Annotated in this window: 54 protein-coding genes and 1 riboswitch; of the genes, 29 read left to right on the top strand and 25 right to left on the bottom strand. The window is 72.8% G+C overall.

Going from position 1 to position 56,056, the window contains the following annotated elements; translation table 11 throughout:
* Positions 1-212: 212 nt before the first annotated feature.
* Positions 213-875: a hypothetical protein gene (locus AB0L25_RS13955; protein ID WP_500171841.1), complete on the top strand. Its 663-nt coding sequence runs from the start codon at positions 213-215 to the stop codon at positions 873-875.
* 30 nt (positions 876-905) lie between these two features.
* Here the strand turns inward: AB0L25_RS13955 and AB0L25_RS13950 are convergent, their stop codons facing one another.
* From AB0L25_RS13950 to AB0L25_RS13920, 7 genes are all read right to left on the bottom strand, one after another.
* A complete protein-coding gene (locus AB0L25_RS13950) occupies positions 906-1,742 on the bottom strand; it encodes an ABC transporter ATP-binding protein (protein WP_500171839.1) in 837 nt (278 codons plus the stop codon).
* A complete protein-coding gene (locus AB0L25_RS13945) occupies positions 1,739-2,797 on the bottom strand; it encodes a FecCD family ABC transporter permease (RefSeq protein ID WP_500171838.1) in 1,059 nt (352 codons plus the stop codon). Before AB0L25_RS13945 ends, AB0L25_RS13950 begins: the two co-directional genes overlap by 4 nt.
* Positions 2,794-3,837, bottom strand: coding sequence for a FecCD family ABC transporter permease (locus AB0L25_RS13940; protein WP_500171836.1), 1,044 nt, complete (start codon positions 3,835-3,837; stop codon positions 2,794-2,796). The genes AB0L25_RS13945 and AB0L25_RS13940 overlap by 4 nt, the downstream gene beginning before the upstream one ends.
* Positions 3,834-4,739, bottom strand: a complete 906-nt coding sequence (locus tag AB0L25_RS13935; protein WP_500171835.1) for an iron-siderophore ABC transporter substrate-binding protein — start codon at positions 4,737-4,739, stop codon at positions 3,834-3,836. Before AB0L25_RS13935 ends, AB0L25_RS13940 begins: the two co-directional genes overlap by 4 nt.
* Positions 4,740-5,000: 261 nt before the next feature.
* Positions 5,001-5,792: a helix-turn-helix domain-containing protein gene (locus AB0L25_RS13930; RefSeq protein ID WP_500171833.1), complete on the bottom strand. Its 792-nt coding sequence runs from the start codon at positions 5,790-5,792 to the stop codon at positions 5,001-5,003.
* 36 nt (positions 5,793-5,828) lie between these two features.
* Positions 5,829-7,286, bottom strand: coding sequence for an OmpA family protein (locus AB0L25_RS13925; protein WP_500171832.1), 1,458 nt, complete (start codon positions 7,284-7,286; stop codon positions 5,829-5,831).
* Positions 7,287-7,463: 177 nt separating this feature from the next.
* Positions 7,464-9,299, bottom strand: coding sequence for an acyl-CoA dehydrogenase (locus AB0L25_RS13920; RefSeq protein WP_500171830.1), 1,836 nt, complete (start codon positions 9,297-9,299; stop codon positions 7,464-7,466).
* Between the two features lie 515 nt (positions 9,300-9,814).
* Between AB0L25_RS13920 and AB0L25_RS13915 the strand changes: the two genes are divergently transcribed.
* The 10 genes from AB0L25_RS13915 (at position 9,815) to AB0L25_RS13870 (ending at position 23,342) form a co-directional block, all read left to right on the top strand.
* Complete coding sequence (locus AB0L25_RS13915) at positions 9,815-11,083, top strand: glycosyltransferase family 2 protein (protein ID WP_500171828.1); 1,269 nt, start codon at positions 9,815-9,817, stop codon at positions 11,081-11,083.
* Between the two features lies 1 nt (position 11,084).
* Positions 11,085-13,556, top strand: coding sequence for a right-handed parallel beta-helix repeat-containing protein (locus AB0L25_RS13910; protein ID WP_500171826.1), 2,472 nt, complete (start codon positions 11,085-11,087; stop codon positions 13,554-13,556).
* 7 nt (positions 13,557-13,563) lie between these two features.
* Positions 13,564-15,582 (top strand): right-handed parallel beta-helix repeat-containing protein, encoded by a 2,019-nt coding sequence (locus AB0L25_RS13905; RefSeq protein WP_500171825.1) that lies wholly within the window; start codon positions 13,564-13,566, stop codon positions 15,580-15,582.
* 80 nt (positions 15,583-15,662) lie between these two features.
* Positions 15,663-16,823, top strand: coding sequence for a right-handed parallel beta-helix repeat-containing protein (locus tag AB0L25_RS13900; protein ID WP_500171824.1), 1,161 nt, complete (start codon positions 15,663-15,665; stop codon positions 16,821-16,823).
* 40 nt (positions 16,824-16,863) lie between these two features.
* The gene (locus AB0L25_RS13895; RefSeq protein WP_500171822.1) at positions 16,864-17,997 is read left to right on the top strand and encodes a right-handed parallel beta-helix repeat-containing protein; all 1,134 of its coding nucleotides are present in this window, start codon (positions 16,864-16,866) and stop codon (positions 17,995-17,997) included.
* Between the two features lie 79 nt (positions 17,998-18,076).
* Complete coding sequence (locus AB0L25_RS13890) at positions 18,077-19,405, top strand: UDP-glucose dehydrogenase family protein (protein WP_500171821.1); 1,329 nt, start codon at positions 18,077-18,079, stop codon at positions 19,403-19,405.
* 91 nt (positions 19,406-19,496) lie between these two features.
* Positions 19,497-19,555: riboswitch (guanidine-III (ykkC-III) riboswitch) on the top strand.
* A gap of 30 nt (positions 19,556-19,585) precedes the next feature.
* The gene (locus AB0L25_RS13885; RefSeq protein ID WP_500171819.1) at positions 19,586-19,909 is read left to right on the top strand and encodes a DMT family transporter; all 324 of its coding nucleotides are present in this window, start codon (positions 19,586-19,588) and stop codon (positions 19,907-19,909) included.
* Positions 19,910-20,239: 330 nt separating this feature from the next.
* Positions 20,240-21,025: a sporulation protein gene (locus AB0L25_RS13880; protein ID WP_500171818.1), complete on the top strand. Its 786-nt coding sequence runs from the start codon at positions 20,240-20,242 to the stop codon at positions 21,023-21,025.
* 91 nt (positions 21,026-21,116) lie between these two features.
* Positions 21,117-22,574, top strand: coding sequence for a Clp protease/crotonase-like domain-containing protein (locus AB0L25_RS13875; protein ID WP_500171816.1), 1,458 nt, complete (start codon positions 21,117-21,119; stop codon positions 22,572-22,574).
* Between the two features lie 21 nt (positions 22,575-22,595).
* On the top strand, positions 22,596-23,342 hold the full coding sequence (locus tag AB0L25_RS13870; RefSeq protein ID WP_500171815.1) for an SDR family oxidoreductase: 747 nt from the start codon (positions 22,596-22,598) through the stop codon (positions 23,340-23,342).
* 462 nt (positions 23,343-23,804) lie between these two features.
* Here the strand turns inward: AB0L25_RS13870 and AB0L25_RS13865 are convergent, their stop codons facing one another.
* Positions 23,805-24,449 carry a rhomboid family intramembrane serine protease gene (locus AB0L25_RS13865; protein ID WP_500171814.1) on the bottom strand — a complete coding sequence of 215 codons (645 nt, stop codon included), beginning with the start codon at positions 24,447-24,449 and terminating at the stop codon, positions 23,805-23,807.
* Positions 24,450-24,556: 107 nt separating this feature from the next.
* Here AB0L25_RS13865 and AB0L25_RS13860 point away from each other — a divergent pair, with 107 nt between their 5' ends.
* Positions 24,557-25,483: an NADPH:quinone oxidoreductase family protein gene (locus tag AB0L25_RS13860; protein ID WP_500171812.1), complete on the top strand. Its 927-nt coding sequence runs from the start codon at positions 24,557-24,559 to the stop codon at positions 25,481-25,483.
* A 16-nt stretch (positions 25,484-25,499) separates the two neighbouring features.
* Here AB0L25_RS13860 and AB0L25_RS13855 read toward each other — a convergent pair whose 3' ends face one another.
* Entirely contained in the window at positions 25,500-25,952 is a 453-nt protein-coding gene (locus AB0L25_RS13855) for a GNAT family N-acetyltransferase (protein WP_500171999.1), read from the bottom strand.
* Positions 25,953-26,114: 162 nt separating this feature from the next.
* Here AB0L25_RS13855 and AB0L25_RS13850 point away from each other — a divergent pair, with 162 nt between their 5' ends.
* On the top strand, positions 26,115-26,444 hold the full coding sequence (locus AB0L25_RS13850) for a WhiB family transcriptional regulator (protein WP_500171811.1): 330 nt from the start codon (positions 26,115-26,117) through the stop codon (positions 26,442-26,444).
* Here AB0L25_RS13850 and AB0L25_RS13845 read toward each other — a convergent pair whose 3' ends face one another.
* From AB0L25_RS13845 to AB0L25_RS13835, 3 genes are all read right to left on the bottom strand, one after another.
* Positions 26,445-27,353: a sulfite exporter TauE/SafE family protein gene (locus AB0L25_RS13845; protein ID WP_500171809.1), complete on the bottom strand. Its 909-nt coding sequence runs from the start codon at positions 27,351-27,353 to the stop codon at positions 26,445-26,447.
* 121 nt (positions 27,354-27,474) lie between these two features.
* A complete protein-coding gene (locus tag AB0L25_RS13840) occupies positions 27,475-28,056 on the bottom strand; it encodes a hypothetical protein (RefSeq protein WP_500171807.1) in 582 nt (193 codons plus the stop codon).
* Positions 28,057-28,101: 45 nt separating this feature from the next.
* Positions 28,102-28,512 (bottom strand): ester cyclase, encoded by a 411-nt coding sequence (locus AB0L25_RS13835; protein WP_500171805.1) that lies wholly within the window; start codon positions 28,510-28,512, stop codon positions 28,102-28,104.
* Between the two features lie 165 nt (positions 28,513-28,677).
* Here AB0L25_RS13835 and AB0L25_RS13830 point away from each other — a divergent pair, with 165 nt between their 5' ends.
* Complete coding sequence (locus AB0L25_RS13830) at positions 28,678-30,171, top strand: CYTH and CHAD domain-containing protein (protein ID WP_500171803.1); 1,494 nt, start codon at positions 28,678-28,680, stop codon at positions 30,169-30,171.
* Between the two features lie 19 nt (positions 30,172-30,190).
* Here AB0L25_RS13830 and AB0L25_RS13825 read toward each other — a convergent pair whose 3' ends face one another.
* Together AB0L25_RS13825 and AB0L25_RS13820 are read right to left on the bottom strand one after the other, a co-directional pair.
* Positions 30,191-31,117, bottom strand: a complete 927-nt coding sequence (locus AB0L25_RS13825) for an NUDIX hydrolase (protein ID WP_500171801.1) — start codon at positions 31,115-31,117, stop codon at positions 30,191-30,193.
* Positions 31,110-33,194 carry an RNA degradosome polyphosphate kinase gene (locus tag AB0L25_RS13820; RefSeq protein ID WP_500171799.1) on the bottom strand — a complete coding sequence of 695 codons (2,085 nt, stop codon included), beginning with the start codon at positions 33,192-33,194 and terminating at the stop codon, positions 31,110-31,112. Before AB0L25_RS13820 ends, AB0L25_RS13825 begins: the two co-directional genes overlap by 8 nt.
* A 259-nt stretch (positions 33,195-33,453) precedes the next feature.
* On the opposite strand from AB0L25_RS13820, the gene AB0L25_RS13815 reads away from it, so the two are divergent.
* Positions 33,454-33,771: a hypothetical protein gene (locus AB0L25_RS13815; RefSeq protein ID WP_500171798.1), complete on the top strand. Its 318-nt coding sequence runs from the start codon at positions 33,454-33,456 to the stop codon at positions 33,769-33,771.
* A 113-nt stretch (positions 33,772-33,884) separates the two neighbouring features.
* Here the strand turns inward: AB0L25_RS13815 and AB0L25_RS13810 are convergent, their stop codons facing one another.
* On the bottom strand, positions 33,885-35,054 hold the full coding sequence (locus AB0L25_RS13810) for a CU044_5270 family protein (RefSeq protein WP_500171796.1): 1,170 nt from the start codon (positions 35,052-35,054) through the stop codon (positions 33,885-33,887).
* Complete coding sequence (locus AB0L25_RS13805) at positions 35,051-35,623, bottom strand: RNA polymerase sigma factor (protein ID WP_500171795.1); 573 nt, start codon at positions 35,621-35,623, stop codon at positions 35,051-35,053. The genes AB0L25_RS13810 and AB0L25_RS13805 overlap by 4 nt, the downstream gene beginning before the upstream one ends.
* 169 nt (positions 35,624-35,792) lie before the next feature.
* On the opposite strand from AB0L25_RS13805, the gene AB0L25_RS13800 reads away from it, so the two are divergent.
* From AB0L25_RS13800 to AB0L25_RS13790, 3 genes are all read left to right on the top strand, one after another.
* Positions 35,793-36,992 (top strand): PP2C family protein-serine/threonine phosphatase, encoded by a 1,200-nt coding sequence (locus tag AB0L25_RS13800; protein WP_500171794.1) that lies wholly within the window; start codon positions 35,793-35,795, stop codon positions 36,990-36,992.
* A gap of 89 nt (positions 36,993-37,081) precedes the next feature.
* Positions 37,082-38,908, top strand: coding sequence for a sensor histidine kinase (locus AB0L25_RS13795; RefSeq protein WP_500171792.1), 1,827 nt, complete (start codon positions 37,082-37,084; stop codon positions 38,906-38,908).
* Positions 38,901-39,338, top strand: a complete 438-nt coding sequence (locus AB0L25_RS13790) for a response regulator (RefSeq protein WP_500171790.1) — start codon at positions 38,901-38,903, stop codon at positions 39,336-39,338. The genes AB0L25_RS13795 and AB0L25_RS13790 overlap by 8 nt, the downstream gene beginning before the upstream one ends.
* Here AB0L25_RS13790 and AB0L25_RS13785 read toward each other — a convergent pair.
* Positions 39,322-40,497, bottom strand: coding sequence for a PP2C family protein-serine/threonine phosphatase (locus AB0L25_RS13785; RefSeq protein ID WP_500171788.1), 1,176 nt, complete (start codon positions 40,495-40,497; stop codon positions 39,322-39,324). The two genes, AB0L25_RS13790 and AB0L25_RS13785, sit on opposite strands and share 17 nt — an antisense overlap.
* 21 nt (positions 40,498-40,518) lie before the next feature.
* On the opposite strand from AB0L25_RS13785, the gene AB0L25_RS13780 reads away from it, so the two are divergent.
* The 3 genes from AB0L25_RS13780 to AB0L25_RS13770 all read left to right on the top strand — a co-directional run bounded on the left by AB0L25_RS13780 (position 40,519) and on the right by AB0L25_RS13770 (position 42,684).
* The gene (locus AB0L25_RS13780; protein WP_500171787.1) at positions 40,519-40,989 is read left to right on the top strand and encodes a MarR family transcriptional regulator; all 471 of its coding nucleotides are present in this window, start codon (positions 40,519-40,521) and stop codon (positions 40,987-40,989) included.
* 185 nt (positions 40,990-41,174) lie between these two features.
* Positions 41,175-41,984: a L,D-transpeptidase gene (locus AB0L25_RS13775; RefSeq protein ID WP_500171785.1), complete on the top strand. Its 810-nt coding sequence runs from the start codon at positions 41,175-41,177 to the stop codon at positions 41,982-41,984.
* A gap of 28 nt (positions 41,985-42,012) precedes the next feature.
* Positions 42,013-42,684 carry a choice-of-anchor P family protein gene (locus AB0L25_RS13770; RefSeq protein ID WP_500171783.1) on the top strand — a complete coding sequence of 224 codons (672 nt, stop codon included), beginning with the start codon at positions 42,013-42,015 and terminating at the stop codon, positions 42,682-42,684.
* 97 nt (positions 42,685-42,781) lie between these two features.
* On the opposite strand, the gene AB0L25_RS13765 is transcribed toward AB0L25_RS13770, so the two are convergent.
* On the bottom strand, positions 42,782-43,204 hold the full coding sequence (locus AB0L25_RS13765; RefSeq protein ID WP_500171781.1) for an ATP-binding protein: 423 nt from the start codon (positions 43,202-43,204) through the stop codon (positions 42,782-42,784).
* 229 nt (positions 43,205-43,433) lie between these two features.
* Between AB0L25_RS13765 and AB0L25_RS13760 the strand changes: the two genes are divergently transcribed.
* Complete coding sequence (locus AB0L25_RS13760) at positions 43,434-43,640, top strand: cell division protein SepF (RefSeq protein ID WP_500171780.1); 207 nt, start codon at positions 43,434-43,436, stop codon at positions 43,638-43,640.
* 34 nt (positions 43,641-43,674) lie between these two features.
* On the opposite strand, the gene AB0L25_RS13755 is transcribed toward AB0L25_RS13760, so the two are convergent.
* The 6 genes from AB0L25_RS13755 to AB0L25_RS13730 form a co-directional block, all read right to left on the bottom strand.
* Positions 43,675-44,328 (bottom strand): SDR family NAD(P)-dependent oxidoreductase, encoded by a 654-nt coding sequence (locus AB0L25_RS13755; protein WP_500171778.1) that lies wholly within the window; start codon positions 44,326-44,328, stop codon positions 43,675-43,677.
* Between the two features lie 113 nt (positions 44,329-44,441).
* Positions 44,442-45,482 carry an SMP-30/gluconolactonase/LRE family protein gene (locus tag AB0L25_RS13750; RefSeq protein WP_500171777.1) on the bottom strand — a complete coding sequence of 347 codons (1,041 nt, stop codon included), beginning with the start codon at positions 45,480-45,482 and terminating at the stop codon, positions 44,442-44,444.
* Positions 45,479-46,657 carry an acyl-CoA dehydrogenase family protein gene (locus AB0L25_RS13745; protein WP_500171775.1) on the bottom strand — a complete coding sequence of 393 codons (1,179 nt, stop codon included), beginning with the start codon at positions 46,655-46,657 and terminating at the stop codon, positions 45,479-45,481. The genes AB0L25_RS13750 and AB0L25_RS13745 overlap by 4 nt, the downstream gene beginning before the upstream one ends.
* Complete coding sequence (locus AB0L25_RS13740) at positions 46,657-47,298, bottom strand: carboxymuconolactone decarboxylase family protein (RefSeq protein WP_500171774.1); 642 nt, start codon at positions 47,296-47,298, stop codon at positions 46,657-46,659. Before AB0L25_RS13740 ends, AB0L25_RS13745 begins: the two co-directional genes overlap by 1 nt.
* Positions 47,282-47,854 carry a VOC family protein gene (locus AB0L25_RS13735; protein ID WP_500171772.1) on the bottom strand — a complete coding sequence of 191 codons (573 nt, stop codon included), beginning with the start codon at positions 47,852-47,854 and terminating at the stop codon, positions 47,282-47,284. Before AB0L25_RS13735 ends, AB0L25_RS13740 begins: the two co-directional genes overlap by 17 nt.
* Entirely contained in the window at positions 47,851-49,401 is a 1,551-nt protein-coding gene (locus tag AB0L25_RS13730) for a long-chain-fatty-acid--CoA ligase (protein ID WP_500171770.1), read from the bottom strand. Before AB0L25_RS13730 ends, AB0L25_RS13735 begins: the two co-directional genes overlap by 4 nt.
* A gap of 137 nt (positions 49,402-49,538) precedes the next feature.
* Here AB0L25_RS13730 and AB0L25_RS13725 point away from each other — a divergent pair, with 137 nt between their 5' ends.
* From AB0L25_RS13725 to AB0L25_RS13715, 3 genes are read left to right on the top strand one after another with little or no spacing between them, the layout of a single operon-like run.
* On the top strand, positions 49,539-50,177 hold the full coding sequence (locus AB0L25_RS13725) for a TetR/AcrR family transcriptional regulator (RefSeq protein WP_500171769.1): 639 nt from the start codon (positions 49,539-49,541) through the stop codon (positions 50,175-50,177).
* Between the two features lie 9 nt (positions 50,178-50,186).
* Complete coding sequence (locus AB0L25_RS13720; protein ID WP_500171767.1) at positions 50,187-50,597, top strand: nuclear transport factor 2 family protein; 411 nt, start codon at positions 50,187-50,189, stop codon at positions 50,595-50,597.
* A complete protein-coding gene (locus tag AB0L25_RS13715) occupies positions 50,594-51,898 on the top strand; it encodes a phosphotransferase family protein (protein ID WP_500171766.1) in 1,305 nt (434 codons plus the stop codon). The genes AB0L25_RS13720 and AB0L25_RS13715 overlap by 4 nt, the downstream gene beginning before the upstream one ends.
* 37 nt (positions 51,899-51,935) lie before the next feature.
* Here AB0L25_RS13715 and AB0L25_RS13710 read toward each other — a convergent pair whose 3' ends face one another.
* Positions 51,936-52,607: an HD domain-containing protein gene (locus AB0L25_RS13710; RefSeq protein ID WP_500171764.1), complete on the bottom strand. Its 672-nt coding sequence runs from the start codon at positions 52,605-52,607 to the stop codon at positions 51,936-51,938.
* 141 nt (positions 52,608-52,748) lie between these two features.
* Here AB0L25_RS13710 and AB0L25_RS13705 point away from each other — a divergent pair, with 141 nt between their 5' ends.
* The 4 genes from AB0L25_RS13705 (at position 52,749) to AB0L25_RS13690 (ending at position 56,013) form a co-directional block, all read left to right on the top strand.
* On the top strand, positions 52,749-53,087 hold the full coding sequence (locus AB0L25_RS13705) for a PadR family transcriptional regulator (protein ID WP_500171762.1): 339 nt from the start codon (positions 52,749-52,751) through the stop codon (positions 53,085-53,087).
* A complete protein-coding gene (locus tag AB0L25_RS13700) occupies positions 53,084-54,046 on the top strand; it encodes an HAAS signaling domain-containing protein (protein WP_500171761.1) in 963 nt (320 codons plus the stop codon). The genes AB0L25_RS13705 and AB0L25_RS13700 overlap by 4 nt, the downstream gene beginning before the upstream one ends.
* Positions 54,047-54,492: 446 nt before the next feature.
* The gene (cynS, locus tag AB0L25_RS13695; protein WP_500171759.1) at positions 54,493-54,942 is read left to right on the top strand and encodes a cyanase; all 450 of its coding nucleotides are present in this window, start codon (positions 54,493-54,495) and stop codon (positions 54,940-54,942) included.
* A 159-nt stretch (positions 54,943-55,101) separates the two neighbouring features.
* On the top strand, positions 55,102-56,013 hold the full coding sequence (locus AB0L25_RS13690; RefSeq protein WP_500171757.1) for a formate/nitrite transporter family protein: 912 nt from the start codon (positions 55,102-55,104) through the stop codon (positions 56,011-56,013).
* Positions 56,014-56,056 lie beyond the last annotated feature (43 nt).

Below are 56,056 nucleotides of genomic sequence, written 5' to 3'. Positions count from 1 at the left end.
GGCCCCGGCCGGTCCGGCGAGCGCCCGAGCCGCCGGATCGCCACCGGGCGTTCCCGCCCCGGCGCGACGCCCCGGCCGGGCGTTCCCCGCGGATCTCCGAGGCCGGATCCGGCCGTTGATCATGGTGAGGCGTGCGGGTTACGTTGATCACGCTCACCCAGTGGATCTTCCGCTGGGGCCCGCTCCGGCGGGCAGAAGGAGGTCGGCCCCCCATGCGTCTCCCCCGGATCCTCACTGTCGCCGCGACCGCCGCGCTGCCCCTGGCGCTCGGCGCGGCGGCGTTCCCCGCGCACGCCGCCGCCGTCACCTGGAAGGTCGTCAATCCCGCCTCCAACGGCTGGTACACGGCCGAAACGACGGGGGCGATGACCATTGAGAACGAGGCGGGGGCGACTCTGGTCACCTGCTCCTCCGTCCGGCAGTCGGGGCCGATGGCGAGCAAGACCTCCACCGGCGCGTCCGTGACCGTGGGGTCCGCGCACCAGACCGTCGGCAACCCCTGCACGCGCCCCGACGGCACCGCGGCCGCCATCTTGGGGAACTACGAATCGGCCGGCCTCGGCCGCATCCACTACATCGCCACCGGCTACGACGCCGCCACGGGCACCACCACCCTCACCGGCAGCCTGGGCTCCCCGTGGGGCATCACGATCTTCTCGGAGAACTGCCGGTTCTCGTTCAGCGGCATCAGCGCGACCTATGACAACGACACCCGCACGCTGAAGTACCGCAGCGCGACCGCCGTCCCGTACCCGGTCACCAACGAAGACGGTTCGGTCGGCTGCCCCGGCGTGGACCCCGCCGGCGAGACCGTCACCTTCACCGGCGAGTTCGCGGTCAGCCCGGCCATCGAGATCACCCGCACCGCCGCCTGACCCCGTCCGCGTCCCGGTCGAGGCGCGCCCCTACTCGCCTCCCCGCATGGACGGCTCCTCGTGCTCCGCGCGGACGTTGTGGCGGCCGATCGGCAGCATCAGCGGACGGCCGGAGACGGGGTCCTCGATGATGCGGCTCTCGAGGTCGAAGACGGTGCGGACGACGTCCTCGGTGAGGACGTCGGCGGGTGCGCCGGACGCGTGGACGCGGCCGTCGGCGAGGGCGATCAGGTGGTCGGCGTAGCGGGCGGCGAGGTTGAGGTCGTGCAGGACCATGACGATCGTCGTGCCGCGGGAGCGGTTCAGGTCGGTGAGCAGGTCGAGGACGTCGACCTGGTGGCTGGGGTCGAGGAACGTGGTGGGCTCGTCGAGGAGGAGCAGGTCGGTCTGCTGGGCGAGGGCCATCGCGATCCACACCCGCTGGCGCTGGCCGCCGGAGAGCTCGTCGACGGCGCGGTCGGCGAGGTCGGTGGTGCGGGTCGCCTCGAGGGCCGCCGCGACGGCGGCGTCGTCCTTGGAGTTCCAGCGCGCGAACATGCCCTGGTGGGGGTGGCGGCCGCGGGAGACGAGGTCGAGGACGGTGATGCCCTCGGGCGCGATCGGCGACTGCGGCAGCAGGCCGAGGGTGCGGGCCAGTTCCTTCGCGGGCATTCGGTGCACCTGCTTGCCGTCCAGGACGACCCGTCCCGCGCGGGGCGCGAGGAGCCGGGACAGGGAGCGCAGCAGCGTCGACTTGCCGCAGGCGTTCGCGCCGACGACGACCGTGATCTCGCCGGGCGGCACGGCCATGTCGAGGGACTCGACGACGACGCGGTCGCCGTAGCCGAGCGTGAGGCCCTCGGCGGCGAGGGAGTGGGACGTGGTCACAGCGAGCCTCCGGCACGGTGGGTGCGGACGATCAGGTAGACGAGGTACGGCGCGCCGAGGACGCCGGTGACGACGCCGACCGGGTAGCGGGAGTCGAACGCGAACTGCCCGACGAAGTCGGCGACGAGGACCAGCAGGGCGCCGACGAGCCCGGCGGGCAGGAGCAGGGAGCCGCCCGTCCCGATCAGGCGGGCCGCGATGGGGCCGGACAGGAACGCCACGAACGCGATCGGCCCCGCGGCGGCGGTGGCGAACGCGATCAGCCCGACGGCGGCGACGATGACCGCGATGCGGGTGCGTTCGACGCGGACGCCGAGGGCCGACGCGGTGTCGTCGCCGAGCTGCAGCGCCGACAGGTCCCGCGCGAGGAACAGCAGGACGGGGCCGAGGACGGCGAGCGCGGCGAGGGTCGGCAGCACCTCCGCCCAGGTCGTCCCGTTGAGGCTGCCGGTCAGCCAGCGGGTGGCCTCCTGCATGTCCCACTCCCCGGCCCGGGACAGGACGTAGGAGGTGACGCTGTCGCCGATCGCGGCGATCCCGATGCCGATCAGGATGAGCCGCATGCCGACGACGCCGTCCCGGAACGCCAGGACGTACATCAGCAGGGCGACGGCGAGGGACGCGACGATCGCGAAAGCCGACACCTGCGTGCCGCCGAGGCCGAACACGACGATCGCGACGGCCGCGGCCGCGCTCGCGCCCGAGCTGATGCCGATGATGTCGGGGCTCGCGAGGGGGTTGCGGAGCATCGTCTGGAACGTGACGCCGCCGAGGCCGAACGCGACCCCGGCGGCGACCGCGAGGACGGCGCGGGGCAGCCGCAGCCGCCCGACCGTGAAGGACGCGCCGGGCACCTGCTCGCCGAGGACGACGCGGAGCACGTCGCCGGGCGGGTAGAACGACTGCCCGACCATCAGGGAGACGGCGAACCCCGCGAGCACGAGCGCGGCGAGCGTCCCGATGACGGCGCGGCGGCGGGCGGCGCGCCGGCGGCGGCCGCGGGCGACGGCCTGGACGGCGGACGGCCGGACGGCGGCGGACGCGGGGGCGCTCACAGCTCACGCACCTTCTGACGGCGGACGATGTGGATGAAGAACGGCGCGCCGATGATCGCGGTGACGATGCCGACCTCGATGTCCTGGGGCCGCGCGATCACGCGGCCGACGACGTCGGAGAGGGTGAGCAGCGACGCGCCGACGAGGACCGTGGACGGCAGCAGCCAGCGGTGGTCGACGCCGACGAGCAGCCGGCAGGCGTGCGGCACGAGCAGCCCGACGAAGGCGATCGGCCCGGCGACCGCGGTCGACGCCCCGCACAGGACGACGGCTCCGAGGGCCGCCGTCGCGCGGATGAGGGCGACGCGCTCGCCGAGCCCGGCCGCGACGTCGTCGCCGAGCGCGAGCGAGTTCAGGCCCCGCGCGGACAGCAGGCAGATCGCGAAGCCGACGGCGAGGAACGGCAGGACCTGCCCGATGCGTTCGTACGTCCCGCCGCCGACCCCGCCGATCTGCCAGAGCCGGAAGCCGCCGGCGATGTCGTTGCGGGGCAGCACGACGGCGCTGACCAGGGACGCGAACGCCGCCGACGTCGCGGCCCCGGCGAGCGCGACCTTGAGCGGGGTGGCGCCGCCGCGGCCGAGGGACCCGACGGTGTAGACGAACACGGCGGAGACGGCGGCGCCGGCCATCGCGACCCAGATGTAGGCGGTCGGCGAGGAGAGCCCGAGGAACGCGACGCCGCAGACGACGGCGAGCGACGCGCCCATGTTGACGCCCAGGATCCCCGGGTCGGCGAGCGGGTTGCGGGTGACGCCCTGCATGACGGTGCCGGAGAGGGCGAGCGCCGCGCCGATCAGCACCGCGAGCAGGGTGCGCGGGACGCGCTTGGCGACGGCGGCCTGCTCGATGGTGTCCTCCGCGCCGCCGAGCGCCGCCCACACGTCCGTCCAGGCGACGTTGCGGGAACCGAGCACGACGGACGTCAGCATCGCCGCGGCGAGGACGGCGACCGCGGCGAGCAGCCACAGCACGCGCACGCGCGCCGGACGCCGCACGAGGGCGGCGTCCGGCGCACGGTCGGTGTCGACCGTCGTCACTTGACCTTGTCCGCGGCCTGGGCGAGGGCCTTGACGTAGTCCTCCAGGACCCAGGAGATCGCCAGCGGGGTCGGGTTGGCGGCGGTGCCCGCCGGGGTGGTGCCGGACATCAGGTACACCGAGCCGCGCTCGATGGCGGGGACCTTCGACAGCAGCGGGTCCTCGCCGATCTGCTTGCGCAGCTTGTCGTCGCCGTAGCCGACGATGATGTCGACGTCGTCGAACATGTCGATCCGCTCGGAGCTGACGGTCTGGGAGAACTTGTCCGAGCCCTTGGACGCCTCGGCGATGCTGCCGGGGGTCGTCATCCCGAGGTCCTGGAAGAACAGCGTGCGGGTGTCGTGGGTCGTGTAGAAGCCGACCTCGCTGACGTCATTGGGGTCCATGTGCGTCATGAACATCGCCGACTTGCCCTTGAGCTGCGGGTACTTCGCGACGGCCGCGGAGATGTCGGCCTCGATGCCCTTGATCAGCTGCTCCGCCTCGGCGTCCAGCCCGAGCGCCTTGGCGTTGATCCGGACGACCTCGCGCCACGGCGTCGCCCACGGCGCGTCCGGGTAGGCGACGACGGGGGCGATCTCGCTGAGGGTCGCGTAGTCCTCCTTGGTGAGGCCCGAGTACCCGGCGAGGATCACGTCCGGCTTCGTGTTCGCGACGGCCTCGAAGTCGATGCCGTCGGTCTCGTCGAACAGGACGGGACGTTCGGCCTTCAGCTCCTTGAGCTTCTCGTCCACCCACGGCAGGACGCCGTCGCCGTCGTCGTCGCCGAAATTGGCGGCGGCCATGCCGACCGGGACGACGCCGAGGGCGAGCGGCACCTCGTGGTTCGCCCAGTTGACGGTGGCGACCCGTTCCGGCTTCTTCTCGACGGTGGTCGTTCCGAGCGCGTGCTCGATCGTCACGGGGAACGCCCCCGCGCCGCCGCCCGCGCTCTGTTCCGTGCTTTCCGACGAGTCGCCGCAAGCCGTGATGGTGCCCAGCAGAAGGGCCGCCGCTGCGATAAGGCGCAGGCCACCTGGACGTTTCACTCCGTACTCCACCTTTAGGGATCCGCCACAAGCTCCGACCGACTTAGGTAAGGCTTGCCTTCGTGCGCACCCTAGGAGAAATGACCGACTTGTCGCAATCACCCATTTGGGACAGCCGTTATCGCGATCGGGACATCAGCGCGCCCGGAACGCCCCCGGCGTCAGCCCGGTCGTCCGCCGGAACGCCGCGCCGAACGCGCTCGCCGAGCGGTAGCCGACCTCCTCGGCCACGACGTCGATCTCCCAGCCGCGGGTGAGCAGCGTCACCGCGTGCTGCGCGCGCGCCGCCGCGACCCACCGCGCGAAGCTCGTGCCCGTCTCCGCGTTGAAGGCGCGGGTGATCGTGCGGGCGCTCACGCCGAGCCGCGCCGCCCAGTCCGCGAGCGTGCGCTGATCGCCCGGGTCGTCCAGGACGGCGTCCGCGATCGGGCGCAGCAGATCGGACGTCGGCATCTGCAGGAGCAGCTCGCGGGGCGAGGGGGCGAGCACGTCCAGCACCATCGCCTCGGTCAGCGCCCGCGACTCGGCGGACAGCGCGGCGTCGGAGAGCCGCTCCAGCAGCAGCCGGAGCAGCGGGGTGATCTCGACGCCGACGGGCGACGGGGAGATCGGGTCCACGGTGCCGAACCCGAAGAAGCCCGCGCGGCACCACGTGCCGGCGGTCGCCGAGCCCGAGTGCAGCGTGCCCGCCGGCATCCACAGGCCGAGCGCGGGCGTGATCGTCCACACCCGCGCCCCCACGACGGCCGTGGACGCGCCCCGCTCGTTCCACAGCAGCTCGTGCCAGGGGTGCGAGTGCTCGTTCCAGGTGGTGTCCCGGGTGAAGGACTCGTCCCAGTGCAGGATCGTGAACGGCACCTCGGCGGCCCCGGCCTCGTAGGCCGGCAGGACGCGCGTCTCCCTGCCCGCCGCACGGGCGCCGCTCACGCCACGGCTCACTTCACCCGGCTCACTGCACCCGGCTCACTGCACGGGCACGTTGTTCACGTTGCCGAAGGGGCCGCCGACGAACGTCACCGTGGAGACGTTCCCGGGCGGGGCCGGGATGTAGGCGAAGCCCCGGACGGGCTCCTCCACGCCGGTGCGGAACGCGGCGCCGGTGGAGCCGATGTACGGGGCGGGCTTGCCGGGGGCGGCCTTGCCGACGCGGACGGCCCGGTAGGTGTCGGTGCCGCCGGGCACCTGGATCGCCATCGAGGTGAACACGCCGCCCGGGTAGTCGCGGTGCGGGTACGCGGCGTTCGGCGGCGTGTTGCCGGGGCCCTCGTTCACGATGTCGAAGACCGCGACGATGTAGGCGCCGTCCCGGTAGAACGGCTTGACGTCGAGGCGGCGCTTCTGCTCCCCGAAGCGGGCGTAGCGGCTGGCGACCTTCTCGCCGTCGGACGCGCGGAACGCGGCGGGCGGGACGGCGGCGCCGCGGCCGTCGGCCGACGCGGTGGTCGAGCCGTTCACGCCCTCGGTGACCTCGCGGACCTCGTACTGGATCTCGACGCGGCGGTTGCGGGCGCGGGCCTTCTCGTCGTCCTTGCCGCCCTCCTTGGCGATGGGCTCGGCCTCGCCCTTGCCGTGCGCGGAGTACTTGAACGCGTCGCCGAGCCGCTTCTTCAGCTCGGCCATGACCGACTCGGCGCGCTGGCGCGACAGCTTGAGGTTGTAGTCGTCGCCGCCCTTGCTGTCGGTGTGCCCGTTGAAGGTGAGGGGCCGCTTGTTCGGGTCGGCCTTCGCCTTGATCTCCGCGGCGGCCTCGTCGAGGACCTGCTTGGCGCGGCCGGACAGCTTCGCGGAGTCGAACGCGAACAGGACGTCCGTCCGGAGGTTGACGGTGACGTCGGAGCCGCTGGACGTGACGTCCTTGATCTCGCCCTCGGTGATGTCGTAGAGGAACGCGGGGTTGGCGCCGTCGCCCTGCCCGCCGTTCGCCGGGGCGCCGCCGCTCCCGGTGACGGGGACGCCCGCGAACTCGCCCGCGGTGCCGGGCGTGATGGCGGTGAGCCGCTGAACGTTCTGCGGGATCGCCGGGTACGTGGCGGTGAGCTGCTGCGGGGCGTTCGGCGCGAACTGCTGCGGGGCGGGCGGCGTCGTCGGCTTGTAGAGCTTGCGGCCGACCGGGTCCAGCAGGTCGACGGCGAACGGCGCGCTCTTCGGCGACCGGTCCATCGACGTCACCGTGTAGCTCAGGACGGACGTGGCCCCCTGCCGCTGGACGCCCTTGATCTGGACGCGGGCGTGCAGTGCGGCGTCGCCGAACCAGCCCTCCTTGACGAGCTCGCCCGGCTGGGCCGCCGGCTTGCTCGCCGGCCCGCTCGAGGAGGCCGCGGGGGACTCGCTCCCCTCCGCGTCGCCGGAGTCGGAGCATCCGGTCGCGAGCAGCAGCCCGGCGAGGAACACGGCGAGGGGAACGCTCGATGAGGGGCGCATCGGCTCTCCGGTCGGTCGGGAGGGAGCGGGAGGACGAGGCTTACGGTAGCGGTCCGGGCACCGGACGCGCAGCGGCCCCCGCCGCGATGCGACGGGGGCCGCGTGCCGGCCGCGGGAGGCGGGCCCGGTCGAGGTGCGAGGTCGAGGGGGCCTCCCCGGCATGCCCGGGACGGTGCGTCAGAAGGCCTCTTCGGGCAGCTCCATGGCGTCCAGGGTGGTGGCCTCGGTGACGGCGCGGTCGGCGGCCAGGCGCGGCAGGACGGTCTGGCAGAAGAACTGCGCGGCGGCGACCTTGCCGGTGTAGAACGCCTTGTCGGAGTCGGAGACGTCGCCGCCGCCGAGGGCGGCCAGCGCGATCTCGGCCTGGCGGCAGAGCAGCCAGCCGACGATCAGGTCGCCGAGGGCGAGCAGGAGGCGGCTGGAGTTCAGCCCGACCTTGTACAGCTCCTTCGGGTTCTCCATGGAGGAGAGGGCCCACCCGATCATCGGGTCGAGGATCCCCTGGACGTCGTCCAGCCCGCGGGCGAGGGCGGCGCGCTCGTTCTTGAGGCGGCCGTTGCCCGCCTCGCTCTCGGTGAACGCCTTGATCTCGCCGGCGAGCACCTTCAGGGCCTCCCCGTTGTCCCGGAGGATCTTCCGGAAGAACAGGTCCTGGCCCTGGATGGCGGTGGTGCCCTCGTACAGGGTGTCGATCTTGGAGTCGCGGATGTACTGCTCGATCGGGTACTCCTGCAGGAAGCCGGAGCCGCCGAGGGTCTGCAGCGACTCGGCGCCGAGCAGGGCGTACGCCCGCTCGGACCCGAAGCCCTTGACGATCGGGAGCAGCAGGTCGTTGAGCTTCTCGGCCTGCTCGTCCTTGCGGCCCTCGTGCTCGGCGATCTGCACGGCGTCCTGGTAGGAGGCGGTGAGCAGGACGAGCGCCCGCATGCCCTCGGCGTACGCCTTCTGCGTGAGGAGGCTGCGCCGGACGTCCGGGTGGTGCGTGATCGTGACGCGCGGGGCCGTCTTGTCGGTCATCTGCGTCATGTCGGCGCCCTGGACGCGCTCCTTGGCGTACTCGAGCGCGTTGAGGTAGCCGGTGGAGAGGGTGGCGATCGCCTTGGTGCCGACCATCATGCGGGCGTACTCGATGACGAGGAACATCTGCTTGATGCCCTCGTGCACGTCGCCGACGAGGTAGCCGACGGCCGGGTGCTTCTCGCCGAAGGTGAGCTCGCAGGTGGTGGAGACCTTGAGGCCCATCTTCTTCTCGACGTTGGTGACGTAGGCGCCGTTGCGCTCGCCGAGCTCACCGGTCTCGAGGTCGACCATGTACTTGGGCACGAGGAACATCGACAGGCCCTTGGTGCCGGGGCCGGCGCCCTCGGGGCGGGCCAGCACCAGGTGGAACACGTTCTCGGACATGTCGTGCTCGGCCGAGGTGATGAACCGCTTCACGCCCTCGATGTGCCAGGTGCCGTCCGCCTGCCGGACGGCCTTGGTGCGGCCCGCGCCGACGTCGGAGCCCGCGTCCGGCTCGGTCAGCACCATCGTGGCGCCCCACTGCCGCTCAAGGGCCAGCTCGGCGAACCGCTTCTGCTCGGGGGTGCCGATCTGCCACAGGATCTGGGCGAAGCCGGGGCCGGAGGAGAACATGTAGACGGCCGGGTTGGCACCGAGGACCTGCTCGGCCACCGCCCAGGTGAGCGAACGGGGGGCGCCGCTGCCGCCGAACTCCGGCACGAGGTCGAGGCGGTACCACTCGGCGTCCATCCACGCCTGGTAGCTCTTCTTGAAGCTCTCCGGCATGCTTACGGTGCCGGCGGCCGGGTCGAAGACCGGCGGGTTGCGGTCGGCGTCCTCGAACGAGTCGGCGAGCGGCCCCTCGGCGAGGCGGTTCACCTCGTCGAGGATGCTGCGCACGGTGTCCTCGTCCAGCTCCGCGTACGGGCCGCTTCCGAGGAGGTCCTGGCGCCTGAACACCTCGAAGAGGTTGAACTCCAGGTCACGGAGGTTGCTCTTGTAGTGCCCCATTCGAGACTCCGTTCGGCTCGGCGGGCTGCCGACGGCCCCGCACTGCGTACTGGTCAGTAACTCAACGACATGCTACCCGCTGGTAACCAGTGAGAACCACCAGGAATCCGGCGTTCACCGGGACGCGGGCCACATGTGCCTTACCATCGGGCCTACAAAGTGACGCAACTCACACGAACAGTGCAACTCCGTTACCAATCGGTAGACACAAACGAACATTTCGTAACAAAAGGGACTATTCGCCCTCAACAGCCTGGTCAACTCATGGTTGGGCGTTTCAGAATCATGTCCCCCGGCTTGCGCACCCATTGCCGGGGCATCGCTTTCGGAACGATCCTCGCCGAACCCTTGACAGGAACGGGTCTTACTGCTAGCTCTCCGGCGCCGCGGAGCGCCATGACCGGATCTGGCAAACGTGAACCAATCGGGGGCCTCGTCCCTCTTACTTGAGGTGGCACGGGGTCACAAGGGTCTGCGGGTTCTCCCCCGGAGCCCGAGCAGAGGAAGGACTGGAATTGTCGTCTGTCACGGGGTGGCTCAATGATGCCTGGAGTTCGATAACGGGGGCGTTCTCCAGCGGCGACTGGAGAGACTTCATCCCGCTGGGGTTCGCGGGCCTTCTGGTCTGGGGGCTCTGGCTCTACCGGGTGATCCTCTCCCGCATGGACAAGCCGGTCGTGAACAACTTCCGGACGACCGTGTCCGTGGTGGTCCCCTCGTACCGCGAGGACCCCGAGATCATGATGCGCTGCCTGGACAGCTGGCTCGCCCAGAACCCCAGCGAGATCATCATCGTGATCGACGTCGCCGACACCGAGGGGCACCGGCGGCTGGCGCAGGTCACCGACCCGCGCGTCCACGTCCTCGTCTACGAGCACTCGGGCAAGCGGTCGGCGCTCGGCGTCGGCATCCGCGCGGCCCGCGGCGAGATCATCGTCTTCGCCGACTCCGACACCTGGTGGCAGCCCGGCCTGCTGGACGCCGTCCAGATGCCCTTCGAGGACCCCCAGGTCGGCGGCGTCGGCACCCAGCAAAACGTCTTCCAGCGCGAGACGAGCGTGTGGCGCCGGATCGCCGACTGGCTCGTCAACCTGCGCTACTACGACTACGTCCCGGCGATGGGCTCCAAGGGCGGCGTCGCCTGCCTGTCCGGCCGGACGGCCGCCTACCGCCGCTCGGTCATCCTCCCCGTGGTGGAGAACCTGGAGAACGAGTTCTTCCTCGGCCGCCGCTGCATCGCCGGCGACGACGGCCGGCTGACCTGGCTGACGCTGTCGCAGGGCTACAAGACGGTGCACCAGTCGTCCGCGCGCGCGATCTCCATGTTCCCCGACTCGTTCCGCGCCTTCTTCAAGCAGCGCATCCGGTGGAGCCGCAACTCCTACCGCTGCTACCTCACCGCCCTGTGGAAGGGCTGGCTGTGGAAGACCCCGTTCGTCACCAAGGTCACCGTCCTGCAGATCCTGCTGACCCCCGTGACGATGGGCGTCACCCTCGCCTACCTCATCTTCAGCCGCATCCTCGACAACCTCACCCCGCTCGGCATCTCGCTGGCCATCGGCTGGGTGCTGTTCGGCCGCGGCGTGCGCGGCTGGTCGCACCTCAAGCGGCACCCGAAGGAGATCCTGCTGCTGCCGCTGACCGCTCTCGTGATCATCATGATCTCGCTGCCGATCAAGCTGTACGCGTTCATCACCATGAACAAGCAGGGCTGGCTGACCCGCTCCGCCGACCAGGTCGGCGGCGCCGGGCAGAGCGCCAGCTCGCTGCAGGGAGTGGGCTGAGTTGACGCTTCCCACCCCCCTGACGCGGACGCGCGCGACGCGCCCGCCCGGCCCGCTCCGGCGCGGCCCGCGGACGGCGGCGGCCGCCGGGCTCGCGCTGGGCATCGGCCTCGTCCCGGTGGTCGCGGCGCTGCCCGCGGCCCCGGCGCACGCGGCGCCGACGCCCCAGCCCACCCAGGCCGGCCAGCCCACCGGCCAGCCGACGGGTCAGCCCACCGGGCAGCCGACCGGACAGCCCTCCGGCCGGCCCCAGAACGGCCAGCAGCAGGGTGCGCAGCAAGGTGCCCAGCAGGGTGCGCAACAGCAGCGCGCCCAGCCGGGAGCCCAGCAGACCCCGCAGGCCGGGCAGCCGGCCGGTGAGGCGACCCCGCAGGCCACGCTCGTCGACCAGGAGGACCAGCGGATCCTGCAGATCAGGTCCGTCCTGACCGCGATCCTGCAGATCGGCGGCGCGGCCACCGCGCAGTGGAAGCAGCCGCAGATCTTCGGCTCCAGCCACGGCAAGACGCTCGTGCTGCCGCCGATCGGCCAGGACTACACGGTCGCCGACCTCGCCAAGTACGGCGGCAAGTACTTCAAGCGGCTGCCGGACGGCTCGTTCCTGCTCGGCATCCCGGTGTTCGTCGCCGACGGCGCGAAGCTGACGCTGAAGAACCCCGACGGGCCGCTCGTCCTGCGGATGGGCAGCATGCCGGGCGCGTACGCGTCGATCGTCAGCTTCGGCGGCGAGCTCGACATCGAGGGCACCAAGCAGAACCCGGTGCAGATCACCAGCTGGGACCCGCGGACCAATACGCCCGACACCGAGCTGACCGACGGGCGCGCCTACCTGCGGGCGGTCGGCGGCGAGTTCCACATCAAGCACGCCAAGTTCTCCCACCTCGGCTTCTGGAGCGGCCGGACCGGCGGCATCGCGATGACCGGCACCGACCGGCCGCAGAACGAGCAGAAGCGCAAGACCAAGGAAGAGCGGCACAAGGCCAAGCAGGAGCGGCTCGAGGCCAACAAGAACCGCGGCGGTGGCGGCGGCCCCGGCGACATCGAGATCGTCGAGCCGGGCGGCACCGCGACGCACGTGCCCGCGGCCGACCTCGTCACCGGGTCGATCGACAACGCGACGATCACCGGGAACGCGTACGGGCTGTTCGTCTCCGGGTCGAACCAGACGCAGATCACCAACAACCGGATCGAGAACAGCCTGGTGGACGGGCTGGTCATGCACCGGTTCGCGAAGAACGCCAACATCTCGAACACGACGGTGATCGGCAGCCGCGGCGACGGCTTCGCGCTCGCCCGCGCCACCGAGAAGATCCAGGTGACGAACTGCACGGCCGAGCGCAACGGCCACAACGGCTTCACCGTCAACGGGCAGCCGCTGGCCGAGGGGCCGTCCGCGTCGGGCGAGTCGCTGAAGGCGTTCGGCGGCAGCTCCATCAGCAACAGCGTCTCCCGGAACAACGGCCACTACGGCGTCGAGCTGCTCGGCGGCGACAAGCTGTCGGTGCAGAACAGCAAGATCATCGGCGGTGACATGGGCATCGTCGTCCGGCAGGGCGCCGGCGACGTGCAGATCTCCGGCAACCAGCTCAGCGAGCAGGTCCGGCAGGGCATCTCGGTCCGCGACGGCGTCGACGACGCGAGCCTCGCCGGGAACACGATCGTCGGCGCCCGCACCGGCATCTACCTGCGCGACTCGTCCGGGAAGCTGACCGGGAACGTGATCCGCGGCGCGGCCGCGCACGGCATCACGTTCGTCGGGGACGCCGAGGGCTCCGAGGTCCGCAACAACACCCTGCAGGGCCGGGGGACGAGCGCGGTCAGCACGTCCCGGTCCAGCGGCGACATCGCCGAGGACGACAACAACACCGACGGCTGGACCGACACGGCGTCGCTGTGGATGAAGGCGCGGCGCTACCTGACCCCGATGAACATGATCTGGGCGGGCGTGTTCTTCATGGTGCTGTTCTCGATGATGCGGGCGCGCAACGGCGGCCTGCGCATCGGCCGCACCGGCGTGCACCCGTACGAGCTGCAGCAGCCGATGGAGAAGCGGCAGGTGTGGAGCCTGCCGCGCCGCCCCGCCGGTCCCGCGCCGGCCGGTGCGGCGGCCCCGGCGGGCGCCCCCGCGGGCGTCCCGGTCGGCGCCGCCCCCGCGGGCGTCCCGGTCGGGCAGCCCGTCGCGGGACGGCACGCCGCCCCGGCGGGCGGGCCGGTGCCCGTCCCGCAGCCGATCCCGACCGCCGCCGGGCGCCGCGGCGGCCCCGGCACCGCGCCGCCGCGGCACGCGGCGCCGAACGGCCCGCAGCCGTCCGGTCCGCGCCCGCAGCCCGCCCCGTCCGCCGGACGGCCGCGCGGCCCGCAGCACGCGGCGCCGAACGGCGCGACGACGACCGGGCCGCTGCCGGTGCAGCCGCCGCAGACGCCCCCGCACCCGACGCCGCGCAGCGGCGTCCCGCAGCCGGAACGGAGGTGAGCCCCCGATGAACGCCCCCGCGAACACGCCCCGCCCGGCCGGCCCCACGGATCCGGCGGGCCCCGCGCGCCCGTCCGGGCCCGCGCACGGCGCCGCGCCCCCGAAGAAGAAGGGGAGCGGCGGCAAGATCCTGACGACGCTGCTGGTGCTCGGCCTGGCCGGCGGCGGCACGTACGCGTACCGCACGTACACCGACCGGCCGCCCGAGATCCCCGGCGTGAACGAGGTGTCGACGACGGCCGCGCAGCAGCAGTCGACGCTCGTCGACCAGGAGGACCTGCGGATCATGCAGACCCGCGCCCTCCAAGAGTCCGACATCGCCGGCGGCGGCGCGGCGGCCGCGAAGGCGCGGCAGCCGCGGCTGATGAGCTCGGCGAACGGCCGGACGCTGATGCTGCCGCAGCGCCGCGAGCCCTACTACGTGTCGGAGCTGCAGAAGCTCGCCGGTGAGGACTTCCAGCAGCTCGGCGACGGGTCGTACCTGCTCAACGTCAACATCATGGTGGCGGCCGGCGGGAAGCTGGTGCTGCAGAGCGGCGACGGCCCGCTGACGATCCGGATGCGCAGCGTGCCCGGCTCGTTCACCTCGATCGTCAGTGCGGGCGGCAGCGTCCGGATCAACGGGTCCGCGCAGAACCCGGTGAACATCACGAGCTGGAACGAGTCGACGAACAAGCCGGACACGGCCGTGAACGACGGCCGCGCCTACATCCGGGCGATCGGCGGCTCGTTCAGCATGACGTACACGAACGTGAAGCACCTCGGGTTCTGGAGCGGCCGCACCGGAGGCGTGGCGCTCACGGGCTCCGACCGTCCGGACTCGTCCGCCGAGCGGGCCACCGCGCCGGCCGCGCCGCACAGGGTGCGGATGCCGGACGGCTCCACGGAGACGACCCGCGGCAACCAGGAGCAGATCGAGGTGCAGGCCGCGGCCGGCGCGGGCGCCTCGACGTCGTTCTACGTGCCGCAGGCGAGCCTGGTCAGCGGGACGGTCGACAACTCGACGTTCGACGGCAACGCGTACGGGATCTTCGTGACCGCGTCGAACCAGACGCGGCTCACCAACAACGAGATCACCAACAGCCTCGTGAACGGGGTGCTGCTGCACCGGTTCGCGAAGAACGCGACGATCGAGAACACCACGGTGTCGCGGAGCCGCGGCGACGGGTTCGTCCTGTCGCGCGGCACCGAGGGCGTGCGGATCACGAACTGCACCTCCCGGGACAACGGCGGCAACGGCTTCACGCTGAACGGGCAGCCGCTCGCGGACGGCCCGTCCGCGTCCGGCGAGGCGACGACGGCGTTCGGCCAGAACCTCATCAGCGGGAGCGCCGCCGAGAACAACGAGCGGTACGGGTTCGAGATCCTCGGCGGCGACAACGTCGCCGTGCAGAACAGCCGGGTGACCGGCGGCGACATGGGCATCGTGGCCCGCGAGATGGCGACCCAGGTGCAGATCTCGGGGAACCAGGTCCGGGGGCCCGAGCGGCAGGGCATCGTGCTGCGGGACGGCGTCGAGGGCGGCAGCGTCGCGGGGAACGTCATCCACGGCACGCAGACCGCCCTGTACGTGCGCGACTCGTCGGTGACGCTGCAGGGCAACACCGTCCAGTCGGCGTCCCGGCACGGCGTGACGCTGAACGGCGACGTCTCCGCGACGGTCATCGCCGGGAACACCATCAGCGGGTCCGGGTCGAGCGCGCTCGACTACGACCGCGCCGAGGGCCAGTACAAGAACACCGGCAACAACATCAAGGGCTGGAACAAGACCGCCGGTTTCTGGACCTGGGTCAAGCGCGTGTTCAAGCCCATGAACATCATCTGGGCGGGCGTCTTCCTGCTGGTGGCCGTCTCCATGTTCCGTTCGCGGGGCGCGGGGATGCGGATCGGCCGGCGCGGCGCCCACCCGTACGAGGACCAGACCAAACTCGAGGAGCGCCCCGTGCGCCTGCTCCGCCGTACCGCTCCCGCGGCGCCGCCGCACCAGCAGCGACGGCAGCCCGCGGGGACACGCGTCGACCACTAGGCCCGGCCCATCGGGCCGGTCGGCGCACGGCACGGCACGGCAACGACGCACCAGAGCGGATCCAAGGAGTGGACCGTCATATGACAGTCAAGATCGACATCAAGTTCCTCGCGGGCCTGCTGATCGGCGCCGTCGTCGTCGGATCGCTGGTGATCCTGTTCACCGGCGGCGACGACGACCCCGAACCCGGCAACGCGTCGCAGAACTCGTCGCTGGCGCCGGTCGCGCCCGGCGCGGGCGCGACCGAGCCGGGCGAGGAAGAGGACGAGGGCGACGAGGGCAACGACGAGGGGAACGGCGGCGCGGCCGGACCGGCGCTGACGCTGCCCGTCCCCGAGGGCGAGGGCAAGGTCGACTGCCCGGCGCCCACCACGACGGTGAACGACGCCGCGACCCTGGAGACGGCCCTGCGGAGCGCCAAGGCCGGCGACGTCATCAAGATGAACCCCGGCACCTACAAGGGCAAGTTCGTCGCGAAGACGGACGGCACCCAGCAGCAGCCGATCTACCTGTGCGGCGACGCCAAGACGGTCCTGGACGGCGGCGGCGTCGACGAGGGCTACGGCCTGCACCTGGACGGCGCGAACTACTGGCGGCTGATCGGGTTCACCGTCAGCAACAGCCAGAAGGGCGTGATGGGCGACGGCACCAACGGGTCGATCATCCAGGGGCTGACCGTCCACCAGATCGGCGACGAGGCCATCCACCTGCGGAAGTTCTCCACCGGCAACACCGTCCAGTACAACAAGATCTACAACACTGGTATGCGCCGCGAGAAGTTCGGCGAGGGCGTGTACCTGGGCACCGCCGAGTCCAACTTCGAGAAGATCACCGGCGGGCAGCCCGACAAGAGCGACAACAACGTCGTGCGCGGCAACGTCATCCGGGCCACCGCCGAGGCGATCGACATCAAGGAGGGCACGTCCGGCGGCAAGATCCTGAACAACGTGTTCGACGGGACGAAGACCGGCGGCAGCAAGCACAACGACTCGTGGATCGACGTCAAGGGCAACAACTACCTGATCCAGGGCAACAAGGGCACTGGTACGCCGATGGACGGCTTCCAAACCCACGAGATCATCGACGGCTGGGGCAAGAACAACACGTTCACCGGCAACGTCATCGACCTGGGCGGCGGCAGCGGCGTCGGGATCGCCGACACCAAGGGCGGCAACATCGTCAAGTGCGACAACAAGATGGTGAACGGCGGCAAGCTCACCAAGGACGGGAAGTGCTCCTGACGCGCGGCCGGCGCGCGGCCGGGGGTGAAGTTGGTGCATCGTGAAGATCGATCTGAAGTTCACCGGGATCCTGGTGGCCGGGGCGGTCGCCACCAGCGCGCTCGTCGTGCTCGCCACCGGATCCGGCGACGATCCGAAGGACGTCCCGGCCGGCGGTGACATCGTGGCGCCGCCGTCGGACGACCTGACCAGCGTCCGGCCCGGCGGGCCGACCGGCGCGGGCGCCGGGGCGGGCGCGGGCGACCCGGGAGGCGGGCAGCGGTTCCCGCTGCCCACCTCGGACGAGCGGATCTCCTGCCCGGAGCCGACCGTCACCGTGTCGGACGGCGTCAAGCTGCAGGAGGCGCTCAACGTCGCCGAGCCGGGGACCGTCATCCAGTTGGCGCCCGGGACGTTCACGGGGCAGTTCCTCAGCCAGAAGTCCGGCACGAAGGACCGGCCCATCTTCGTGTGCGGGACGCCGAAGTCGATCCTGGACGGCGGCGGCACCGGCGAGGGGTACGGCTTCCACCTGCAGGACGCGGCGCACTGGCGGCTGATCGGCTTCACGCTGCAGAACAGCCAGAAGGGCGTCATGTTCGACGGGACGGGCGCGTCGGTCGTCCAGGAACTGACGATCCGCGACATCGGGGACGAGGCCGTCCATCTGCGACGCTTCAGCACGGGCAACTCCGTGCAGTACAACTCCATATCGCGCACGGGCCGCGAGAACCCCCGCTTCGGCGAGGGCGTCTACCTCGGCTCGTCCCACAACAACTGGGGCACGCTGACCGGCGGGCAGCCGGACCGCAGCGACAACAACCTCGTCGCCGGCAACAAGATCAGGGCCACCGCCGAGGCGGTGGACGTCAAGGAGGGCACGTCCGGCGGGCGCATCGCGGGGAACGCGTTCGACGGCACGGAGCTGTCCGGCGGATTCAACGACTCGTGGGTCGACGTCAAGGGCAACGGCTACGTCGTCGAGGACAACCGCGGCGCGAAGACCAACGCCGACGGCTTCCAGACGCACGAGGAGTACAAGGGCTGGGGCACGCGGAACGTCTTCCGCCGCAACGTCATCGCCCTCGGGGACGCCAAGGGCGTGGGGATCCGGCTCGACTCGGCCGGCAACGCGGTCGCCTGCGACAACAGGGTCTCGGGCGGCGAACTGCTCAACACGGGGCAGTGCTCCTGACACACGGGGCAGTGCCAGCGAACACGGGGAAGCGCTCTTAGGGGCTCTACCGTCACCATCATCGAGAAGGAGAAGTGCCATGAACCAGGCGGAGGCCCCGAGGCTCACCGTCATCGGGACCGGTTACCTCGGTGCGACGCACGCCATCTGCATGGCGGTGCTGGGCTTCGAGGTACTCGGCGTGGACGTCGACGAGCGCAAGATCGGCAAACTCGCGGCCGGTGAGGTCCCCTTCTTCGAGCCCGGCCTGCCGGAGCTGCTCACGAAGGCGCTCGAGTCGGGCCGGTTGCGCTTCACCACCTCCTTCGAGGAGGCTGGCGAGTTCGGCGACGTGCACTTCGTCTGCGTGGGGACCCCGCAGCAGCCCGGTTCGGACGCGGCCGACCTCACCTACGTCGACGCGGCCGTGCGGAGCCTCGCGCCGCACCTGAACCGCCGCGCGCTCGTCGTCGGCAAGTCGACCGTCCCGGTGGGGACCGCGAAGCGGCTCACCGACGTCGTGCACGAGCTCGCGCCCGCCGGGACCGAGGTCGAGCTGGCGTGGAACCCCGAGTTCCTCCGCGAGGGCTTCGCCGTGGACGACACGATGCACCCCGACCGGCTCGTGTTCGGCGTCGCGTCCGACTGGGCCTACGAGCGGCTGCAGGCGGCGTTCCGTCCGGTCCTCGACCTCGGCACCCCGGTCGTGCGCACCGACCTCGCCACGGCCGAGCTGGTGAAGGTCGCGGCGAACTCGTTCCTCGCCACCAAGATCTCCTACATCAACGCGATGGCGGAGGTCTGCGAGGCCGTCGGCGCCGACATCAAGGACCTCGCCGACTCGCTCGCCCTCGACGACCGCATCGGCGGCAAGTTCCTCAAGCCGGGCCTCGGCTTCGGCGGCGGCTGCCTGCCGAAGGACATCCGCGCGTTCGCGCACCGCGCCGAGGAGATCGGCGTCGGGCAGGCGGTGTCGTTCCTGCGCGAGGTCGACGACATCAACCGGCGGCGCCGCGCCCGCACCGTCGACCTCGTCCGGGAGATGCTCGGCGGGATCTCCGGCAAGCGCATCGCGGCGTGGGGCGCGGCGTTCAAGCCGAACTCCGACGACATCCGGGACGCCCCCGCGCTGGACGTCGCCCGCACCATGCACGGGCTCGGCGGGCACGTGCGCGTGTTCGACCCGGCCGCGCTCGACAACGCGCGCCGCGCGTTCCCCGAGCTGCGCTACGGCGAGAGCGCGTTCGACGTCGCCCAGGACGCCGACGTGGTCGTGCTGCTCACCGAGTGGTCGGACTTCCGCGAGATCGAGCCCGACGCCCTCGCCGAGGTCGTCCGGCACAAGCGGATCGTCGACGGCCGGCACGCCCTCGACGCGGACCGCTGGCGCGCCGCGGGCTGGGAGTACCGGGCGCTGGGCCGGAGCTGAGCCGGTGTCCCGCCGGTGACGCTCCCCACCGGCGGGAACACCGGGGCGGGACGGGCCGTTGGACGGGGACGAGGGCCCGGGGCGGGACGCACGTCCGGCCCGCCCTCCCGGACGAGGTGCGCCGTACCCGGCAGGACAAGACGACGCGGACCGCAGTCGTCTCGTCCACGGGAGCAGAACATGGCCTGGATCCTCGTCATCGTCGCCGGCCTCTTCGAAGTCGCCATGGCCCTGTGCCTGAAGGCCAGCAAGGGCTTCACCGAACCGTGGCCGTCCGTCGGCTTCCTCGCCTTCGCCGTGACCAGTTTCGGCCTCCTCAACATGGCGCTCCGCACGCTCGACGTCGGGACGGCGTACGCCGTCTGGGTCGGGATCGGTGCCGTCGGCACCGCGGCGCTCGGCATGCTGCTGATGGGCGACCAGGTGTCCGCGCTGAAGATCGGGGCGCTGACCTGCATCATCATCGGCGTCATCGGCCTCAACCTGGCGGGCGGGGGCCACTGAGCGGCACCGCGCGAGGCGCCCGGGGCGCCGTCCGGAGACCGTCCGGACGGCGCCCCGGCGCACGTTCACCCGATGTTCGGCGGCCGTTCGCACGGGCCGGACGATCCCCGGACGAGCGCCGCACGACGCAACGAACCGTCGCGCGGCATGCGTCCGGACGACCATTTCGTGCGCCGCTCGGGCCCGGATCCGGCCTATCGAGTCCTTTTCCGGCCGTTCCGCTTCTCCTGCGGCCGATTCTCCTGACAGGGTGGAACGCGAACCCCGACATGTGCGTCTATGTGTCGAGAGCGCCAGGGGGCGTTCGGCACCACCACGGGAGGAAGAACCTTGGTCTTCAAGAAGCTCCGCCAGGCGATGGGCATCGGCGGCCCGCAGATCGAGACGACCCTGCAGAACCCGAACACTCAGCCGGGCGGCGTCGTCCGTGGCGAGGTCACGCTGATCGGAGGTCAGCACGACTCCAACATCAAGTCGCTGAACCTGGCGCTGCGCAGCCGGGTCGAGGTCGAGTCGGGCGACTCCGAGCACGTCACGAACCTCGAGTACGCGAAGGTGTCGCTCGCCGGGGGCTTCGAGCTGGACGACGGCTCGCGCCACACCATCCCCTTCGAGTTCGCCATCCCGTGGGAGGCGCCCCTGACGCACATGTACGGGCGCCCGCTGCTCGGCACCACCGTCGGCCTCGCCACCGAGCTGGAGGTCGCCGGCGCGGTCGACCCGGGCGACCTCGACCCGATCGTGGTGCAGCCGCTGCCCGCGCAGGAGCGCATCCTGGAGGCGTTCGGCAACCTCGGCTTCCGCTTCCGCAACGCCGACTGCGAGCGGGGCCGCATCTACGGCGTCAACCAGACGCTGCCGTTCTACCAGGAGATCGAGTTCGCCCCGCCGCCGCAGTACGCGAGCGGCATCAAGCAGCTCGAGGTCACGTTCGTCTCGTACCCGACCTCCATGGACGTCGTCCTGGAGCTCGACAAGCGCGGCGGCGTGTTCACCGAGGGCCACGACTCGTTCAGCCGCTTCAAGGTCGACTACGCGACCGTCGGCAACACCGACTGGGAGTCCCAGCTGAACGGCTTCCTGCAGGACGCGGGCCGCCGGAAGGGCTTCTTCTAACCCGCCGTCGACCCGCCGTCGACCTCGTCGTGCCGCCGATCCCCTCCGCGATCTTGATCACGGAGGGGATCGCCGCGTAGAAAGGGTTCCCGTGACCCCGCCCCCCGGCCTGACCCACGCGGAGGAACGCCTGTGGGCCGCGTTCCCCACCGGCACGACCGTCGTCCTCGGCGACGACGTGCCCGAGGGCCCGCTGCCCGACCGGACCGTCCGCGCGGACGTCCTCACCCGGCTGCTGCTCGGCGCCTGCGAGGCCCGGCCCGGCGCCGTCGCGGCCCTGCGGCTGCGCGGCGCCTACGTCATCGGACGCCTGGACGTGTCGGGCGGCACGGTCGAGCACGAGCTGCGCCTCGAACGCTGCAGGCTCGTGGAGGAGCCCGACTTCTCCAACGCCGACACCCGCCAGCTGCGGTTCGCCGAATGCCGGATGCCCGGCTTCGACGGCGGCGGGCTGCGCGCGGACGGCTACCTGAGCCTGTCCGGCTCGACGATCGAGGGGCAGGTGCGGCTGCCGCGCGCCCAGCTGTCCGGCGGGTTCCGGATGAACGGGACGCGCATCACCGCCGACGCCCCGGAGAAGTGGGCCGTGTTCAGCGGCGGGCTCGTCGTGGACGTCGGCGCGTTCATCCGCGACGCCGAGATCACCGGCGGCGTCCGGTTCGTCGGGGCCCGCATGAACGGCGGGCTGTTCATGCAGGGGACCGTCCTGTCCAACCCGGGGCGCATCGCCCTGGACGCGCAGAACATGGTCGTCGAGGACGCCGCCGAGTTCAGCGCCGGGTTCCGGGCCGTCGGGACCGTCCGGCTCCGCAACGCCCGCTTCAACGGCATCCTCTCCTTCTCGAAGGGGACCCTCGACTCCGGCGACCCCGGGCGCATGTCGCTGCACGCGTCCCACATGCACGCCGACGAGCTGCTGCTCCTGCCGTCCGAGCGGATCAAGGGGAAGGTCAACCTGTCGTACTCGCGGGTCGGCGTCCTCTACGACCTGCCGGAGCTGTGGCCGGAGGAGCTGCTGCTCAACGGCCTCGTCTACGAGACGCTGCGCGGCGCCGGGTTCAAGGAGCGCCTCGACTGGGTGTCCCGCGACCCGGACTTCCACCTCCAGCCGTACGAGCAGCTCGCCGCCTGGTACCACGGGGTCGGCTCCGACGACCTCGCCCGCAAGGTGCAGCTCGCCAAGCTGCGCGCGCGCCGCCGCAGGCTGCACTTCATCGGCCGCGCCTGGAACCACCTGCTGGACTGGACGGTCGGCTACGGGTACCGCCCGTGGCTCGCGTTCGCGTGGTTCGCGTTCCTCCTCGCCGTCGGCACCACGGTGTTCTCGATCGAGAAGCCGCACGCCATCCGGCCCCCGGACGAGCTGCCCGACTTCCACGCGCTCGTCTACTCCCTCGACCTCCTCATCCCCCTCGACACGTTCGGGCAGCAGCTCGCCTACGACGCGGTCGGCTGGTCCCGGTGGGTCGCCTACCTGCTCGTCGCGACCGGCTGGGTGCTCGCCACCGCGCTGATCGCCGGGGTCACGCGCGTCCTGCGCCCCAACTGACGCCCGGCACAATGGGGTGCCATGGGCACGTATCTGATCACGGGGGCGACCGGCGGCATCGGCACGGCGGTCGCGGAACTGCTCCGGGGCCGCGGGCACGACCTCATCCTGACCGGCCGCTCCACCGACCGCCTCGAGGCGCTCACCGCCGCGCTGCGGACCGGCGCCCATGCCAACACCCAGAGCTTCTCGCCGCACGAGGTGACGGCGCAGGGCCCCGGCGCGTCGATCACCACGGTCGCGCTCGACCTCGCCGAGCCGCGCCGGCTGGAGGCGTCCCTCGCGCCCGCGCACGTCCCGGGGCGGCTGGACGGCCTGATCCACGCGGCCGGGACCGTGCGGCTGTCGTCCGTCGCCGACCTCGACGTCGACACCTGGCAGGAGCACCTGTCGACGAACCTGGTGTCGGCGGCCGAGCTGACGCGGCTGCTGCTGCCGTCCCTGCGCGCCGCGCAGGGGCACGTCGTGTTCGTCAACTCGACCGCCGGGCTGCGCGCGAACCCGAACTGGGCCGCGTACGCGGCGAGCAAGTACGGGATGCGCGCGCTGGCCGACTCGCTGCGCGCCGAGGAGCCGTCCCTGCGCGTCACGACGCTGTTCCCCGGGCGCACCGCGACCACCATGCAGCAGCGTGTGCGCGCGCAGGAGGGCCGTCCCTACGACGCGGACGAGTTCGCCTCCCCGGCGACCGTCGCCCGCGTCCTCGTCGCCGCCCTCGAGACGCCCCGCGACGCGGTGGTGTCCGAGGTCACGGTGCGTCCGCGGTAGGGCGGCCTCGCGGTTGCTCGCGCCCCCGGCGACGAGGGCCGGCACCTCGATCTCCCGCTCGCTCAGCGCGCCCGCCGGGGGCCGGGCCGGCGCCCGGACGCGGTCGATGAGCCGGGCCGCCGCCGTCGGGGCCAGCACGCTGCGCCCGCGCGCGGCCGCCCGCAGCCCCCGGAACAGCTCCTCGCGCGGCGAGTCCTTCAGCAGGTAGCCGACCGCTCCCGCGTCGATCTCCGGGACGACGTCGGCCGCCCCGTCGTACCCGTCGTAGGTGGTGAGCACCAGCACCCGCGCCCAGGGCGCCGACTCGGTGAGCCGCCCGATCGGCTCGGCGCCGTCGGCGGCCTCCCCCACCACCTCGATGCCGGGCTGCTCGCCGAGCACGGCGAGCAGCCCGGCGCGGCCGCCGCGGACCCGCCGTGACGGCCCTGCGGCGGCTCGTCTACCGGCGGTCCGGCGCCCCGGTCACGGCACGTCCGCGATAGCGGCCTTCTCCGGGCGGCGGCGCCGCAGCGCCCACGCCCCGAGCACGCCGCCGATCAGCCCGAACAGGTGCCCCTGCCACGAGATGGCCGGGTCGCTCGGGAGGACGCCGAGCAGCATCGTCCCGTACACGGCGACGACGCCGACGGCGATCGCGACGTCCACGAGCCGGCGCTCGAACAGCCCGCGCCCCAGCAGGTACCCGAAGAACCCGAAGATCAGGATGCTGGAGCCGAGGGTGTTCGCCGAACTCGTGAACCACACGCCGAGCCCGCCGACGACGATCACGATCAGGCTCGCGACGAGGAACTTCGCGATCCCCCGCGTCGCGGCGATGAACCCGAGGATCAGGAACGGGACCGTGTTCGCGATCAGGTGCCCGAACCCGGCGTGCATGAACGGCGCGGTGAAGATGTCCGGCAGGTCGTTGACGTTCCAGGGGTCGATGCCGAACCGGTCGAACCACCCGTTCGCCACGTAGTCGACCGTCTCCAGCACCCACATCACCGCGGTGACGGACAGCACCAGGACGGCCGACCCGAGCGCGCGCGCCCCGTGCCTGGCGAGGCCGCCGGAGCGTTGCCGCCGGGCGGGGCCGCCCGCGGCCTGGTCGGGTGCATAGCTCATGAAAGCCACCGTAAGGTCGAGAACCCGTCATCAGGTCAACGACCGGTGGCCGCGAACGGTTTCCACCCGCCGGACGCGCAAGAAATCACTTACGCCATAGTGGGCGGATGCGTGCGATGGTCTGCGAGGAACTCGGTTCGCTCGCCCTCAGGGAGATGCCGGACCCCGAGCCCGGGGACGGCCAGGTGGCGATCACGGTGGAGGCGGCGGGCGTCAACTACGTGGACGCCCTGTTCGTGCGGGGCCGGTACCAGATCAAGCCCCCGCTGCCGTTCGTCCCGGGCAGCGAGGTCGCGGGGACGCTGCCGTCCGGCGAGCGGGTGCTGGCGATGTGCGGGCTCGGCGGGTTCGCGTCGCGCGTGGTCGTGCCCGGGGCGGCGGCGGTGCCGATCCCGGACGCGCTCGGCGCCGCGGAGGCGGCGACGTTCACCCAGAGCCACTGCACGGCCCTGTTCGGCCTGCGCTACCGGGCGGCGCTGCGGGCGGGCGAGACGGTGCTGGTGCTGGGCGCCGGCGGCGGCACGGGCCTCGCGGCGGTGCGGATCGCGACGGCGCTCGGGGCGCGGGTGCTGGCCGCGGCGTCGTCCGGTCCGAAGCGGGACGCGGCGGTCGCGGCGGGCGCGGAGGCGGCGATCGACCTCGCGGACGTGAAAGCGGGCGCGCGCGGCTGGTCGGAGGGCGGCGTGGACGTCGTGTACGACCCGGTGGGCGGCGCGCTGGCCGATCCGGCGCTGCGCTCGCTGCGCGAGGGCGGACGGCACGTGGTGATCGGCTTCGCGTCGGGCGACATCCCGTCGCTGCCGCTCAACCAGGTGCTGCTGCGCAACCGGACGGTCGTCGGCGTCGACTGGGGCGCGTGGTCGATGGCGCATCCGCTGGAGCAGCGGGCCCTGCTGGACGAGTTGCTGGCGATGGTCGCGAAGGGGACGCTGGTGCCGGAGGCGCCGCGGACGGAGCCGCTCGCGGCGGCGCCGAAGGTGCTGGACGACCTGCTCGACCGCCGGATCGTGGGGAAGGTCGCACTCCTCCCCTGATCAGGCGCTCCCCTGATCAGGCGAGGTGGTACTTCATGCCCATGTGGGACGGGCGGAAGCCCATCTTCTGGTAGAAGCGGATGGCGTCGGGGCGCTGCCGGTCGGTGGTGAGCTGCACCAGCCGGCAGCCCCGGGCGCGGGCCCGGTCGACGGCCCAGCCGATGAGGGCCTGGCCGACGCCGTGGCCGCGCTGGTCGGACGCGACGCGGACGCCCTCGATCTGGGCGCGCTCGCCGCCGTTGTAGGTGAGGCCGGGGATGTAGGTGAGCTGCAGCGTGCCGATGATCTCGCCGTCGCGCTCGGCGACGACGACCGTGTTGTTCGCGTCCTTCTCGATGGCGGCGAACGCGGTGAAGTAGGCCTCCGGGATGTCGTCGCCCGGCGTTTCGCGGGTCGCGCCGAGGGGATCGTCGGCCAGAAGCCGGACGATCTGCGGCAGATCGGCCGCCGTCGCCTCGCGGAAGGTCACTTCTTGATCACGCTGCACACCGACCAGGTTATCCGAGCGCTAAGTTGCAGTGTTCCCGCAACGACTTGTAGTACTACGAGTTGTAGTACTACGTTGGGTGGAAGACACCGTCACCTCGACCCGCCAAGCCGGCGGCGTGCCGCACCGCCGCAGGGAGAAGACATGCACAGCAACGACAACGAGGAACACTGGACCGACCACGCGATCTGCCGCGGCGCCGATCCCGACCTGTTCTTTCCGATCGGCTACTCGGCGGAGGTCCTGCGGGAGCAGGAGCGGGCCGCCAAGCGGATCTGCGCCAACTGCCCGGTGCAGGTCGACTGCCTGACCTGGGCGCTGCGCGTCGGCGAGCCCGACGGCGTCTGGGGCGGGACGACCCCGGAGGAGCGCCGCTACCTGCGCCGCACCGCCGAGGCCCCCGCGCGCCGGCCGCTGCCGGTCATCGTCGTCCGCGGCGACGCCTCGACGTCCGAGCACGCCTCCGCGGCCTGATCAGGCCGTCGCCTCCGGGACCGCGGCGGCCGCGGCGGTCCCGCGGCGCTCCTCGCGGTACCGCCTGACCGAGTACGCGACGGCCGCCGCCCAGAGGGCGTAGAGGACGACGTACACGGCGTACCGGACGGGCGCGCCGGCGTCGATCCAGTCGCTGTTCAGCAGCGTCCGGGCGTTCGTGACGATGATCACGCCGCCGACGGCCGCGCCGAGCACCGCCGGCGGCAGGTGCCGCACCAGCCACGCCGCGATCGGCGCGGCGACCAGCCCGCCGAGCAGCAGCGCGGCGGCCCAGCCGGCGTTGATCCCGGCGGTGCCGAGCCCGGCCAGGAAGCCGAGGCTCGCGGCGACCGCGACGAGGAACTCGCTGGTGTCGATGGTCCCGATGACCTTGCGGGGCTCCATCCGCCCGGACGCCAGCAGCGCGGGCGTCCCGACCGGGCCCCAGCCCCCGCCGCCCGACGCGTCCACGAAGCCGGCCACGATGCCGAGCGGGGCGAGGAAGCGGCGGCGCAGCGGCTTGCCCAGGTTTGCGGTGGACGGCCCGCGCCGGGTGAAGCGGACGAGCACGTAGACGCCGAGCGACAGCAGGATCAGCGACATCACCGGCGCGGCGGCCTCGGTGGACAGCCAGGACAGGAACGTCGCCCCGGCGAACGCCCCGGCGGCGCCGGGGATGCCGACCTTGGCGACGACCTTCCAGTCGACGTTGCCGAACCGCCAGTGCGCGGCGCCGGACGCCAGCGTCGTCCCGATCTCGGACAGGTGCACGGTGGCCGAGGCGGCCGCCGGGCTCGTGCCCGCCGCGAGGAGCAGCGTCGTCGACGTCACCCCGTAGGCCATTCCCAGGCTCCCGTCCACCAGCTGGGCGCCGAGGCCCACCAGTGCGAGCACCACGAACGAGCGCATGGCCACCTTCCCTACTTGATAAGTCGGAATACAGGATATTAAGCCACCCGGAGATGTTCCAGGTCAACCGGACTTATCGGTCAGATCGCCGTGCTCCAGGGCCGGAACCGGCCGCCCTCGTCTAGCCCGCCGCGCTCGTGTCCGCCGAGCCCCCGTCGAACGCGTCCCCGTCGAACGGGTCCGCCTCGCCCGTACGCGCATCGCCCGTGCCGGTCGCGCCCGCGGCGATCGCGAGGACGAAGCGGCCGGCCTCCTCGGCGGTCATGCCCGTGTCGGCCCGCACCAGCTCGACGGCCGCCACGACGTCGCCCGCGTCGGCGAGCCGGCGCACGCGGTCCGCCAGCGTGCCACCGCTCCCGCCGCTCCCCGCGGTCGCGCGGCCGCGCCGCCAGCCGCCCTGCAGCGCCTTCACGAAGTCCTTGCCCTCGCTGCGCCCGAGGCCGGCCGCGTCCCGGACGAGCTTCACCGCGTCCTTCGCGCGCCCCTCCGCGAGCAGCGCGCGGACCTTCTCCTCGACCTCGGCGGTGACCTGCGCGCCGATCCACTCCAGCCGCATCCCGTCGACGTAGTTCTTGGCGTCCACGAGGTCCATGCGGGTCGCCTTGCGCACCTCGGCGACGGCCTTGACCACCTGCCCCCGGGAGACCAGCTCCACCACGCGCGTACCGACCTCCGCCGGCACGTACGGCTGCTTGACGGACATCGCACTCCTTCGTCGGACGGATCGGGCCTTCCCGACCTTAGACGCTCAGGAGTCGCCGAACGCTCCCAGCGCCGTCATCAGGCCCACGCCGTCCGACACCACCCAGTACTCGGCGAGCAGCCCGCCCGCGACGCGGAACATGTCCTGCCCGACGAACGACACGCGCGTCCCGGGCGACGCCGTCGCGCCGGGCACCCCGCCCTGGTACGTCCCGTGGAACGTCCACCGCGCCGCCACCGTGTCGCCGCCCACCACGGGCCCCACGTCGAGGGTGTTCACGATGTCGGAGAACAGGTGGCGCGAGTGCCGGATCTGGTCGGCGGCCTCCTTCCGCCCGCGCACCTGCATGGCGGGCCAGTGCCCCACGAAGTCCTCCGCCATGATCTCGTCGAGGACGCCGTAGTCGCCCGCCCACGCGTCGAACAGCCACCGCCGGTAAAGTTCGTCCGCATCCATGACCCCATTGTTCGCATGCGTCCCGGCTCCGTGCCAAGGGGCGGAGGGTTGCCGGCGGGCGGCGAGGGGCGGCGCGGGCCGCGTCCGGCGGCGTTCTACCGCCGTTCATCTTCACGTGAAATGCTGGTCACGTGGGCTTTAACTCGGCGTAGAAGGGGACGCACCGTGGCCGACCGGCACCTGGAGATCGAGCAGAAGTACGACGCGGAGGCGGGGTTCGTGCTCCCGCCGCTGGACGATCTCCCGGGGGTGTCGGCGGCCGCCGAGCCGCGCGTCCACGAGCTGCACGCGACCTACTTCGACACCGCGGACCTGCGGCTGGCGGCGCTCGGGATCACGCTGCGGCGCCGCCGCGGCGGCGACGACTCCGGCTGGCACCTGAAGGTCCCGGCGGGGCCGCACGGCAAGCAGGAGCACCGCGCGCCGCTGGGCCGCCCGCGCGTCGTCCCGGCGCGGCTCGCCGGGCTGGTCGCCGTCCACACGCGCGGCGCGGAGCTGGTGCCCGTCGCGACGCTGGAGACCCGCCGGACGGTCGTGGTCCTGCGGGACGCGGACGGCGCGGGCCTCGCCGAGGTCGCCGACGACCTGGTGTCGGCGTACCGCGAGGAGGGCGGCGAGCCGCGCCGGTGGCGGGAGATCGAGGTCGAGCTCGGCGGCGGCGGGCCGGAGCTGCTGAAGGCGGCGGGCAAGCGGCTCCGCAAGGCGGGCGCGCGGCGGGCGAAGTCGTCGTCGAAGCTGGGCCGGCTGCTCGGCGCGGACGTCCCGGCGGCGCCCGGCGCGGACGCGCGGGCCGCGACGCGGGCTCGGCTGCGGGAGCTGACCGCGAACGGGAAGCTGCCGACGGTGACGGCGGGCGACGCGGTGATGGGGTACCTGGCGGCGCAGCTCGAGAGCCTGATCGAGTACGACCCGCGGGCGCGGCTGGGCGAGGACGACGCCGTCCACCGGATGCGGATCGCGACGCGGCGGCTGCGCAGCACGATGCAGGCGTACCGGCCGGTGCTCGACCCGGCGCGGACCGAGCCGGTGCAGGCGGAGCTGCGGTGGCTCGCGGCGGAGCTGGGCGAGGTCCGCGACCTCGAGGTGCTGCGGATGCGGTTCGCCGACGGCCCCCTGTACCTGCTGGACGACCTGGCCCGGCGGGAGCGCGGCGCGTACCGGCGGCTGAACCTGACGCTGAAGGAGCCGCGGTACTTCGCGCTGCTCGGCGCGCTCGACGACCTGATCGCCGACCCGCCGCTGGGCGAGCGCGCGGAGCACAAGGCCCGCAAGGAGCTGCCGGTGCTGGTGTCGCGGGTGTGGGAGCGGATGGCGCGCCAGTACCGGACGATCGCGACGGCCGACGATCCGGACCTCGCGCGGCACGAGACCCGCAAGGCCGCCAAGCGCGCGCGCTACGCGGCGGAGCTGGCGGCGCCCGTGCTCGGCGCGGCGGCGAAGCGGGTCGCGAAGGACGCCAAGCGCATCCAGGAGGTGCTCGGCGAGCACCAGGACGGGGTGCTCGCCATGGAGCGGCTCCGGTCCTTCCAGGGCCGCGCCCGGACGCCGGAGGACGCGTTCGCCCTCGGCGTCCTGTACGGGCGGGAGGAGTGCCGCGCGGAGACCGCCCGCGACCGGCTCGCCGTCACCTGGTCGCGCACGCTGGGGCCGTCCTTCTAGAGCGCGCGCGCCCGTTCCGCTAGGGGGCGTGCCGTTCCAGGGCGGGCATGGCGTCCCCGGCGATGTGCGCGACCCAGAACTCGCCCTTGGCCAGGCACGGGTCGTCGGGGACCTTCTCGCCGAGCTCCCGGCACAGCCCGGTCACCAGCTCCTCGACGATCTCGCCGTGCGTGCAGACGAGCGCCGGGGCGCCGTCCGCGACGAGTTCGAGGAGGCGCTCGACGGCCTGCCCGGGGCCCGTCTCGCCGACGGTGAACGCGCCGTCGGTCGTGACGGGCGCGCGGGTGCGGCGGGCGTGCGGCAGGACGGTCTCGACGCAGCGGGCGGTCGCGGAGCTGACCAGCCGGACGGGCCCGAACGAGTCCAGCAGCGGCGACAGCCGGGCCGCCTCCGCGCGCCCTCGGGAGTCGAGGGGGCGCAGCTCGTCGGCGTCCCGCCAGTCCGCCTTCGCGTGGGCGGCGGCGTGCCGCAGGACCACCAGCGGACGGGTGGCGGGCGGGCCCGCGAGGAACTCCTCCAGCAGCTCGGCGTCGTGGCGGTAGGACAGCCGGTCGGCGGCCCGCTCGGCGGGCAGCCACTCGATCCGGTCGACCTCCTCGTTCGGGACGAACGCCGCGTCGGCGACCGGGCGCGCCGCCCACCAGTCGACCCGCTTCGTCCGGCCCCGCACCCGGTAGGTGCTCGTCGGGAGGCGGCGGCCGAGCCGCGGCACGATGCCGGTCTCCTCCTCGACCTCCCGGACGGCGGCGCGCAGGACGTGCTCGCCCGGATCGACCTTCCCCTTCGGCAGCGACCAGTCGTCGTAGCGGGGGCGGTGGATCACGGCGAACTCGGGGCCGTCCCGCCACAGGAGGGCTCCCGCGGCGTGGATCGTCCGGGACTCGCCCGTGCCCGTGCCGTCGTCAGTGCCGTCGTCCGTGCTCATGTCGTCACCGGCCTCAGCCATCGACCGTCCTCCAGCGGCGGCTCCGCACCAGGTGCGTCTGAATGTCCTGCAGGGTCCCGCCGGGCGGGGGCGTGTTGCGCGTCCAGGTGCCCTCGCCGTCCAGGCACCAGGCGTGCGCGCCCTCGTCCATGGCCATGTCGATGAGCTCGATCAGCCGGTCGCGCTGCGCCCGGTCGGTGACGCTGACGAGCGCCTCGACGCGGCGGTCGAGGTTGCGGTGCATCAGGTCGGCGCTGCCGATCCACACCTCGGGGTCGCCGCCGTTCTCGAACGCGAAGACGCGGGAGTGCTCCAGGAAGCGGCCGAGGACGCTGCGGACCCGGACCGTCTCCGACAGCTCCGGCACCCCGGGACGCAGCGCGCATATGCCGCGCACCCACACGTCGACCGGGACGCCCGCGCGCGACGCCCGGTACAGGGCGTCGATGACGACCTCGTCGACGAGCGAGTTGCACTTGACGCGGACCCTCGCGGGATGCCCGTTGCGGTGGTTGTCGATCTCGTGCTCGATGCGCTGGACGAGCCCCGACCGCAGGCTGTGCGGCGCGACCAGCAGCCGGTGGTAGGAGCCCTGCCGCGAGTAGCCGGTGAGGTGGTTGAACAGGGCGCTGACGTCCTCGCCGACCTCCGCGTCCGCCGTCAGCAGCCCGAAGTCCTCGTAGAGGCGGGCCGTCTTCGGGTGGTAGTTGCCGGTGCCGATGTGGCAGTAGCGGCGCAGGACGCCGTCCGGGTCCTGGCGGACGACGAGCGCGAGCTTGCAGTGCGTCTTCAGCCCGACGAACCCGTAGACGACGTGGCAGCCGGCGGTCTCCAGCTTGCGCGCCCACGCGATGTTGGCGCGCTCGTCGAACCGCGCCTTCAGCTCTACCACCACGACGACCTGCTTACCCGCTTCGGCCGCGCTCATGAGCGCGTCCACGACCGGCGAGTCGCCGCTCGTCCGGTACAGCGTCTGCTTGATCGCCAGGACGCGCGGGTCGGCCGCGGCGTCCTCGATGAGCCGCTGCACGGTCGTCGTGAACGAGTCGTAGGGGTGCTGGACGAGCACGTCCCGTTCGCGGATCGCGCCGAAGATGCTCGCGTCCTCCGGGATCGCCTCCTTCGACGGGACGAACGGCGGGTACTTCAGGTCCGGCCGGTCGAGGTCGGCGATCGCGGCGAGCCCGCCGAGGTCGAGCGGCCCGCCCACCCGGTAGATCTGGCCCTCCTCGATCGCCAGCTCGGTCGTGAGCAGCTCCAGGACGCCCGCGGAGATCGACTCCTCGACCTCCAGCCGGACGACGGGCCCGAACCGGCGCCGCAGCAGCTCCCGCTCGAGCGCCTGCAGCAGGCCCTCGCTGATGTCCTCGTCGATCTCGAGGTCCTGGTTGCGGGTGACGCGGAACGCGTGGTGCTCGACGACCTCCATGCCGACGAACAGCTGCCCGAGGTGCGCGGCGATGACGTCCTCGAGCGGGGTGAACCGGTCGGGGGACGCCTCGATGAAGCGGGGCAGCAGCGGCGGGACCTTCACGCGCGCGAACATCGTGGCGTCCGTCTCCGGGTCCCGGACGATGACGGCCAGGTTCAGCGACAGGCCCGAGATGTACGGGAACGGGTGCGCCGAGTCGACGACCAGCGGCGTCAGCACGGGGTATATGCGGTCGCGGAAGAACCTCCGCAGCCGCTCCTGCTCGGTCTCCGCCAGCTCGTCCCAGCGCAGCAGGTCGATGCCCTCCTTGCCGAGGGCGGGGCGGATCTCGTCGCGGAAGCAGGCCGCGTGCCGCAGCATCAGCTCGTGCGCGACCGCCCCGGTGCGCTCCAGCACCTCGCGCGGCTGCCGGCCGCTGGCCGACTGCACGGCCAGGCCGGTCGCCATCCGGCGCGCGAGGCCCGCGACGCGGACCATGAAGAACTCGTCGAGGTTGCTGGAGAAGATCGACAGGAACCGGACGCGTTCCAGGAGGGGCAGCGCCGGGTCCTCGGCGAGTTCCAGAACGCGCTGGTTGAAGCGCAGCCAGCTCTCCTCCCGGTCGAGGAAGCGGTCGTCGGGCAGCGCTTCACCGGAACGGGGGATGTGTCCTGGGTTGACGGTCATGTTCGTATTTTCCCTGACCAAGGTGAACGGCTGTGGAACGTCCGGGGTGCCGAAGAGTCAGACACCGTAGATCGTGCCCGTGGTTCCCGTTGATCACTCCGCCGTCCGGCCGTCGATGCGGAACGCGATCGCCCGCCCGCGCGCCGACCCCGCGCCGCGGCGCCGTCCCCCGGCGACGCCCGGTCACCGCCCGCCGGGCTTGCGCGGCCGCAAAAACAAGGGTGCCGTTTTGTCAGACCCTTGGGTAATCATCTTTGTTATGAGCAGAGACACCCATCCGGGGGCGCAGTGCCCGCACTGCCGATCACATCTCGCGCTCGTCCCCCTGTCCGCAAATGGCACGACCGGCCCCGCACTCCCCGTCGTCCTCAAGGAGGAATGGCAGCCTCCCCCCGTCTCCGAGGTGCTCGCGGTTTACGCCGGGCGCGCCGTCGACACCGCCACCGCCGCCCGCGGCGCCGCCAAGGTAAGGGAAAGCCTGAACCGCGCCCGCGCGGTCGCGGCCCAGCGCAGGGCCGCACAGAAAACCGCCCGGCACCGCACCCGGACCACGCCCGCGACCCCTAAGAGCGCCTGATCACATATCGATCACGCCGCCGCGCGAGCGGCCGCGAGAGTTGACGCGCCAAGGGACGGCGCCCGGCCGGAGGCCAAGGCACCGCCCCTGCGATTACCGATGCCCGAAACGGATCAGCGCGGTGCCGAGTCCGTCCATTCCATCGCCGTGACGGCGGCGGAACTCAGCACCGTTCCCGCGGGCCGCTGCACGCCCGGGGCGGGCTCCAGCAGCACCCGTTCGTCCGCCAGCGTCCGTCCGCTCGCCGGGTCGATGACGAGCCGGTGCCGGATCGTCCCGAGGGGCGTTTCCTCGTCGAACGCCACGGCCTGGCCCGTCCGGCCCCGCGAGTCCGTGATCTCGCCCACTCCCTCGACGGACGCCAGCCCGGCCAGCATCCGGAACGCCGCCGCCCGCACCCGCGGCTCGACGGGCATGTCCGTCACCAGCCCCACGGACGTGCGGTAGAGCCACGCGTCGGCGGACATCGGCCGCTCCGCCGACTCCGTGTCGTGCCCCTCGTACCAGCGCAGCAGTTCGGCCTTCAGCTTCGCCGGGTCGGCGGGGAGCGCCTGCAGGTCCGCCATCGTCACGTTCCGGCCGAGCCAGAAGACCTTGTCCCCGTCGACGAGCGGCGAGCTCTGCGTCTCCACCGGGCCCGGCGCGGTCGACGCCTGCAACGGCTTCAGCTTCCCCCCGCCGGGCTTGGTGGGCACCTCGATGGAGAACGTCGTCGGCGATCCCGCGCGCCGCCAGGCCGCCGCGTCCGCCGGCGTCGCCGCCCGCGCCCCGAGCGACCGCTGCCGCGTCCAGGCCCGCCCGCCCGGCTCGCGGGGCGTCCAGGTCTCCTGCTCGGAGCCGAGGACGACCGTGTACCGCGCCCCCGGCTCGCCCACCTCGTAGTAGCTCGACTCGACCTTGGCCACCCGCCAGTACGCGCCCGCCCCGGCGGGCCGGGTCTCGGTCTTCGCGGCGGCCGCGAGCAGCACCGTCCCGGCGTCGAGCGTCCGGACGGGCCCCCCGGCGGCGGGCGTCCCGGGCCCGGGGCCCGCGTCGTCGGCCGCGGGCAGGGACACCGCGACCAGCGCGGCGGCGACCGCCGCGCCCGCGAGGCCCAGCCCCCACACCGGCCGCCACCGGCGCGCCGCCGTGCGGGGCACCGGCACCGCCCGTCCGGCCGCCCCGCCCGGCGCGCCCGCCATCGCCCGCGCCAGCTCGGCGCGCCGGACCTCCGGGTCGACCGGCGCGTCCGGAGCCAGCTCGTCCGGGCGCGCCTCGCGCAGCGTTCGCAGCACGTCGCTCATGACAGTTCCTCTCTGATGATCCCCACTCGTGGACGCTCCTCCGGCCCCGTCCGGTCCGGTTCGGCGCCCTCCTCGACCGCCCGGAGCAGGCGCCGCCGCGCCCGGTGCAGCCGCACGCGCAGCGTCGCCGCCGAGCAGCCCACCACCCTGGCCGCGTCCCGCGGGGCCAACCCCTGCCACGCGACCAGGATCAGCACCTCCCGGTCGGCGTCCGGCAGCGCGGCCATCGCGCGCAGCACCGCGAGGCGCTCGGCCACCTCCTCGGCGACGTCGCCGCGGGGCCGGGGCGCCCAGCGCCCCAGTTCCGCCGCGAACGCCGCGCGCCGGGCCTCGGCCCGGTGATCGGCGCGCAGCACGTTCCGCGCGACGCCGAGCAGCCACGGCAGCGGCGGGTCGGGCACGTCGGCCAGGCGCCGCCACGCCACCGTGAAGGTCTCGCTCACCACCTCGTCCGCGACCTGCCGCCCGGCACGGCTCGCCGCGTACGCCCACACGCGCTGCCGGCACGCGTCGTACATCGCGGTGAACCGCCGCCGGTCGGCGTCCTGATCGGGGGCTTCGTCCGCCACCGTGGGCTCCTCCGTCCGTCAGGTGTGTTCCGTCACGAGGTAGTGGCGCGGGGGGCACCATCGTTACCGGGGGTGTCCCGGGCTCGCGGGGACTGCCTCTAATATTTGCTCGACTGCAAGCAAAAGCACTGTTCGCCGAGTCCTCCCCCTGGGGCTAAGGAGCTGAGCCATGACCGCGATGCCCAGTCGCGGCGCCGAGCGTCTCCTAGGCGTCACAGGCTCCCTCCGCCTGCTGCTCGTCGAGGACGATCCGGGCGACGCGTTCCTGTTCGAGGAACTGCTGACGGAGGTCCGGCCGGGCGTCGAGATCGCGGTGGCCCGCACGCTCGCGGAGGCGCTGGACGCGATCCACCCGGGCCTGAACTGCATCATCGTCGACCTGTCCCTGCCGGACGCGCAGGAGCTCGACGCGCTGCGGCAGGTGCTCGACCACGCGGCCGACACCGCCGTGCTCGTCCTGACCGGCCTCGCCGACACGCACGTCGGCGTGGAGGCCGTCGCCGCCGGCGCGCAGGACTACCTGGTCAAGCAGGACGTGGACGGCGCGCTGCTCAGCCGCGCGATCAGCTACGCGATCGAGCGGAAGCGGGCGGACGAGTCGGAGAAGCAGCTCGTCGAGGCGCGGGTGGTGGCGCGGGAGAACGCGCGGCTGGAGCGCGGCCTGCTGCCGGTGCCGATCCTGAAGGACGGGTCGGTGCGGCACCACACCCGCTACCGGCCGGGCCGCGACCGCGCGTTGCTCGGCGGCGACTTCCACGACACGGTGGAGACCGACGACGGGACGGTCCACGCGATCATCGGCGACGTCAGCGGGCACGGTGCGGACGAGGCGTCCCTCGGGGTGCGGCTGCGCATGGCGTGGCGGACGCTCGTCCTCGCGGGGCACGAGGGGCAGCGGCTCCTGGAGACGCTGGACGCGGTACTGGAGCACGAGAGGTGGGGCGACGAGATCTTCACGACGGTGTGCATGCTGACGATCTCGCCCGACCGCCGCACGGCGCGCGTCCACCGCGCCGGGCATCCGCGCCCGCTGCTGTTCGGCCCGGACGGCGTCCGCGCGCTCCCGGAGGAACCGCGCGGCCCGGCGCTGGGGCTGCTGCCCGGCCTGGAGTGGCCCGCGCAGGAGGTCGAACTCGGGGACGCCTGGGGGCTGATGCTCTACACCGACGGGCTGATCGAGGGCTGCGTCGGGAACGGCGCCGAGCGGCTCGACCTCGAGGGGCTGCTGGAGCTGGCGGCCGCCGCGCACGCGCGCGGCGAGCGCGGCGAGGCGCTGATCGGCGGGCTGGCCGCCGAGGCCGAGCGGCTGAACGGCGACGTCCTGTCCGACGACCTGGCGGTGCTGCTGCTCAGCCGCGGAGAGCTGTGAGGCGCCGCCGGGCGGCGGACGGTAGGAACGACGCAGGCACTAGAGACGACGCAGGCAATAGGAACGACGCAGGCACGACGAACGACGCGATGAAGGACGGCACCACGAAGAACGGCACCGGGGACGACGCGACCGAGACCGGCACGACCACGACCGGCCCCACCGACACGCACACCGCAGACACCGACAGCGCCGGCGCCGCCGCGGGCGGCGACGGGCGGGAGTTCGAGGGCTTCGGTCCCCCGGTCGTCCTGCCCGAGGCCGAGTACCCGGAGCCGCACGGGCTGAGCCGGATCAGCCTGCGCAACCTGTACCGGACGGGCGCGCTGGTCCTCGCGCTCCTGCTGGCGGGCGCGTTCGCGCTCGCCGGGGCGGCGCTCTACCAGAACAACGGGGCCCGCGAGGAACTGGTCGGCCGGGTGTCGCAGGCGACGCTGGAGCAGTTCGACGTCACGTCGTCGCTGAACGCGCAGGACACCGCGATCCGGTCGTTCGCGAAGGACGGCGGCGCCGAGGCGCTCGCCGAGTTCCGCGCGGCGGTCGAGCGGGAGACCGCGGCGGCGTCCCGGATGCGGCGGCTGCTGACCGGGGTGTCCGGCGGCGCGGAGGTCGTGGCCTTCCTGGACCGCACCGAGGCGGACGCCGCCGCGTGGCGCGCCTCGTTCGCCGAGCCGGTGATCGCCCGCGGGCCGGGGACCGGGCTGACGGACGAGCAGGACGACCGCGGCCGGCGGCTGTTCGACGCCGTCCGCGGCGACGTCCAGCTCCTGCAGGGCGCCATCACGGCCCTGCACGGGGACGTCGCCGACCGGCTCGAGGCCCGCGGCCGCGCGACGCTGTGGGGGACGGGTTTCGCGCTCGGGCTCGTGGCCGTGGCGGTCATCGCGATGGCGGTGCTGATCCGGCGGACGGTGCTGAAGCCGGTGTCGTCCATGACCGACCGGGTCCGCGCGGTGGCGCAGGGGGACTTCGCGCACCCGCTGGACGTGTCGGGCCCGGCTGAGCTGCACGAGCTGGCCGCGATCATCGACGCGATGCGGCGGCGGATCATCGACGAGTGGGGCACCAGCGTCCGGGCGGCGGGGCAGCTGACCGAGCAGGCCGAGGAGCTGCGCCGCTCGAACGCCGAGCTGGAGCAGTTCGCGTACGTGGCGAGCCACGACCTCCAGGAGCCGCTGCGGAAGGTCGCGAGCTTCTGCCAGATGATCGAGCGCCGCTACGGCGACCAGCTCGACGACCGGGGCCGCCAGTACATCGAGTTCGCCGTGGACGGCGCGAAGCGCATGCAGGCCCTCATCAACGACCTGCTGCAGTTCTCGCGGGTGGGCCGGATGTCGCGGATCGAGGACGCGGTCGACCTGAACGAGGTGGCCCGGCAGGCGGTGTCGAACCTGGACGCGCTGATCGAGGAGACGGGCGCGAGCGTGGACGTCGGCGAGCTGCCGTCCGTCCCCGGGGACCGCAGCCAGCTCACGCAGCTGTTCCAGAACCTCGTCGGGAACGCGATCAAGTTCCGCCGCGAGGGCGTCGCGCCGCGCGTCGCCCTCGGCGCGTCCCACCGGGACGGCGAGTGGGAGTTCCACTGCTCCGACAACGGCATCGGCATCGAACCCCGGTACGCCGACCGCATCTTCCTCATCTTCCAGCGGCTGCACCAGCGCGACGAGTACACCGGCACCGGCATCGGCCTGGCGCTGTGCAAGAAGATCGTGGAATACCACGGCGGCCGCATCTGGCTGGTCACAGAAGAACCCGCCACAGAAGAGCGCGGCACCGGCGAGACCGGCGGAACCGCCGGCGACGCCCCCGAGAACGCCCCCGAGAACGCCCCCGACGCCGACACCGCGCCCGGTTCCGGCACCACGTTCCGCTGGACCCTTCCCGAGAGAGAGACCGATGACCGACGGCATGACTGACGGACCCCGCCCCATCGAAGTGCTGCTGGTCGAGGACGACCCCGGCGACGTCCTGCTCACCACGGAGGCGTTCGAGCACAACAAGGTGCAGAACTTCCTGCACGTGGTGGAGGACGGCGAGAAGGCGATGGCGTTCCTGCGCCGCGAGGGCGAGTACGCCGACAAGCCGCGCCCCGACCTGATCCTGCTCGACCTGAACCTGCCGCGCAAGGACGGCCGCGAGGTGCTGAGCGAGATCAAGGACGACGAGGAGCTGCGCAGCATCCCGGTCGTGGTGCTGACGACGTCCGAGGCCGACGAGGACATCCTGCGCAGCTACCACCTGCACGCCAACGCCTACGTGACCAAGCCGGTCGACTTCGAGCGGTTCGTGTCGGTCGTCCGCCGGATCGACGACTTCTTCGTGTCGGTCGTCAAGCTCCCCCGCTGACCGTCCGCCCGGTCCAGTCGACGCAGGCCACCACGGCGTCGTCGCCGGGTTCGTCGCCCTCGTGGAAGTCGACGTAGCCGCGGATCACGGTGCCGACGGCCTCGGGCGGGGCCTGCAGGCGCGTGTCGCGCAGCGCGTTCAGCAGCGGCGTGCCGCCGAACTCCTCCCCGGACGGCGACCGGGAGCCGTACACCCCGTCGCTGACGACGACGAGGCGGTCGCCGCGCTCGACGGTGAACTCCTCGATCGTGTAGCGGGTGTCGCCGAACATGCCGAGGGGGAGTTGCGCGTCGAACCCGATCAGATCGGCGGACGTCCCGCGCAGCCGGTAGATGCGCGGGGACCCGGCGTCGATCGTCCGGACGCGCCCGGTGGCGTAGTCGAAGTCGAGCAGCAGCGTCGACACGTGCCGGTCGCCGCGGTACCGGGCGTACAGCGCCTGGTCGGCCAGCATCGCCTGCTCGGCGATGTCGCCGCCGGAGCGGCGCGCGTTGCGCAGCGCGCCGACGGTCAGGTGGGTGAGGCTCGCGGCCTCGGTGCCGGTGCCCATCCCGTTGCTGACCGTCAGCTGGAACCCGTGCGCGGACGCCGACCAGTCGAAATGGTCGCCCCAGACGGCATACGCGGGTTCGAGCCGTCCCGCGAACGCGATCTCGGCGGACTCGAACGCGGACGCGGGCAGCAGGTCCCACTGCATCTCGGCGGCCACGGTGAGCCGCGTCCGGCGGCGGAGCCGCCGGTACAGGTCGGTGCCGCCGTCCGCGAGCCGCAGGGCGCGCGCGAGGACGTCCGCGAGCTCGTCCAGCCGGTCCGGTGCGGGCGCGCCGGGCGGCAGCGGGACGGTCAGGACGCCGATGCGGTCGCCCTGCACGGTCAGCGGGACGTGCAGGAGGTCGTCGTCCGTCCCGTCCCGGACCGGGCGCTGCGCGGCGAACGCGTGCCCGGCGGACGTGTTGGCGATCGGGGTCGCGGCGCCGTCCGGGGCGACGAGGGCGGACTGCCGGTAGTCGGGCAGCAGCACCCGGGCGTCGCCGCCGCCGGCGTACCGGCCGAACGCGCGCCCGGCGACCGTGAGCAGGTCGTGCGGAGGCGCTCCCCAGACGGCCCGCACGACCTCCGCGAACCCGTCGGGGAGGGAGCCGCTCTCGCCTTTGGTCATCGGGCACCTACAGTGGAGTACATGGTCGGCACGCCGGGTGATGGGGCCGCGGAGGACGCGGCCGCCCTCGATGACGCCGCCGCCGCGCTGATGACCGTGTGGTCACGTGCGCACAACGCGCCGGACGTCCCGATCCCGGCGACGCAGTTGCGGGCCCTGCTCGCGCTGGAGGAGCGCCCGCTGAACGTCAGCAGCCTCGCGGAACGGCTCGGCGCGCTGGTGTCGTCGGCGAGCCGGCTGTGCGACCGGCTGGAGGCGTCCGGCCTGCTGATGCGCGACCCCGGCCGGGACCGGCGGGAGGTCACGGTGCGGCTCACCGCGGACGGCGTCGAGCTGCTCGACCGGCTGCGCCTGCGGCGCCGCGAGGAGCTGGCGCGGGTGCTCGCGGCGATGCCGACGTCCGCGCGGGCGGCGCTGCTGTGGGGGCTCGCGGAGTTCCACGAGGCGGCGTCGAAGGCCGGGCCGGGCGGCTCGTTCTCGCTGCCCGCCTGACCCCGGGCGCCCGCCGCGACCACGGCATCCCTCGCACTCCTCGCGATGCCCACGTTCCCCCCTTAGCCCCATTGCCCCCGACAAACCAGAAATAGGCGCCTCAATACGAGCGGAATAACCGCTCCGGCGTGGCATTTTCCGAATTCCCGCTACGCACGCCCTTCCCACTACTAGCATCCCGCACCATGGCGACGATGATTGCGCTACGGAATCGAGCGGTCACGGTGAGTGCGCTCGTCCCGGCCGCGGCGCTGCTGCTGGCCGGCTGCGGGGGCGGTCCCGGACGCGGGTCCGCGGCGGAGCCGTCCGGCGGGCCGTCCACCGGGACGTCCGCGAAGGCGGCCGCCGGCGACGCCGCGGTGCCCGACGCGACCACGTTCACGACGGTCGAGGGCGCGCCCGCCGACGGCGGGCGCGACGCGGCCGACGGCCTCGTCGTGCACCCGGCGAAGCCGCTGCCGGTGCTCGACCGGCCCGGCGGGCGCCGCGTCGCCACGCTCCCCACGGAGCAGCTCGGCGGCCCCACCTGGGTCCCGGTCGTGGAGAGCTCCGGCGGCTGGCGGCGCGTCCTGCTGCCCAGCCGCCCCAACCGGGCGTCCGGGTGGATCTCCGGCGACGGGCTGCGCACCGCGCGCACGCCCTACCTCGTCACCGTCGACCTCGGCGACCGGCGGCTCACGCTGCACGAGTCGGGCGAGGCGGTCGGGCGGTGGAAGGTCGCCGTCGGCGAGGCCGCCACGCCGACGCCCACCGGCCGCACGTTCGTCATGGCGCAGCTGGCGCCGAAGAACAAGAAGCTGGTGCTGCCGCTCGGCGCGCACTCCGACACGCTCGACACGTTCGGCGGCGGCCCGGGCACCGTGGCGCTGCACGGCTGGCACGACGCGTCGGTCTTCGGCCGGGCCGTCACGCACGGCTGCGTGCGGGTGCCGGACGACGCGCTGCGGAAGCTGTCCCGGGTGCCGCTCGGGACGCTCGTCCTCATCAACGACTGATCATCCGCTCCCACGATCGGAGTCTTCCATGCGAGTTTCCCTCAGACGCCTCACCACCGCGGGCCTGCTGGCCACCGGCCTCGCCGCCACGCTCGCCCCCGCGCTGACCGACCCGGCGCTGGCCGAGCCCGGCTCCGGCGGCGCCGCCGGGTCCGCCTACGGGCTCACCCTCAGCGGGCCGCTCGACATCGCGCCCGTGCCCGCCGTGTCGTCCGGCAGCGAGCAGGTCGAGAAGAGCCTGCTGCGCGAGAAGGGCTCGAAGTTCGTCCAGGCCGAGGCGCTGGACGTCCGCGCGTCGGCGTCCCGCGCCCGCTCGAAGGTCGCCCGCCTGAACGTCCCGTCCGCCGACCTGCTGGCCAGCGCGGTCGCGGCCAAGTGCGACGGCGGCCGCGGCTCGGCGCACCTCACCGACGCCCGCATCGCGGGCCGCCGCCTCGACGCGACCCCGCCGCCCAACACCCGCATCCCGGTGAAGATCGAGGGCGTCGGCGACGCGACCCTCACGCTCAACAAGCAGCACCGGATGCCCGACGGGCGGATGAACGTCACCGCGATGGAGCTGGCGATGCCGCTGACCGAGGCGACGACGCTGCGCGTCGCGTCCGCCACGTGCGGCCGTCCGGCACCGGCCGTCCACGAGAAGCAGCCCGAGGCCCCCGCGCCCGTCCCGGTGCGGCGCGACCTGCCGGTCACGGGCTGACCCGCGACGCCGGCCCGGCGGCGCGCGGCGCGTCCGCCGCCGGGCCGGACCACCCGTCCGGCCCGCCATTCCGCCGGTCCTTTCCGGCGGCGATTCCTCAGCTCGCCGGAGCCTCTTCGACGGCTTCTTCGACCGTCCCGGCGAGCGACTTCTCGAAGTGCACGACCGCGCCGTCGCGATGGGCGCGGTCACTGATCCGGACGTCCTCGGTGAAGGCCCGCATCAACTGCAGGCCCCGCCCGGATTCGGCGAGGGGCGGCGCCGGTGCGCCGCCCCACTGCGCGGGGTCCGCCGCCCCGCCCTCGTCGACGACCTCCACGACGCATCGGTACCCGTCCATCCGGGCCCGCACCTCGTATTCCCTTCCCGCCGCCGCGTGCTGCACCACGTTCGCGCACGCCTCTCCGAGCGCGAGCGCGATGTCGGCGCGTATCTCGGAGGTGACCCCGAGGCCGCGGAGCGAGGCGTCGAGCGTCCGCCGCACGAGAGGCGCGCTCTCCGCGCTCCTCGGCAACGTCATTTCGAGGACGACCTCCATGGCCAACCGCCTCCGTTCCCTCTAACCTCCAGATTTCCCACCGCCACCACCGGGAAACTCCCGTCCGTCGCGCGACCCGCCCCTCTGCCCAATTGGCGCGGGCGCCGACAAATCTTTTTCCTCTCCGCTTCCCTCTCCGTGAATGAGCCGTCCAATCGCGCTCCGGACGTCCCGCCTGGCGGGCGCGGCACCGCGGGGGCAGACTGGGGGCGTGGTGAAGACGCTGCGTCCGCAGAACTACAACGAGGTGCTTTACGTCGGGCACTACTTCCGCAAGGGAGTTACCGTGCTCATGGATCTGACCGATCTCCCCGATGACGAGGCCAAGCAACTCGTGGACTTCGCGACCGGCCTGGTCTTCGCCCGGCGCGGTTCCCTCGACCGCGTCGACCGCAGGCTCTTCCTCCTCCAGCCCTGACAACGCCCCCCGAAACGCTTACGGATCGGGGTTCTCAGCTCCCCCAGTGGACGATCTCCTGCTGCCAGGCGTCGCGCGGCTGGACGTGCAGGGTCCAGTAGTGCTCGGCGATGTCGTCGGGATCGAACGCGGTGCCGGGCGCGACGGGGCCCGCGACGGTGACGCTCGCGACGTGCACGCCGGACGGCCCGTAGTGCGCGTCGAGGAGCCGCACGAGCGTGCGGACGCCCGCCTTGCCGAGGGAGAGGCTCACGTACTCGGGCTTCGGCTCCGGCATGCCGCCGGTGATCAGGATCGACCCTGCGCCGCGGCCGGCCATCGCGGGGGCGACGTGGGCGGCGGCGGTGAGGGCGCCGACGACGTTGACGGCCCACGCGTCCAGGTGGGCGCGGGCGGGCAGGTCGCCGGGCGCGTCCGGCCGGACGACCGCCGCGTTGTAGACGACGGCGTCCGGCGGCCCGAGTTCGGCGGCGGCCTCGTCCAGGGCCCCGCGCAGGGCGTCCTCGTCGGCGGCGTCGGCGGTGAGCCCGAGCACGGGCGTCCCGGCGGGCGCGTCGGCCGGCATCGCGCCGCGGACGCTCGCCTCGCCGCGCGCGATGAGCGCGACGGGCAGGCCCTCGCGGGCGAAGCGCGCCGCCACGGCCCGTCCGATCCCCGGCCCCGCCCCGATGATCACTGCTCCGGCCATGGTCCCCATCCCCTCGTCGTCGGTGTGACGGGGGAACGGTAAGGCTTCACACCGGTGTGAAGGTCAAGGGCGGCGGTCGGCCGGGCCGCGGCGCGGCCCGGCCGGGGCGGGCGTCAGCCCGCGTGGTTGAGCTTCAGGCCGGGGCGGGGCCAATCCTCGATCCTGAGGAGGCGGCCCGTGCTGGACGCGGTGACGTACGCGGTGCGCATGTCGTCGCCGCCCCAGCAGATGTTCGTGATGCCGGGGTCGCCGTCGACGTCGATGTCCACGAAGTCGACCAGGCGGCCGCGCGGGCTCACCACCGAGATCCCCGCGTGGATCATGGACGCGACGCAGACGTTGCCGTGCGCGTCCACGCCGAGCGAGTCGAAGTTGGTGTAGTCGGGCGCCGTGTAGAGGAAGTTGCCGCCGCCCGAGCCGCCGAGCGACCGGCCGCCCTCGATCACCCCGGGCGCGGTGACGTCCCACCACCAGACGCGGGCGGTGTAGGTCTCGCTGACGTACAGCCGGTCGCCGCCCGGCGACAGGCCGATGCCGTTCGGGCCCTCCATCCCGGCGGCGATCATCGTGATCGACGAGCCGTCCGCCTTCGCGTAGAACAGCCGGCCCTTGTCGCCGGTGACGCCGTCGCTCTTGCCGTAGTCGGTGAAGTAGATCCCGCCGTGCGCGTCGAACACCAGGTCGTTCGGGCCGCGCAGCGGCGCCCCGTCCGCCTCGGTGTAGAGCGTCTCGACGGCGCCGGTGGCGAGGTCGACGGCCTGGACGCTCCCGGTCTCGTAGTCGTCCGGGATGCCGCCCGCGAACACGAACCCGCCGACCTCGAAGCGGCGCAGCCCGCCGCAGTTCGCGACGTAGACGCGGCCGTCGGGGCCGAGCGCCGCGCCGTTGGGTCCGCCGCCCACCTCGGCGGCGACCGAGGTCGTGCCGTCCGGACGGACGCGGGTCAGCGTGCCCCGGTGGATCTCGCACACCAGGACGTCGCCGTCCGGGAGCGCGACCGGCCCCTCGGGGAACAGCAGGCCCTCCGCCAGCGTGGTGATCTTCATTCTCCTGCCCTTCCTGCGGGGTCGCGCCGCGGCCGGGCCGCCGGTGCCGAGGACGAACCCGGCGGCGGCGGTGCCGGCCAGTCCGGACAGCAGCGTCCGGCGCCTCACCGCATCGCCTTGAGGATGCGGCGGGCGGTGCTCTGGATGTGGACCTCGTCGGGTCCGTCGTAGATGCGCGCCTCGCGGGCGTGCCGGTACATGCGCGACAGCGGGAAGTCGTCCGTCAGGCCGGCGGCGCCGTGCACCTGGATGGCGCGGTCGATCACGTTGTGCAGCATCGTCGCCCCGACGACCTTGATCGCGCCGATCTCGATGCGCGCCTGCGAACCGGCGTCGATCTGCTCGGCGGCCTGGAGCGTCAGCATCCGGGCCGCCTGAATCTCGGTGTAGGAGTCGAAGACGTGCCGCTGCATGAGCTGCTTGGCCGCGAGGGGCTCCCCGAACGCGACGCGGGAGTCCAGGCGGGCGCACATCAGCTCGAACGCGCGCTGCGCCTGGCCGAGCCAGCGCATGCAGTGGAAGATCCGGCCGGGGCCGAGCCGGTCCTGCGCGATGACGAACCCGTGCCCGCGCGGGCCGAGCAGGTTGTCGGCGGGGACGCGGACGTCGTCGTAGGCGACCTCGTAGTGCCCGCCGTGCCCGGTGCCGCCGCCCAGCCCGAGGACGGGCGTGTCCCGGACGATCCGGTACCCGGGGGTGTCCGTCGGCACGATGATCATGCTGAACGCCTTGTGCGGCGACGCGGCGTCGGTCTCGGTGCGGCACATGACGGTCGTGTACGCGGCCGCGGCGGCGTTCGTCGTGAACCACTTGCGGCCCCGGACGACCCAGTGGTCGCCGTCGAGTTCGGCCGTCGTCTGCATGCCGGTCGGGTCGGACCCCGCGACGTCCGGTTCGGTCATCGCGAAGCTCGGCGACAGCTCCCCGGCCACCATCGGCGCCAGGTACCGGTCGCGCCAGCGGGGGCTCGCGTACTTGTGCAGCATCAGCGAGTCCTGAAGCGTGTACGTGCCGAGGGCGATCTGCCCCCACTCGCTGCGGCCCTGCACCTCGTTGACGTACACGTAGTCGAGGAACGGCAGCCCGCCGCCGCCGAGCTCGGCGGGGTGCCCGAGCGCCCACAGCCCGGCGTCCTTCGCCTCCCGCTGGAGCCCCGCGATCGCCTCGCGGGCCGCGTCGCCGCCCGCGTTCAGGACGTCCTCGGCCGGCTCGACCCGCTCGGTCATGAACGCGTGCACCGCGTCCCGGACGTCCCGGACCCGGTCGGGCACGGCGAACAGCATCAGCGCCCCCCGGCGAGGTCGTCGGAGATGTCCCGGTCGCCGTACCCCTCGGGCGCGGCGATCTCGACGATCGGCTCCGGCCTGTTGTCGTACTCGACCCGCAGCGCCTTCGACATCACGGCGTGCATGTCGTACATGCAGGTGATGTAGGTGAACTGCAGGATCTCCCGGTCCGACAGGTGCTCCTTGAGGATCTCGAAGACCCGGTCGGGGACGCGGCCGCCGTCCAGGACGAGCCCGTCGGTGTAGGCGAGCAGGGCCCGTTCGAGCGGCGAGTAGCAGTCGGCCGTCTGCCAGTGCGGGATCGCCTCGATCTTCTCCTCGGGCATCTTCAGCGCCCGCATCTGCTTGCAGTGCTGCGAGAAGACGAACTGGCTGCCGCGCGCCCACCCCGCCCGGCACTGCCCCAGCTCCCGCAGTCGGGGGTCGAGGGAGGCGCCCCGGTACAGCGCGAAGCCGCGGACGGCGTGCCGGAAGACGTCCGGGTCCTGCGCGAACACGGTCCACCAGTCGCCGGGCGTGCCGGTGGCGGTGCCGTGGTCGACGGCCGGGTCGCGGTCGGGGGCGAACAGCCGGTCGTAGAAGAACAGGATCCGTTCGTCGGTGACTTCGGCTCGGGGGACCTCACGCAGGCGCGGCATTGCTCTCCTTCGCGGGCCGCCGGTCGGCGGCCGTCTTCGGGGTGTGGGAGACGTCGGCGTCGGTGAAGGCGCGCGTCCAGCACGCGAACTCCAGGAGGATGCCGTCCGGGTCCTGGAAGTAGAACGAGCGGACGAACACCCCCTCCTGCATCTTCGGGGCGACGCCGAACTCGCTGTCGTCGTGGTTGAGGATCGGGCTGACCTTGACGCCCTTCTCCTTCAGCCGCGTCCGGTACTCCTCGAACTTCTCGACCGGCACGTGGAACGCGACGTGGTTCATCGACCCGACGGCGCTGAGCAGTTCGCCCTGCTCCGGACGCGTCTTCGGCGCGGAGATCCCGGGGACGGCGTCGGGCGCGTCCGGGAACCAGAAGAACGCGACGCAGTCGCCGCCGCCGCAGTCGAAGAAGAAGTGCTGGCCCATGCCGCCCGGCAGGTCCAGCGTCTTGATCAGCGGCATGCCGAGCACGCCGGAGTAGAAGTCGATGGTGCGCTGCATGTCGGAGCACACCAGCGCCAGATGGTTGATGCCGCCCAGCTCGAACTCGCGGTTCATGACACCTCCTGGACCTCGGGAACCTCGGTGACCTCGTGGTGGCGGGCCCGCAGGTCCTTCTTGAGGACCTTGCCCGCGACGTTGCGCGGAAGCTCGGGCACGAACTCGACCCTCCGCGGGACCTTGTAGCCGCCGAGGTGCTCGCGGACGAACGCGATGACGTCGTCGGCGGCGAGCTCGTGCCCGGGGCGGGTGACGACGGCGGCGGCGACGGCCTCGCCCCAGCGTTCGTCCGGGACGCCGAACACGGCGGCGTCCGCGATCGCGGGGTGCCGGTACAGCACCTCCTCGACCTCGCGGGACGCGACGTTCTCCCCGCCCGTGACGATCATGTCCTTGATCCGGTCGACGATGTAGATCATGCCGTCGGCGTCGCGGCGGACGACGTCGCCGGTGCGGAACCAGCCGTCCCGGAACGACTCGGCCGTCAGCTCCGGCTCCCGCCAGTACCCGGTCATGACCTGGTCGCAGCGGACGACCATCTCGCCGGGCTCGCCGTCCGGCACGTCCGCGAACGCGTCGTCGACGATGCGGACGTCGGCGGTGTCCATCGCGCGCCCGGCGGCGGCGAGCAGGTGCGTCTCGCCGGCGGCGGCCCGGCGGTGCTCGGCCGTCCCGAAGTACAGGATGTTGCCGCCGGTCTCGCTCATCCCGAACCCCTGGTAGAAGTCGCAGCCGAGGACGTCCATGCCGCGCCGCAGCACCTCGGCCGGGATCGCGGACGCGCCGTACCCGATCGCCTGGAGGGTGCCGAGGTCGTGCTCCTCGATGCCGGGATGCCCCAGCAGGAACGCGATCATCGTCGGGGCGAGCCCCGTCTGCGTGACCTTCCACTCGGCGACCAGGCGCAGGAACGTCTCGTTGTCGTAGGACCGGACGATCCCCACCGTGCAGGCCCGCAGGTGGTTGACCAGCACCGCGTAGCCGCCGACGTGGCACAGCGGGAAGCAGAACAGGAACACCGACCCGTCCGGGATCTCCCAAGCCGCCGCCGAGCCCGCGACGCCCGCGACCAGGTTCCGGTGGGTGAGCATCACGCCCTTGGGGCGTCCGGTGGTGCCGCTCGTGTAGACGAGCCAGCCCACGGAGTCCTCGTCGGGCCGCGGGGGCTCGGTGGCGGGCGCGTCCGCGACCAGCTCGGCGTACCCGCGGTCGCCGCCGCCGTCGAGCCCGACGACGAGCCGCACGCTCGGCATCGCGTCCCGCAGCCCGGCCATCGCGTCCAGGTACTCGCCGCTCACCACCAGGACGGACGCCTCCGCGTGGGCGACCAGCGACGCGATCTCCGCCGGGTGCAGCCGGTGGTTCAGGAACGTCAGCGCCATGCCGGCCGCCGGGACGGCGTAGTACAGCTCGACGTACTCGGGGCGGTTCCCGGACAGGACCGCGACGCGGTCGCCCGGTTCGGCGACGGCGCGCAGCGCGTTCGCCGCCCGCCGGACGCGGTCGCGCAGCCCGGCGAACGTGAGCGTCTCGTCCTCGAAGCGGAGCGCGACCCGGTCGGGGCGCTTGCGCGCCGCGTACTCGACGATGTCGCTGATCAGCATGGGCACCCCGGCGCGGCAGCGGCCATGGCGGCCTCCAAAACTTGACTTGACAGTCATGTCATCTTCGTTCGATGCTCGGATCCTGAACCTGAGAGCATGCGGATGTCAAGGGTCCGGGCGAACGGGGAAGAAGGAACATGGCGAGCGAGACGCAGGCGCGGGGCGAGAGCGCGACCGGCGGCGCGGGCGGGCCGCTGACCGAGCGCGGCGTCCGCACCCGCGAACGCCTCCTCGCCGCCGCCCGCGAGGTCTTCGAGGAGCGCGGCTTCCTCGACACCCGGGTCGCGCACATCACCCGGCACGCCAAGGTCGCGTACGGGTCCTTCTACACGTACTTCCCGTCCAAGGAGGCCGTCTTCCTCGAGGTCGCCGACCGGCTGTTCGCCGACATGACGCAGCACGACCTCGTCCCGCTGGAGGGCCCGTCGCCCGCCGCGCGCGTCCGCCGCGCCAACCGCGCCTACTACGAGGCGTACCAGCGCAACGCCAAGATGATGGCGATCATCGAGCAGGTCTCCACGTTCAACGTCGAGTTCCAGGAGATGCGCCGCAAGCACCGCGCCAGCGCCGTCGCCCGCTCCGCCAAGGCCATCCGCCGCTGGCAGGCCGCCGGCGTCGCCCCCGCCGACCTCGACCCGGAGATGGCGTCCCGCGCCCTCGCCGCCATGGTCGACCACTCCCTCTACCTGTGGCTCGTCCAGGGCGAGGGCCCCAACGACCGCCTCCTCGACACCCTCGACACCCTCTCCATCCGCGCCCTCGGCCTCGACCCCTAGGAGCCCCCCTTGGACCTCGCGGACCGCTTCCTCACCGCCATCACCTCGGGCGACACCGACGCGCTCCGGGCGATGTACGCCCCCGACGCGACGATCTGGCACGCCGGCGCCGGCGTCCAGGCCATCGACGACAACCTGCGCACGCTCCGCTGGCTGTCCCGCAACCTGCGGGACATGCGGTACGAGGACGTCCGCCGCACCCCGCTGCCCGACGGCTACGCCCAGCGGCACGTCCTGCGCGGCTCCCTCCCCGACGGGAGCCCCTTCGCACTGGACGCCTGCCTGTTCGTCACCGTCCGGGACGGCCGGATCGCCCGGCTCGAGGAGTACGCCGACAGCCGCGGCAGCGACCCACTCCGCGCCCTGGCCGCCGCGCAGCGCGCCGCCCGCACGGACGCCCGCACGGACGCCCGCGCATGAGCGGCCTCGGCGACGCGCTCGCCGCCCGCCTCGGCGCCGGGATCGCGGACCTGCACCGGCTGTCCGGCGGCGCCAGCCGCGAGACCTGGGCGTTCACCGCCGACGGCCGCCCCCTCATCCTGCGCCGCGACCCGCCCGCCGCCCCCGACGCCGCGGCGATGGCGCGCGAGGCCGCGCTGCTGTCGTCCGCCGCGGCCGCCGGCGTCCCCGTCCCGACCCTCGTCGACCACGGCCCCGACCTCGACGGCGCCCCGTTCATGATCATGGAGCGGCTGGCGGGCGAGACGATCCCCCGGCGGCTGCTGCGCACCCCGCGCCCCGGGCTCGCCCGCGACCTCGGCGCGATCCTCGCCCGCCTGCACACGATGGCGCCCGTCGACGGCCTGCCCGACGCCGATCCCCTCGACGCGCTCGCCGAGTACTACGACGCGTTCGACGAGCCCCGCCCCGCCGTCGAGCTCGCGTTCCGCTGGCTCCGCGAGCACCGGCCCGCCCCGACCGGCCGCACCGTGGTGCACGGCGACTTCCGCAACGGCAACCTCATGATCGACGGCCCGGCCGTCACGGGCGTCCTCGACTGGGAGCTGGCGCACGTCGGCGACCCGGCCGAGGACCTCGGATGGCTGTGCGTGAAGGCGTGGCGGTTCGGGTCCCCGCACCCGGTCGGCGGCTTCGGCCCCCGCGCCGACCTCCTCGCCGGCTACGCCGACGCCGGCGGCACCCCGCCCGATCCCGCCGTCCTGCACTGGTGGGAGGTCTACGGCACCCTCCGCTGGACGATCCTGTGCCGCCACCAGGCCGAACGCCACCTCAGCGGCGCCGACCCGTCGATCGAGTACGCCGTCCTCGGCCGGAAGGTCTGCGAGCAGGAGCACGACCTGCTCCTCGCCCTCGGACGCACCGAACCCGTCACCGTCGCCGACCCGCTCGACACCGCGGCCGACGCGGCCGACGCGGCGTCGCCGCCGCACGACCGTCCGTCCGGCCCGGCCCTGCTGGAGGCCGTCGAACGGTTCGTCCTCGAGACCGACCACGCCGACGACCGGCTCCGCTTCCACGCGCGCGTCGCCGCGTCCGCCCTCCGCATCGCGCGCCGCGAACTGCTCCTCGGCGACGCCCACCGGACGGCCCACGCCGCGCGGCTCGCGTCCCTCGGGTGCGCCGACGACGCCGAACTGGCCCGCGGCGTCCGCGACGGCCGCTTCGACGACCGGACGGACGAGGTCGTCGCGGCGGTCCGCGCGTCGATCGTCGACAAGCTCACCGTCGCGAACCCGCGCCACCTCGCCACCCCGCCCTGACCGGGCGGCGCGGGCGGCGGCCGGGGCCGCCGGGGGCTCAGCCGCCCTCGGCGGCCGCGCCGTCCGCGCCGTCCGCGGTCGGCACCCAGCCGCGGCGGGCGCCCTCGTCGATGAGGGTCCGGGCGTAGGCCCACAGGTCGGCGGACGCGTCGCCGATCACGGACTTGCGGCGGCGCACGTCGGCGTCGGTGACGCCCGGGGTGCGCCAGGTTCCGCCCCGGTTGTTGTAGTTCAGCAGCAGCGGCTGGAGCCGGTCCATCGCCTTCGCGAACCGCGCCTCCGGGGTCCGCCGCTCCTCGAACTCCTCCCACAGGTCGCGGAACTCGACCGCCTGGTCGTCCGGGAGCAGGGCGAACAGCCGGTCGGCCGCCTCCCGTTCGCGCCGCTCCTGCGTCGCCGCGCCCTCCGCGTCGTACAGGAACGTGTCGCCCGCGTAGATCTCCACGAGGTCGTGCACCAGGACGAGCTTCAGCGTGCGGCCGACGTCGACCGGCTCGTCGGCGTGCTCGGCGAGGACCGCCACCATCAGCGCCAGGTGCCACGAGTGCTCGGCGTCGTTCTCCCTGCGGTCGTCCGCGACGAGGACGCTGCGGCGCAGCACGGTCTTGAGCCGGTCCACCTCGACGATGAAGGCGATCTGGGCGGCGAGCCGGGACGGGACGTCCGGCGGCTGCGGCACGCGGTCGATCAGGCGGTCGTCGGCGGTCATCGCACCCTCCGGTAGTCGTCGGCAGAGCGAACGTACCGGCCGCGCGCGGCCCCCGCCCCACCGGGTGCGGCGCCCATCGGTGCGTCCCGCACGGCAACTCGCGATGGACATTAGTGTGCGCCACACACTATGGTGTGACGCGTGACCTCAGACGAGTTGATCCTCACCCAGGCCCAAGAGCTCCGCCGCGGCACGGTCGTCCTGGCCTGCCTGGCGCTGCTGGAGGACGCGCAGTACGGCTACGCGCTTCTGGAGACGCTCAACGAGGCCGGGGTCACGGTCGACGGCAACACCCTCTACCCCCTGCTGCGCCGGCTGGAGAAGCAGGGTCTGCTCACCAGCGAGTGGAACACCGACGAATCCCGGCCGCGCAAGTTCTACCGGGTCAGCCCCCAAGGCTCGCTCGTACGCGAAGGACTGATGCACGAATGGCAAAGCCTGGTCGCCTCGATGTCGCGACTGACGAAGGAGATCCGGTGAGCGCGCTGACCGGCCGCTACGTCCAGGAGGTCGTCCGCCGGGTCCCCGCCGACCAGCGCGACGACATCGCCGGCGAGCTCCGCGCCACGATCGCGGACGCCGTCGACGCGCGCGACGAGCCCGACCGGGCGGCCGCGGAGCGGGCCGTCCTCACCGAGATGGGCGACCCGATCCGGCTCGCCGCCCGGTACGCCGACCGGCCGCTCACCCTGATCGGGCCCGGCCTGTACCCGACGTACGTGCGGGTCCTCACGGTGCTGCTGGGCGCGGCGCTGCCCGCGGTGACGATCGCGATGATGGTGCTGGACGTCCTGGACGGCGCGGGCATCGGCGCGGCGATCGGCACCGGCGTCGGCACGGTGATCACCGTCGGCGCGCAGATGGTCGCGTGGCTCACCCTCGTGTTCGCCGCCGTCGAGCGGTTCGGGGCGCGGTCGCTGCCCCGCACGTGGACGCCCGACGACCTGTCCGCGCCGCGCCGTCCGGACGACGGCGGCCGGGCCGCGATCGCGGTCGTGGTGTGGGACGCGCTGCTGCTCGGGCTGATCGTCTGGCAGCGGACCGCCGAGCCGTACCGCGCGGACGGCGAGCGCATGCAGGTGCTCGCCCCGGACCTGTGGTCCGGCTGGATGTGGCCGATCGTCGCCGGGCTCGTCGCCCTCATCGCGGTGAACCTGGTGCGGGTCGCGCGCCGCGGCTGGACCGTTCCGCTGGCGGCCTGGCACGCCGCCGCGCAGGCGCTCGTCACCCTGCCGCTCGCGTGGGTGGTGTACCGGCAGGACATCCTGAACCCGGAGTTCCTCGCGGCCGTCAACGGCGACGACTGGACGACCCCCGACTCCTTCTACACCGCCGTCACGCTGATCGTCCTGGCGATCGGCGCGAGCGACGCCTTCGGCGCCTTCCGCAAGGCGATCCGCGGCGATAAGGGCTTGGCGGCGCCGTCCGGACGCGCCTAACGTCGGGGCATGGCGGACGCGCGGCCAAGGGCGCTCCCGACCCGGTCGCCGAGGACGCGGCCGAACAGAGGGTCCGCGGCCGCCAGTCCCACGCCGTCTGGAAACGCAAGTGGCCGGACGCACCGCTGGGCGAGGTGGTCGAGTACCGGCTCGGCCGCCGCGCCGAGCGGGGGCTCGCCGACCCGGCGGGGGTCGAGGCGAAGGTCCGCCGGATCCGCCGTCGCCTCCGCCGCTGACGCCCCCCGCTGACGGCCTTCCCCCCGCTGACGGCCTCCCCGCGCCGCTCGCCGGATTTCGCTCGTGTTGCGGCGGCGTAAATAAGGTCCGCCTTTCTCAAGCTCCCAATCTCCCCGGCGTTAAGAGTTGATTTCGGGCCCCGTGAATAATTGCCGGGCACTTCCGGAGGCGGCAGCCTGACGGCACCCGACCGTCTTCGAGGAGCGTGCATGAACCCGATCATGAGCAAGTCCGAGGCCGCCGCACTCGTCACCGCCGCGAAGGTGCGGCGCGGCCTCACCTGGACGCGGATCGCCGAGGAGATCGGCGCGCCGGTCGTGTGGGCGACCGCGGCGCTGCTCGGGCAGCACCCGATGCCGCGCGAGCAGGCCGACCGGGTGTGCGCGTTCCTCGAACTGGACGCGGCGGTCGCGGAGAGCCTGGCGCTCCAGCCCACGCGGGGCGCCGATCCGGCCGCGATGAGCGACCCCACGATCTACCGGTTCGCCGAGGCGCTGTCCGTCTACGGGCCCGCCCTCAAGGAGCTCATCCACGACGAGTTCGGCGACGGCATCATGAGCGCCATCAACTTCCGCGTCGACTTCGCCCGCCGCCCGGACCCCGACGGCGACCGCGTCGTCATCACCTTCGACGGCAAGTTCCTCGACTACCGCTGGTGACCTGACAGCACCGCGCCGGGCGTGTGAGGCGAACGTAACGCGCCCAACTCGGAGCCGTCATACGGCGGGCATCAACGCTGCGGAGACTCTCCTGGTCGGTCCGAATACCCCGGAATGGGTCGGTGCTCTTCCGGGCCGTCCAGGCAGAGGAGTGGACTCGTGTCCTATGTGAAACCGCCGGAGCTCGTCCGGTCGATGGTCGACGCGGGCGAGGCGAAGGTCTTCCTGTCAGCCCGGGACACCGTGATCCGGGCCTTCATGGCCGGCGCGATCCTCGCGCTCGCGGCGGCGTTCGCCGTCACGATCACCGTGCAGACGGGCGAGGCGCTGCTCGGCGCGGTGCTGTTCCCGGTCGGGTTCTGCCTGCTGTACCTCATGGGGTTCGACCTGCTGACCGGCGTGTTCACCTTGGTTCCGCTCGCGCTGCTGGACAAGCGGCGGGGCGTGACGCTCCGCCTCATGCTGCGCAACTGGGGGCTCGTCTTCCTCGGCAACCTCGCCGGGGCGATCACCGTCGCCCTCCTGATGGCCATCGTGTTCACCTACGGCTTCTCCACCGACCCGAACGAGATCGGGAAGCAGATCGGCACGATCGGCGAGGGCCGGACGGTCGGTTACGCCGACCACGGCGCTCCCGGGATGCTGACGCTCTTCGTCCGGGCGGTCCTGTGCAACTGGATGGTCTCCACCGGCGTCGTCGCCGCGATGATGTCGAAGTCGGTCTCCGGCAAGGTGATCGGCATGTGGATGCCGATCATGCTCTTCTTCTACATGGGCTTCGAGCACTCGATCGTCAACATGTACCTGTTCCCGTCCGGCCTGATGCTGGGCGGCGACTTCTCGATCATGGACTACCTCGTGTGGAACGAGATCCCGACCGTGATCGGCAACCTGGTCGGCGGCATCACGTTCGTGGGCCTCACGCTCTACGCGACCCACGGCCGCACCGGCCCGGAACGGAAACGCCCGGCCGCCGCGGAGCCCACCGCGGACGAGCCCGCCGCCGACACGTCGGCCGCCGGGAAGCCGGCCGCCGAGGAGACCGGCGTCCCCGTCAGCGTCGACGCGTAGGACGCCCCTCCCGAGCCGTGCGGACGCCCGCTCCCGGCCTCCG

The organism is Spirillospora sp. NPDC052242 (assembly GCF_040679555.1).
In the GTDB taxonomy this organism is placed as follows: Bacteria; Actinomycetota; Actinomycetes; order Streptosporangiales; family Streptosporangiaceae; genus Spirillospora.
Note: the sequence above shows the minus strand (reverse complement) of the source record. Positions and strands in the feature narration are given on the sequence as shown.

Bases quoted from the DNA above. Each gene is read 5' to 3' on its own strand.
- AB0L25_RS13745 (WP_500171775.1), bottom strand. From the start codon at position 46,657: ATGCTGTTCGCCGTGCCCGACCGGGTCCGGGACGTCCGGGACGCGGTG.
- AB0L25_RS13790 (WP_500171790.1), top strand. From the start codon at position 38,901: ATGACTGACGGACCCCGCCCCATCGAAGTGCTGCTGGTCGAGGACGAC.
- AB0L25_RS13715 (WP_500171766.1), top strand. From the start codon at position 50,594: ATGAGCGGCCTCGGCGACGCGCTCGCCGCCCGCCTCGGCGCCGGGATC.
- AB0L25_RS13735 (WP_500171772.1), bottom strand. From the start codon at position 47,854: ATGAACCGCGAGTTCGAGCTGGGCGGCATCAACCATCTGGCGCTGGTG.
- AB0L25_RS13730 (WP_500171770.1), bottom strand. From the start codon at position 49,401: ATGCTGATCAGCGACATCGTCGAGTACGCGGCGCGCAAGCGCCCCGAC.
- AB0L25_RS13785 (WP_500171788.1), bottom strand. From the start codon at position 40,497: ATGACCAAAGGCGAGAGCGGCTCCCTCCCCGACGGGTTCGCGGAGGTC.
- AB0L25_RS13890 (WP_500171821.1), top strand. From the start codon at position 18,077: ATGAACCAGGCGGAGGCCCCGAGGCTCACCGTCATCGGGACCGGTTAC.
- AB0L25_RS13810 (WP_500171796.1), bottom strand. From the start codon at position 35,054: ATGAGCGACGTGCTGCGAACGCTGCGCGAGGCGCGCCCGGACGAGCTG.
- AB0L25_RS13770 (WP_500171783.1), top strand. From the start codon at position 42,013: ATGCGAGTTTCCCTCAGACGCCTCACCACCGCGGGCCTGCTGGCCACC.
- AB0L25_RS13885 (WP_500171819.1), top strand. From the start codon at position 19,586: ATGGCCTGGATCCTCGTCATCGTCGCCGGCCTCTTCGAAGTCGCCATG.
- AB0L25_RS13725 (WP_500171769.1), top strand. From the start codon at position 49,539: ATGGCGAGCGAGACGCAGGCGCGGGGCGAGAGCGCGACCGGCGGCGCG.
- AB0L25_RS13740 (WP_500171774.1), bottom strand. From the start codon at position 47,298: ATGCCGCGCCTGCGTGAGGTCCCCCGAGCCGAAGTCACCGACGAACGG.
- AB0L25_RS13955 (WP_500171841.1), top strand. From the start codon at position 213: ATGCGTCTCCCCCGGATCCTCACTGTCGCCGCGACCGCCGCGCTGCCC.
- AB0L25_RS13780 (WP_500171787.1), top strand. From the start codon at position 40,519: ATGGTCGGCACGCCGGGTGATGGGGCCGCGGAGGACGCGGCCGCCCTC.
- AB0L25_RS13820 (WP_500171799.1), bottom strand. From the start codon at position 33,194: ATGACCGTCAACCCAGGACACATCCCCCGTTCCGGTGAAGCGCTGCCC.
- AB0L25_RS13765 (WP_500171781.1), bottom strand. From the start codon at position 43,204: ATGACGTTGCCGAGGAGCGCGGAGAGCGCGCCTCTCGTGCGGCGGACG.
- AB0L25_RS13775 (WP_500171785.1), top strand. From the start codon at position 41,175: ATGGCGACGATGATTGCGCTACGGAATCGAGCGGTCACGGTGAGTGCG.
- AB0L25_RS13840 (WP_500171807.1), bottom strand. From the start codon at position 28,056: ATGTCCGTCAAGCAGCCGTACGTGCCGGCGGAGGTCGGTACGCGCGTG.
- AB0L25_RS13710 (WP_500171764.1), bottom strand. From the start codon at position 52,607: ATGACCGCCGACGACCGCCTGATCGACCGCGTGCCGCAGCCGCCGGAC.
- AB0L25_RS13870 (WP_500171815.1), top strand. From the start codon at position 22,596: ATGGGCACGTATCTGATCACGGGGGCGACCGGCGGCATCGGCACGGCG.
- AB0L25_RS13835 (WP_500171805.1), bottom strand. From the start codon at position 28,512: ATGGATGCGGACGAACTTTACCGGCGGTGGCTGTTCGACGCGTGGGCG.
- AB0L25_RS13815 (WP_500171798.1), top strand. From the start codon at position 33,454: ATGAGCAGAGACACCCATCCGGGGGCGCAGTGCCCGCACTGCCGATCA.
- AB0L25_RS13900 (WP_500171824.1), top strand. From the start codon at position 15,663: ATGACAGTCAAGATCGACATCAAGTTCCTCGCGGGCCTGCTGATCGGC.
- AB0L25_RS13925 (WP_500171832.1), bottom strand. From the start codon at position 7,286: ATGCGCCCCTCATCGAGCGTTCCCCTCGCCGTGTTCCTCGCCGGGCTG.
- AB0L25_RS13860 (WP_500171812.1), top strand. From the start codon at position 24,557: ATGCGTGCGATGGTCTGCGAGGAACTCGGTTCGCTCGCCCTCAGGGAG.
- AB0L25_RS13825 (WP_500171801.1), bottom strand. From the start codon at position 31,117: ATGGCTGAGGCCGGTGACGACATGAGCACGGACGACGGCACTGACGAC.
- AB0L25_RS13865 (WP_500171814.1), bottom strand. From the start codon at position 24,449: ATGAGCTATGCACCCGACCAGGCCGCGGGCGGCCCCGCCCGGCGGCAA.
- AB0L25_RS13845 (WP_500171809.1), bottom strand. From the start codon at position 27,353: ATGCGCTCGTTCGTGGTGCTCGCACTGGTGGGCCTCGGCGCCCAGCTG.
- AB0L25_RS13795 (WP_500171792.1), top strand. From the start codon at position 37,082: ATGAAGGACGGCACCACGAAGAACGGCACCGGGGACGACGCGACCGAG.
- AB0L25_RS13920 (WP_500171830.1), bottom strand. From the start codon at position 9,299: ATGGGGCACTACAAGAGCAACCTCCGTGACCTGGAGTTCAACCTCTTC.
- AB0L25_RS13850 (WP_500171811.1), top strand. From the start codon at position 26,115: ATGCACAGCAACGACAACGAGGAACACTGGACCGACCACGCGATCTGC.
- AB0L25_RS13800 (WP_500171794.1), top strand. From the start codon at position 35,793: ATGACCGCGATGCCCAGTCGCGGCGCCGAGCGTCTCCTAGGCGTCACA.
- cynS (WP_500171759.1), top strand. From the start codon at position 54,493: ATGAACCCGATCATGAGCAAGTCCGAGGCCGCCGCACTCGTCACCGCC.
- AB0L25_RS13755 (WP_500171778.1), bottom strand. From the start codon at position 44,328: ATGGCCGGAGCAGTGATCATCGGGGCGGGGCCGGGGATCGGACGGGCC.
- AB0L25_RS13905 (WP_500171825.1), top strand. From the start codon at position 13,564: ATGAACGCCCCCGCGAACACGCCCCGCCCGGCCGGCCCCACGGATCCG.